Annotated in this window: 49 protein-coding genes, 1 tRNA gene, 1 other RNA gene, 1 pseudogene and 1 riboswitch (1 of these 53 only partly in view); of the genes and pseudogenes, 26 read left to right on the forward strand and 26 right to left on the reverse strand. The window is 74.3% G+C overall.

Annotation, left to right across the window (positions count from 1 at the left end):
- Positions 1-126 precede the first annotated feature (126 nt).
- From ACI8AR_RS02435 to ACI8AR_RS02460, 6 genes are all read right to left on the reverse strand, one after another.
- Complete coding sequence (locus tag ACI8AR_RS02435) at positions 127-1,539, reverse strand: acyl-CoA carboxylase subunit beta (protein ID WP_457049562.1); 1,413 nt, start codon at positions 1,537-1,539, stop codon at positions 127-129.
- Between the two features lie 58 nt (positions 1,540-1,597).
- On the reverse strand, positions 1,598-2,836 hold the full coding sequence (locus ACI8AR_RS02440) for a beta-ketoacyl-[acyl-carrier-protein] synthase family protein (protein ID WP_457049563.1): 1,239 nt from the start codon (positions 2,834-2,836) through the stop codon (positions 1,598-1,600).
- A 50-nt stretch (positions 2,837-2,886) separates the two neighbouring features.
- Complete coding sequence (locus ACI8AR_RS02445) at positions 2,887-3,126, reverse strand: acyl carrier protein (protein WP_387984847.1); 240 nt, start codon at positions 3,124-3,126, stop codon at positions 2,887-2,889.
- Between the two features lie 77 nt (positions 3,127-3,203).
- On the reverse strand, positions 3,204-4,169 hold the full coding sequence (locus ACI8AR_RS02450; RefSeq protein ID WP_457049564.1) for a beta-ketoacyl-ACP synthase III: 966 nt from the start codon (positions 4,167-4,169) through the stop codon (positions 3,204-3,206).
- Positions 4,166-5,368, reverse strand: coding sequence for an acyltransferase domain-containing protein (locus tag ACI8AR_RS02455; RefSeq protein ID WP_457049565.1), 1,203 nt, complete (start codon positions 5,366-5,368; stop codon positions 4,166-4,168). The genes ACI8AR_RS02450 and ACI8AR_RS02455 overlap by 4 nt, the downstream gene beginning before the upstream one ends.
- A gap of 196 nt (positions 5,369-5,564) precedes the next feature.
- On the reverse strand, positions 5,565-6,743 hold the full coding sequence (locus tag ACI8AR_RS02460; protein WP_457049566.1) for a PucR family transcriptional regulator: 1,179 nt from the start codon (positions 6,741-6,743) through the stop codon (positions 5,565-5,567).
- Between the two features lie 44 nt (positions 6,744-6,787).
- On the opposite strand from ACI8AR_RS02460, the gene ACI8AR_RS02465 reads away from it, so the two are divergent.
- Together ACI8AR_RS02465 and ACI8AR_RS02470 are read left to right on the forward strand one after the other, a co-directional pair.
- Positions 6,788-7,477, forward strand: coding sequence for a phosphatase PAP2 family protein (locus ACI8AR_RS02465; RefSeq protein WP_457049567.1), 690 nt, complete (start codon positions 6,788-6,790; stop codon positions 7,475-7,477).
- The gene (locus ACI8AR_RS02470) at positions 7,474-7,959 is read left to right on the forward strand and encodes a pirin family protein (RefSeq protein WP_457049568.1); all 486 of its coding nucleotides are present in this window, start codon (positions 7,474-7,476) and stop codon (positions 7,957-7,959) included. Before ACI8AR_RS02465 ends, ACI8AR_RS02470 begins: the two co-directional genes overlap by 4 nt.
- A gap of 48 nt (positions 7,960-8,007) precedes the next feature.
- On the opposite strand, the gene ACI8AR_RS02475 is transcribed toward ACI8AR_RS02470, so the two are convergent.
- On the reverse strand, positions 8,008-9,300 hold the full coding sequence (locus tag ACI8AR_RS02475) for a right-handed parallel beta-helix repeat-containing protein (protein WP_457049569.1): 1,293 nt from the start codon (positions 9,298-9,300) through the stop codon (positions 8,008-8,010).
- A 159-nt stretch (positions 9,301-9,459) separates the two neighbouring features.
- Positions 9,460-10,485, reverse strand: a complete 1,026-nt coding sequence (locus ACI8AR_RS02480) for a LacI family DNA-binding transcriptional regulator (protein ID WP_457049570.1) — start codon at positions 10,483-10,485, stop codon at positions 9,460-9,462.
- A gap of 184 nt (positions 10,486-10,669) precedes the next feature.
- Here ACI8AR_RS02480 and ACI8AR_RS02485 point away from each other — a divergent pair, with 184 nt between their 5' ends.
- The 6 genes from ACI8AR_RS02485 to ACI8AR_RS02510 all read left to right on the forward strand — a co-directional run bounded on the left by ACI8AR_RS02485 (position 10,670) and on the right by ACI8AR_RS02510 (position 17,646).
- Positions 10,670-11,965, forward strand: a complete 1,296-nt coding sequence (locus ACI8AR_RS02485) for an extracellular solute-binding protein (protein WP_457049571.1) — start codon at positions 10,670-10,672, stop codon at positions 11,963-11,965.
- A gap of 100 nt (positions 11,966-12,065) precedes the next feature.
- Complete coding sequence (locus tag ACI8AR_RS02490) at positions 12,066-13,052, forward strand: carbohydrate ABC transporter permease (RefSeq protein ID WP_457049572.1); 987 nt, start codon at positions 12,066-12,068, stop codon at positions 13,050-13,052.
- 8 nt (positions 13,053-13,060) lie between these two features.
- Complete coding sequence (locus tag ACI8AR_RS02495) at positions 13,061-13,960, forward strand: carbohydrate ABC transporter permease (RefSeq protein WP_457049573.1); 900 nt, start codon at positions 13,061-13,063, stop codon at positions 13,958-13,960.
- A 47-nt stretch (positions 13,961-14,007) separates the two neighbouring features.
- Positions 14,008-15,123 (forward strand): ABC transporter ATP-binding protein, encoded by a 1,116-nt coding sequence (locus tag ACI8AR_RS02500; RefSeq protein WP_457049574.1) that lies wholly within the window; start codon positions 14,008-14,010, stop codon positions 15,121-15,123.
- Between the two features lie 93 nt (positions 15,124-15,216).
- Positions 15,217-16,617 carry a GH1 family beta-glucosidase gene (locus tag ACI8AR_RS02505; protein ID WP_457049575.1) on the forward strand — a complete coding sequence of 467 codons (1,401 nt, stop codon included), beginning with the start codon at positions 15,217-15,219 and terminating at the stop codon, positions 16,615-16,617.
- Positions 16,618-16,668: 51 nt separating this feature from the next.
- The gene (locus ACI8AR_RS02510; protein ID WP_457049576.1) at positions 16,669-17,646 is read left to right on the forward strand and encodes a glycoside hydrolase family 88 protein; all 978 of its coding nucleotides are present in this window, start codon (positions 16,669-16,671) and stop codon (positions 17,644-17,646) included.
- Here the strand turns inward: ACI8AR_RS02510 and ACI8AR_RS02515 are convergent.
- On the reverse strand, positions 17,577-18,530 hold the full coding sequence (locus ACI8AR_RS02515) for an FAD-dependent oxidoreductase (protein WP_457049577.1): 954 nt from the start codon (positions 18,528-18,530) through the stop codon (positions 17,577-17,579). The genes ACI8AR_RS02510 and ACI8AR_RS02515 overlap by 70 nt on opposite strands.
- A 12-nt stretch (positions 18,531-18,542) precedes the next feature.
- Entirely contained in the window at positions 18,543-21,341 is a 2,799-nt protein-coding gene (gene aceE, locus ACI8AR_RS02520) for a pyruvate dehydrogenase (acetyl-transferring), homodimeric type (protein ID WP_457049578.1), read from the reverse strand.
- 316 nt (positions 21,342-21,657) lie between these two features.
- Between aceE and ACI8AR_RS02525 the strand changes: the two genes are divergently transcribed.
- The 3 genes from ACI8AR_RS02525 (at position 21,658) to ACI8AR_RS02535 (ending at position 22,817) form a co-directional block, all read left to right on the forward strand.
- Entirely contained in the window at positions 21,658-22,083 is a 426-nt protein-coding gene (locus ACI8AR_RS02525) for a DUF3052 domain-containing protein (protein ID WP_387984824.1), read from the forward strand.
- A gap of 101 nt (positions 22,084-22,184) precedes the next feature.
- Positions 22,185-22,646 carry a peroxiredoxin gene (locus ACI8AR_RS02530; protein WP_457049579.1) on the forward strand — a complete coding sequence of 154 codons (462 nt, stop codon included), beginning with the start codon at positions 22,185-22,187 and terminating at the stop codon, positions 22,644-22,646.
- A gap of 99 nt (positions 22,647-22,745) precedes the next feature.
- Positions 22,746-22,817, forward strand: a tRNA-Val gene (locus ACI8AR_RS02535).
- Between the two features lie 114 nt (positions 22,818-22,931).
- On the opposite strand, the gene ACI8AR_RS02540 is transcribed toward ACI8AR_RS02535, so the two are convergent.
- Complete coding sequence (locus ACI8AR_RS02540; protein WP_457049580.1) at positions 22,932-23,732, reverse strand: esterase/lipase family protein; 801 nt, start codon at positions 23,730-23,732, stop codon at positions 22,932-22,934.
- Positions 23,733-23,959: 227 nt separating this feature from the next.
- Between ACI8AR_RS02540 and ACI8AR_RS02545 the strand changes: the two genes are divergently transcribed.
- Positions 23,960-24,868, forward strand: a complete 909-nt coding sequence (locus ACI8AR_RS02545) for an alpha/beta fold hydrolase (RefSeq protein WP_457049581.1) — start codon at positions 23,960-23,962, stop codon at positions 24,866-24,868.
- Here the strand turns inward: ACI8AR_RS02545 and ACI8AR_RS02550 are convergent.
- The 7 genes from ACI8AR_RS02550 to ACI8AR_RS02580 form a co-directional block, all read right to left on the reverse strand.
- Entirely contained in the window at positions 24,843-26,378 is a 1,536-nt protein-coding gene (locus ACI8AR_RS02550) for a long-chain-fatty-acid--CoA ligase (RefSeq protein WP_457049582.1), read from the reverse strand. The genes ACI8AR_RS02545 and ACI8AR_RS02550 overlap by 26 nt on opposite strands.
- Before the next feature lie 59 nt (positions 26,379-26,437).
- Complete coding sequence (locus tag ACI8AR_RS02555; RefSeq protein WP_457049583.1) at positions 26,438-29,392, reverse strand: HAD-IB family hydrolase; 2,955 nt, start codon at positions 29,390-29,392, stop codon at positions 26,438-26,440.
- Positions 29,389-31,629 carry a glycerol-3-phosphate 1-O-acyltransferase gene (locus tag ACI8AR_RS02560; protein WP_457049584.1) on the reverse strand — a complete coding sequence of 747 codons (2,241 nt, stop codon included), beginning with the start codon at positions 31,627-31,629 and terminating at the stop codon, positions 29,389-29,391. Before ACI8AR_RS02560 ends, ACI8AR_RS02555 begins: the two co-directional genes overlap by 4 nt.
- A 130-nt stretch (positions 31,630-31,759) precedes the next feature.
- Complete coding sequence (locus ACI8AR_RS02565; protein ID WP_457049585.1) at positions 31,760-32,767, reverse strand: NAD-dependent epimerase/dehydratase family protein; 1,008 nt, start codon at positions 32,765-32,767, stop codon at positions 31,760-31,762.
- A 59-nt stretch (positions 32,768-32,826) separates the two neighbouring features.
- Complete coding sequence (locus ACI8AR_RS02570; protein WP_457049586.1) at positions 32,827-34,233, reverse strand: WS/DGAT/MGAT family O-acyltransferase; 1,407 nt, start codon at positions 34,231-34,233, stop codon at positions 32,827-32,829.
- Between the two features lie 105 nt (positions 34,234-34,338).
- On the reverse strand, positions 34,339-35,343 hold the full coding sequence (locus ACI8AR_RS02575) for an alpha/beta fold hydrolase (RefSeq protein WP_456936450.1): 1,005 nt from the start codon (positions 35,341-35,343) through the stop codon (positions 34,339-34,341).
- Between the two features lie 73 nt (positions 35,344-35,416).
- Positions 35,417-37,369, reverse strand: coding sequence for an FUSC family protein (locus ACI8AR_RS02580; protein WP_457049587.1), 1,953 nt, complete (start codon positions 37,367-37,369; stop codon positions 35,417-35,419).
- Positions 37,370-37,432: 63 nt separating this feature from the next.
- Between ACI8AR_RS02580 and ACI8AR_RS02585 the strand changes: the two genes are divergently transcribed.
- From ACI8AR_RS02585 to nadA, 7 genes are all read left to right on the forward strand, one after another.
- Positions 37,433-38,281, forward strand: coding sequence for a Nif3-like dinuclear metal center hexameric protein (locus ACI8AR_RS02585; RefSeq protein WP_457049588.1), 849 nt, complete (start codon positions 37,433-37,435; stop codon positions 38,279-38,281).
- A gap of 15 nt (positions 38,282-38,296) precedes the next feature.
- Positions 38,297-38,581, forward strand: coding sequence for a DUF3311 domain-containing protein (locus ACI8AR_RS02590; protein ID WP_456929568.1), 285 nt, complete (start codon positions 38,297-38,299; stop codon positions 38,579-38,581).
- Between the two features lie 3 nt (positions 38,582-38,584).
- Positions 38,585-40,240, forward strand: coding sequence for a monocarboxylate uptake permease MctP (gene mctP / locus ACI8AR_RS02595; protein WP_457049589.1), 1,656 nt, complete (start codon positions 38,585-38,587; stop codon positions 40,238-40,240).
- 9 nt (positions 40,241-40,249) lie between these two features.
- Positions 40,250-40,990, forward strand: coding sequence for a zinc ribbon domain-containing protein (locus tag ACI8AR_RS02600; RefSeq protein ID WP_457049590.1), 741 nt, complete (start codon positions 40,250-40,252; stop codon positions 40,988-40,990).
- Positions 40,987-42,078, forward strand: coding sequence for a bifunctional RNase H/acid phosphatase (locus ACI8AR_RS02605; RefSeq protein ID WP_457049591.1), 1,092 nt, complete (start codon positions 40,987-40,989; stop codon positions 42,076-42,078). The genes ACI8AR_RS02600 and ACI8AR_RS02605 overlap by 4 nt, the downstream gene beginning before the upstream one ends.
- 91 nt (positions 42,079-42,169) lie before the next feature.
- Positions 42,170-42,760: a dihydrofolate reductase family protein gene (locus tag ACI8AR_RS02610; protein ID WP_457049592.1), complete on the forward strand. Its 591-nt coding sequence runs from the start codon at positions 42,170-42,172 to the stop codon at positions 42,758-42,760.
- A gap of 111 nt (positions 42,761-42,871) precedes the next feature.
- Entirely contained in the window at positions 42,872-43,903 is a 1,032-nt protein-coding gene (gene nadA / locus ACI8AR_RS02615; protein ID WP_457049593.1) for a quinolinate synthase NadA, read from the forward strand.
- Between the two features lie 3 nt (positions 43,904-43,906).
- On the opposite strand, the gene ACI8AR_RS02620 is transcribed toward nadA, so the two are convergent.
- Positions 43,907-44,659: a sulfite exporter TauE/SafE family protein gene (locus tag ACI8AR_RS02620; protein ID WP_457049594.1), complete on the reverse strand. Its 753-nt coding sequence runs from the start codon at positions 44,657-44,659 to the stop codon at positions 43,907-43,909.
- 24 nt (positions 44,660-44,683) lie between these two features.
- Here ACI8AR_RS02620 and ACI8AR_RS02625 point away from each other — a divergent pair, with 24 nt between their 5' ends.
- Together ACI8AR_RS02625 and ACI8AR_RS02630 are read left to right on the forward strand one after the other, a co-directional pair.
- Positions 44,684-45,043, forward strand: a complete 360-nt coding sequence (locus ACI8AR_RS02625) for a DoxX family protein (protein WP_457049595.1) — start codon at positions 44,684-44,686, stop codon at positions 45,041-45,043.
- A 109-nt stretch (positions 45,044-45,152) separates the two neighbouring features.
- Complete coding sequence (locus ACI8AR_RS02630) at positions 45,153-45,872, forward strand: PIG-L deacetylase family protein (protein ID WP_457049596.1); 720 nt, start codon at positions 45,153-45,155, stop codon at positions 45,870-45,872.
- A gap of 45 nt (positions 45,873-45,917) precedes the next feature.
- On the opposite strand, the gene ACI8AR_RS02635 is transcribed toward ACI8AR_RS02630, so the two are convergent.
- Positions 45,918-46,484: a hypothetical protein gene (locus tag ACI8AR_RS02635; RefSeq protein WP_457049597.1), complete on the reverse strand. Its 567-nt coding sequence runs from the start codon at positions 46,482-46,484 to the stop codon at positions 45,918-45,920.
- Positions 46,485-46,745: 261 nt separating this feature from the next.
- A riboswitch (cyclic di-AMP (ydaO/yuaA leader) is annotated at positions 46,746-46,905 on the reverse strand.
- 121 nt (positions 46,906-47,026) lie between these two features.
- Between ACI8AR_RS02635 and rnpB the strand changes: the two genes are divergently transcribed.
- An RNA gene (gene rnpB / locus ACI8AR_RS02640) (RNase P RNA component class A) lies at positions 47,027-47,450 on the forward strand.
- Between the two features lie 25 nt (positions 47,451-47,475).
- Here the strand turns inward: rnpB and ACI8AR_RS02645 are convergent.
- Together ACI8AR_RS02645 and ACI8AR_RS02650 are read right to left on the reverse strand one after the other, a co-directional pair.
- Complete coding sequence (locus ACI8AR_RS02645) at positions 47,476-47,973, reverse strand: site-specific integrase (RefSeq protein ID WP_457049905.1); 498 nt, start codon at positions 47,971-47,973, stop codon at positions 47,476-47,478.
- A 176-nt stretch (positions 47,974-48,149) separates the two neighbouring features.
- Positions 48,150-48,584 (reverse strand): annotated as a pseudogene (locus ACI8AR_RS02650) (phage integrase central domain-containing protein); the annotation flags it as partial.
- 271 nt (positions 48,585-48,855) lie between these two features.
- Here ACI8AR_RS02650 and ACI8AR_RS02655 point away from each other — a divergent pair.
- Positions 48,856-49,623 carry a nuclease-related domain-containing protein gene (locus ACI8AR_RS02655; protein WP_457049598.1) on the forward strand — a complete coding sequence of 256 codons (768 nt, stop codon included), beginning with the start codon at positions 48,856-48,858 and terminating at the stop codon, positions 49,621-49,623.
- A gap of 605 nt (positions 49,624-50,228) precedes the next feature.
- Here ACI8AR_RS02655 and ACI8AR_RS02660 read toward each other — a convergent pair.
- Together ACI8AR_RS02660 and ACI8AR_RS02665 are read right to left on the reverse strand one after the other, a co-directional pair.
- Complete coding sequence (locus tag ACI8AR_RS02660; protein ID WP_457049599.1) at positions 50,229-51,881, reverse strand: AIPR family protein; 1,653 nt, start codon at positions 51,879-51,881, stop codon at positions 50,229-50,231.
- 81 nt (positions 51,882-51,962) lie between these two features.
- Positions 51,963-52,334 carry a hypothetical protein gene (locus tag ACI8AR_RS02665; protein ID WP_457049600.1) on the reverse strand — a complete coding sequence of 124 codons (372 nt, stop codon included), beginning with the start codon at positions 52,332-52,334 and terminating at the stop codon, positions 51,963-51,965.
- 499 nt (positions 52,335-52,833) lie between these two features.
- Here ACI8AR_RS02665 and ACI8AR_RS02670 point away from each other — a divergent pair, with 499 nt between their 5' ends.
- On the forward strand, positions 52,834-53,220 hold the full coding sequence (locus ACI8AR_RS02670) for a hypothetical protein (protein ID WP_457049601.1): 387 nt from the start codon (positions 52,834-52,836) through the stop codon (positions 53,218-53,220).
- Between the two features lie 708 nt (positions 53,221-53,928).
- Here ACI8AR_RS02670 and ACI8AR_RS02675 read toward each other — a convergent pair.
- Entirely contained in the window at positions 53,929-54,387 is a 459-nt protein-coding gene (locus ACI8AR_RS02675) for a hypothetical protein (protein WP_457049602.1), read from the reverse strand.
- A 505-nt stretch (positions 54,388-54,892) separates the two neighbouring features.
- Here ACI8AR_RS02675 and ACI8AR_RS02680 point away from each other — a divergent pair.
- The gene (locus ACI8AR_RS02680) at positions 54,893-55,258 is read left to right on the forward strand and encodes a YciI family protein (protein ID WP_457049603.1); all 366 of its coding nucleotides are present in this window, start codon (positions 54,893-54,895) and stop codon (positions 55,256-55,258) included.
- On the opposite strand, the gene ACI8AR_RS02685 is transcribed toward ACI8AR_RS02680, so the two are convergent.
- Positions 55,255-56,304: a DMT family transporter gene (locus ACI8AR_RS02685; RefSeq protein ID WP_457049604.1), complete on the reverse strand. Its 1,050-nt coding sequence runs from the start codon at positions 56,302-56,304 to the stop codon at positions 55,255-55,257. The two genes, ACI8AR_RS02680 and ACI8AR_RS02685, sit on opposite strands and share 4 nt — an antisense overlap.
- 72 nt (positions 56,305-56,376) lie before the next feature.
- Between ACI8AR_RS02685 and ACI8AR_RS02690 the strand changes: the two genes are divergently transcribed.
- Positions 56,377-57,252 carry the 5' portion of a LysR family transcriptional regulator gene (locus tag ACI8AR_RS02690; RefSeq protein WP_457049605.1) on the forward strand. The gene runs 75 nt beyond the window's last position, so the window shows 876 of its 951 coding nt (coding positions 1-876); it begins with the start codon at positions 56,377-56,379; its stop codon lies beyond the right edge, outside the window.

The raw sequence follows: 57,252 nt of genomic DNA on the forward strand, positions 1-57,252 counted from the left end.
CCCGCCACCGCTGCAGCGGTGGCGGGCCCCTCGGCGTCCGGAGAACTCCTCTTCCGGTGAGCAGTCGGCCCCGCTGCAGGGGCCCGCCGCGAGCTCGCGAGCGGTGGGGGGCAGCGGGTCCTTCGACTACAGCGGGATGTTGCCGTGCGCCCCGCGGCCGGCCGGGGCGGCGGCGAGGGCCTCCACCAGGCGGCGCCGGGTGCGGGAGGGCTCCACCACCTCGTCGACGACGCCGATCTCCAGCGCCCGGTTCACCCCGCCGGCGATCCGCTCGTGCTCGGCGGCCAGCTGCGCGTGCAGCGCCTCCCGCTCGGTCGGCGGCACGGCGGCCAGCTTCTTGCGGTGCAGGATGCCGACGGCGGCCTTGGCGCCCATGACCGCGACCTCGGCGCCGGGCCAGGCGAACACGGCGGTGGCGCCCAGCGAGCGGGAGTTCATCGCGATGTAGGCCCCGCCGTAGGACTTGCGGGTCACCAGCGTCACCCGCGGCACGACCGCCTCGGCGAAGGCGTGCAGCAGCTTCGCGCCGCGCCGCACCACGCCGTCCCACTCCTGACCCACACCGGGCAGGTAGCCGGGGACGTCGACCAGCACCACCAGCGGCACGCCGAAGGCGTCGCACATCCGCACGAAGCGGGCCGCCTTCTCCGCCGACGCCGAGTCCAGGCAGCCGCCCAGCCGCAGCGGGTTGTTGGCGATCACGCCGACCGTCCGCCCGTTGAGCCGGCCCAGCGTGGTGACGATGTTCGGCGCCCAGCGCGGGTGCAGCTCCAGCCCGGGCCCGTCGAGCACGGCGGCCACCAGCGGCTTGACGTCGTAGGCCCGCTGCGGCTGCTCGGGCAGCAGGGAGCGCAGGTCGACGTCGGGGGCGTCCGCCGCGGGGGCGAAGGAGCCCTGCGCGGCGAACAGGTCGACCGCCTGCCGGGCGGTCTCCAGCGCCGCCGCCTCGGACTCGGTGACCACGTGCACGACGCCGCTGCGCCGGCCGTGGGTGTCCGGGCCGCCGAGGCGCTCCATGTCGACGTCCTCGCCGGTGACCGAGCGGACGACGTCGGGACCCGTGACGAACACCCGCCCGGCCGGCCCCATGATCACCAGGTCGGTGAGCGCCGGCCCGTACGCGGCGCCGCCGGCCGCCGGGCCGAGCACGACCGAGACCTGCGGCACCCGGCCCGAGGCGCGCACCATCGCGGCGAACACCTCACCGACGGCGTGCAGCGCGGTCACGCCCTCGGCCAGGCGGGCGCCGCCGGAGTGCCAGATGCCGACCACCGGCACGCGCTCGCGCAGCGCGGTGTCGATGGCGTCGACGATGTGCCGGCAGCCGTCGATCCCCATCGCGCCGCCCATCACCGTGGCGTCGGTGCAGAAGGCGACGGCGGGGCTGCCGGCCACCGTCCCGCGCGCGGCCATGACGCCCGAGGTGTCGCGGGGGGCGAGCGGGGCCACCGACCCGGCGTCGAAGAAGCGGGCGAGGCGGTCCTCGGGGTCGCGCGGGTCGGGGCTGGGCAGCGTCGGGACGGCGTGGACGGTGGTCACCGGACCTCCAGGGGCGGGCCTTGAGTGCGGGGCCGGCCCGGGGGCCGGGCGGGGCGGGTCACGCGGTCGTGAAGACCAGCGCGATGTTGTGGCCGCCGAAGCCGAACGAGTCGTTGACCGCGGCGGTGAGGGACGCCTGGCGCGGCTCGCGGCGGACGATGTCGAGGGCCTGCACGGCGGCGTCGTCGTCGGGGTCGTCGAGGTTCGCCGTCGCGGGGACGACCTGCTCGCGCAGCGCGAGGACGGTGAACACCGACTCCAGGGCGCCGGCGGCGCCGAGCAGGTGGCCGGTCTGGCTCTTGGTCGCGGTGACCAGGGCGTGGTCGCCGACGGCGCTGCGGATCGCGGCGGCCTCGGCGGTGTCACCGACCGGCGTCGAGGTGGCGTGCGCGTTGACGTGGCCGACGTCGGCGGGGTCGATGCCGGCGTCGCGCAGCGCGGCGCCGATCGCGCGGGCGGCGCCCTCGCCCTCCGGGTGCGGGGCGACCAGGTCGTAGCCGTCGGCGGTGGCGCCGGCGCCGGCCAGCCGGGCGTGCACCCGGGCGCCGCGGGCCTTCGCCGAGCCCGCGCGCTCGAGGACCAGCGCGGCCGCGCCCTCGCCCAGCACGAACCCGTCGCGGCCCTTGTCGAACGGCCGGGAGGCGCGCTCGGGCTCGTCGTTGCGGGTGCTCATCGCCCGCATCGCGGCGAACCCGGCCATCGGCAGCGGGTGCACGACGGCCTCGGCGCCGCCGACCAGGACGACGTCGGCGCGGTCGAAGCGCAGCAGGTCCAGGCCCCAGCGGATCGCCTCCGCGCCGGAGGCGCAGGCGCTGACCGGGGCGTGCACGCCGCCGCGGGCGCCGATGGCCAGCCCCACGGCCGCGGCCGGGCCGTTGGGCATGAGCATCGGGATGGTGAAGGGGGAGACCCGCTTGGGGCCCTTCTCCTCCAGGACGTCGTCCTGGCCGAGCAGGGTCAGCGCCCCGCCGATGCCGGTGCCGAAGACGACGGCGATGCGCTCGGGCGCGACCCCGGCGTCGGCGGCGCCGGACTCGGCCCAGGCCTGCTCGGCGGCGATGACGGCGACCTGCTGGCTGCGGTCGAGCCGGCGCGCGCGGACCCGGTCGAGCTGCTGGACGGGGTCGGTGGCCAGGGTCGCGGCGAGCTGGGCGGGGAACTCCTTGACCCAGTCGTCGTCGAGGCGGCGGACCCCCGACCGTCCGGCCAGCAGCGCGTCCCAGGTGCTGGCGACGTCGCCACCGAGCGGCGTGGTGGCTCCGAGGCCGGTGACGACGACGTCGTCGTGCGTGCTCATGACGGGTCCTCTCCTGGGGGCGTGCGGGCGCGGGCGGCCGGGGACCCGGCTCAGCCCTGGTTCTTCTGGATGTAGCTGATGGCGTCGCCGACGGTCTTGATGTTGCCGAGCTCGTCGTCGGGGATGGCCACGCCGAACTTGTCCTCGACGGCGGTGGCGATCTCGACCATCGACAGGGAGTCGACGTCGAGGTCCTCGGTGAACGACTTCTCCGGGGTGGCGTCGGCGGGGGCGACCCCGGCGACCTCCTCCAGGATCTCGGCCAGACCTGCCTGGATGTCCTCGCTCACGCGGGGGTCCTCTCTCTCGGTGGGGGCGGGCACTGCCCGCCGTCGGGCCCGGACGTCCCGGGTGTCTGGGGTGCCGCTCAGGGCAGGACGAGCACCTGGCCGGCGAAGGTGAGGCCGGCGCCGTACCCGAGGACGAGCGCGAGGTCACCGCTCCTGGCCTCGCCGGACTCCATCAGCGCGGTGAGGGCCAGCGGGATCGACGCCGCGGAGGTGTTGCCGGCCTGGACGATGTCGCGGGCGACCACGGTCTCCTTGCCGAACCCGAGCCGCCGGGTCATCGACTCGACGATGCGCAGGTTGGCCTGGTGCGGGGCGAACACGTCGATGTCCTCGGGCCCGACGCCGGCGGACTCCATCGCCTGGATGAGGGTGTCGGTGAGCCGGGTGGTGGCCCAGCGGTAGACCGCCTGACCGGCCATGGAGATGCCCTTGGAGCCCGCGACGATCTCGATCGCGGAGAACTGGTCGCCGTCGCTGCCCCACGCCACCGGGCCGATGCCCGGCTCGTCGGAGGCGCCGACCACGGCCGCGCCGGCGCCGTCGGCGAAGATCACCGCGGTGGAGCGGTCGGTCTGGTCGACGACGTCGGTGAGCCGCTCGACGCCGACCACCAGCGCGTTGCGCGCCGAGCCCGCGCGGATGGCCGCGGAGGCCATCTCGACCGAGTAGCAGAAGCCGGCGCACCCGGCGTTGAGGTCGAACGCGCCGGGGCGGGGGATGCCGAGGCGGTGGGCGACCTGCGGGCCGATGCCGGGGATCGGCTCCTTGAGGCTGGCGCTGGCGAGGATCACCAGGTCCACCTCGTCGGGCGCCAGGCCGCTGGCGGCCAGCGCCTTGCCGCCGGCGGCGACGGCCATCTCCTGCAGGGTCTCGTCCTCCGAGGCCCAGCGGCGCTCGGCGATGCCGACGCGGGTCTGGATCCACTCGTCGTTGGTGTCCATCACCTGGGCGAGCTCGTCGTTGGTGACGCGCCGGCGGGGCCGGTAGCCGCCGAGGCCCAGGATGCGCGCCCCGGGGGCGCCCTTCGGCAGTCGGATGCTCACGCGGGGACCTCCGGGTAGAGACGGGCGAGCGGGTCGCCGGCGTCGACGAGGTCGCCGTCGTGGACGAGCCACTCGGCGAGGACGCCGTCGTACCCGGCCGAGACCTTGACCTCCTCGCGGCGGCTGCGCACGCAGCCGAGCGGGGTGCCGGCGGGCAGGTGGGTGCCCTCGGGGACGTCGGCGGGGCTGACCGTGCCGCGGACGGGGGAGACGACGACCCGCCAGTCGGGCTGGTGCTCGGCCTCGGGCCGGCCGCGGGCGGCGTCGATGAGGGCGCGGGCGCGGTCGAGGTCGCCGGGGCCGGCCAGCGCCAGCACCTCGACGTCGGCGCCCTTCCACTCGCGCTTGGCCAGGCCCGCCAGGGCGCCCGCCGGCGGCAGCTCGATGGCCGCGGTGACGCCGAGCTCGCGCAGGGTGGCCAGGCACGCGTCGAAGCGCACGGGGCTGGTGACCTGGCTGACCAGGCGGGACAGCGCCTCGGCGCCGGAGTCGACGGCGGCGCCGTCGGCGTTGGACAGCAGCAGCCGGCTCGGGTCGGCCGGGCGCAGGCCGCCGACCAGGCCCTCGAGCTCCTCGCGGGCCGGGCCCATGTACGAGGTGTGGAACGCGCCGGCCACCGACAGCGGCATCACCCGCGCCTTCGCCGGCGGCTCGGCCTTGAGCGCGGCCAGCCCGTCGAGCGGACCGGCGACGACGACCTGGCCGCCGCCGTTGAGGTTGGCCGCGACCAGCCCGTGCCGCTCGAGCGCCTTCTCCAGCTCGTCGGGGTCGGCGCCCAGGACGGCGGACATGCCGGTCGGGGTGAGCCCGCAGGCGCGGGCCATCGCGCGGCCGCGGACGGCGGTCAGCGCGATCGCCGCCTCGACCGACAGCACGCCGGCCAGCGCGGCCGCGGTGAGCTCGCCGACGCTGTGCCCGGCGATGACGACGTCGCGGCCGGTCTGCGGCGAGTGCGCGACCGGGCCGGGCAGGCCGCCGAGCTCGCGGGCGACGAACAGGCTCATCGCGACGACGAGCGGCTGGGTGACCGCGGTGTCGCGGATGGCCTCGGCGTCGCCGGTGGTACCGAGGGTCAGCAGGTCGGCGTCGGCGATCGCCCCGGCCCAGCGGAAGAAGGACTCGGCGCCGGGGAGCTCCAACCAGGGGGCGAGCATCCCGGGCTTCTGCGCACCCTGCCCGGGTGCGAGGACGGCCAACACCTCCTCACCGTCTCATTGGTCACGGTCTCCCGCGCGCTCGGCCGGCACGAAAGGTCACCGCTGCTGTTTGGAGGGTTCCCACAACGACGGAGCCCGGACGGGCCGTCGCGACGCCCATCCGTGGTGGGGACCACACGGAGGCCGGTGCACTTCCGCGGAGATGCCCGGTGCACTTCCGCAGAAGTGCCCGGTCCCGTCAGTGCCAGAGGGAGCGCTCGCCGCCCAGGTCGGCCAGCGCGAGCGCGACCTGCAGCGTCCAGGCGCCGCGCGGGTCGGTGGCCACCTGCCCGGTCACCTCGGCGGCCCGCTTGAGCCGGTACCGGACGGTGTTGGGGTGCACGAACAGCGCCCGCGCGGTGGCCTCCAGGTTGCCGCCGCCGGCCAGCACCGCGCGCACCGTCTCCAGCAGGTCGCCGCCGGCGGTGCGCAGCGGCAGCACCACCCGCTCCGTGAGCGCCGCGCGGGCCAGCGGGTCGCCGTCGAGGGCCCGCTCGGGCAGCAGCGCGTCGGCGGTCACCGGCCGCGGCGCCCCGGGCCAGGCCCGCGCGGCCCGGAGCCCGGCCAGCGCCGCCGCGGCCGACCCGCCGGCCGCGCTGAGCCGGTCGACGACCGGGCCGAGGACCACCGGGCCCGGCCCGAACTCCTCGGCGACCCGCTCGGCCGCCGACCGCAGGTCCTCGGCGCCGCCCAGCACCACCACCAGCTGCTCGGCGTGCACGCCGACGAGCACCTCGCAGCGGTGCGAGCGGGCGGCGCGGCGGACGTCGGCGTGCGTGTCGCCCTCGGCGGGGGCGACCCCGACCAGCACGGCCACCGGGCCGGTGCCGTCCCAGCCGAGCGCGGAGGCCCGGCCGGGCAGCTCCTCGGAGCGCTCGCCGCGGACCAGCGCGTCGACGACCAGCGCCTCCAGCCGGGCGTCCCAGGCGCCGCGGTTCTCGGCGAAGCTCGCGTAGACGTGCGCGGTGGCGAAGGCGACCTCGCGGCTGAACAGCAGCACGGCCATGCGCAGCGCGTCGGCGTCGCCGGGCTCGGCCACCGACTCGACGTGGTCGTCCATCACCTGGACGGTGAGCTCCACCAGGTCGACGGTCTGCTTGAGCGGCACGGCGCGGACCAGGTCGCGCGGCGCGGCGCCGAACACCTCGCCGGTGAGCCGGGGCGGCCGGTCGGGGGAGCGGCACCACTCGACCAGCGAGGCAATGCCGGCCTGCGCGACGAGCATGACCCACGAGCGCTGGTCGGCCGGCATGGTGCGGAACCAGGGGAGGTCCTCGTCCATGCGGGCGACGGCGCGGGTGGCGATGGCCCCGGAGGCGCGCTCCAGCCGCCGCAGCGTCGCCGCCGTCGGCGGGCGGTCGATCACCCGGTGGGCCACGCGGCCAGCGTGTCACGGTCCGTCGCGTCGGGGAGAGTGGGGGAGTGACCGCCCCGACCACCGCCCCCGCGCGGGCCCGCCGCCGGGTGCTCCGGACGATCGGAGGCGGTCTCGCCGTCCTCGCCGTGCTCGGGGCCGGGGTGGCGGCCCGCTTCGGCCCGCAGGTGCGCCTCGACGACGCGGTGAGCCGCGGGCTGTACGCCGGCGACGACCGCTCGGCGCCGGTGAGCGCGCTGCTGGAGACCCTCACCACCCCGGGCGTCACCTGGTTCCGCGTGCTGGTGTTCCTGCCGGTGCTGGTCTGGCTGGTCCGCCGCCGCGCGTGGCGCACCGTGCTGTGGGTCGTCGTCGCGGTCACCGCGGTCGGGCCGCTCACCACCGGCCTCAAGGACCTGGTCGGGCGCGCCCGCCCGGCGTTCGAGAACGGCGGCCTGGTGTACGAGGGGCTGAGCTACCCGAGCGGGCACTCCTCGGGCGTCGCCACGCTGGTCACCGTCGCGCTGGTGCTGGCCTGGCCGCGGCTGACCGCGCCCGGCCGCCGCGCCGCCGTCGCCGCGGGGGTCGCGCTCGCGGTCCTGGTCGGGCTGACCCGCGTGTGGCTGGGCGTGCACTACCCGTCCGACGTCGTCGGCGGGCTGTGCCTGGGCACGGCGTGGTCGCTGCTGGCCGCCCTGGTCGCCGGCGGGCTGCCCGGCGGTCCGGCGGCGCTGCCCGGGCGGGACGCGGCGCCGTGACCGGCGTCGAGGGCGCCGTGCTGCTCGAGCCGGGCGACGGCTCGCTCGGCCCGCTGCTGCGGGTCACCGACGACCGGCTGCCGCCCGGTGCCGGATACGGCGTGCACGCCCACCGCGCCGTCGACGTCGTCGCGGTGGTGCTGGCCGGCTCGCTGACCCACCGGTGGGGCGGGGACGCCCCGCTGGCCGCCGGCGACGTCGGCGTGCTGCGGGCGGGCACCGGGCTGGACCACGACGAGGTCGCCGGACCCGACGGCGCCCGGGTGCTGCAGGCCCACCTGCGCGCGGCCGACCCGGGCGCGGCCCCGGCGCACGAGGTCGTGCGCGCCCCCGCGGGCTGGGTCGACCTCGGCCGGACCGACGCCCGGCTGTGGCTGGGGCCCGACGGCCCCGACGTCCCCGACGGTGTCGTGCTGCGCCCCGGCGGCGGGGTCGCCGTCGTGTGGCGGGTCGACCCCGCCCGCCCCGCCTGGGCGACCTGACCCGGGGACCCTCCCCGCGCGGAGGAGGGCCCCCGGCCGCCGGTCCGGTCAGCAGACGTCCGGCGGGACGCTGGACCCGCAGGTGTTGCCCGCGAAGTCCACCGCCCCGACGTCTAGCAGGAACGGGCTGACCTCCGGGGAGCTCAGCAGCACGTCGACCGGGGCGTTCCCGGTGATCCCGTTCTCCTCGACGACGATGCCCTCCGCGGGGCCCGGGTCGGTGCCCGCCGCGTTGTTGAACGGCGGCAGCGTCACCAGCACGAGCCCGCCGGCGGGGAACTGCAGCGAGGCGGCGTCGACCGAGGGCGCGTTGCCGTGCACCTCGTTGTTCCGCACGCCCACCGAGTCGGCGTTCACGATCCCGATCCCGGTGCCGGACACCCGCAGCGACGCCTGCACCTCGCCCACGCCGGCGAGGCAGAACCGGTCGTTTCCGGACACCTCGTTCCACCGCAGCTGCCAGTCCCCGCCCTCGACCCGGCGGCCGGCCTCGGGGATCTCGGTGGCCGCGTCGTCGAAGACCAGCACGCCGACGCAGTTGCCGGACACGTAGTTGTGCCGGATGGCCCCGCCGCGCGACTCCCGGGCGAAGACCCCGATGTTGTAGCCCTGCACGTCGTTGGCGACGACGTCGGCGTAGGACTCGTCGGAGTCGGTGACCCCGATCCCGGCGGTGCCGCTGTTGGGTGCCGCGGGCGTCCCGCGGTCGACGCCCTCCAGGATGTTCCGGGTGATCCGGGTGTGGGTCGAGTCCGCGGCGAGGATGCCGTAGCGCTCGTGCCCGTGCGCCCGGGTCTTGGCGACCCGGAAGCCGTCGGCGCCCCAGGCGGCGATGCCGTTGGCCGGGTGGTCGTGGGTGGACAGGTGGCCGACCCGGACCGGGCCGTCGGGGTCGAGGAAGAACAGCCCCGAGACGTCGTCCCGCAGCGTGGCGGGGTCGCTCTCGGGGTCGGCCGCGTTCTGCGCCTCCCAGCACGGGGTGGACGCGACCTCGGGCAGCTGGTCCGGGGTGGTCCACTCCGGCCAGACGATCCGCGTGCCGTCGTCGCCGCGGCCGGCCCCGACGATCGTCAGGCCCTTGCCGTCGACGCAGACGGCCTCCTCCCAGGTGCCCGCCTCGATGCGGATCGTGTCTCCCGACGCGGCCCGGTCGACGGCGGCCTGGATGGACTCGCCCGGGTGCACCACCCAGGTGTCGGCCCCTCCCGACGAGCCGCCGCCGTCGGCCGCCGCCGCGCCGGCCGGGAGGGCGGCGAGGACGAGGACGGCCGACGCAGTGACCGTGAGCCCGCGGGCCGGGCCCGACGGTCGGGGACGCCCCGCTGGTCTGGAGTGCTGCATGTGTCCTCCTGGTCGCGACTCGCGCTCGGGGACCCGGCGCGTGCCACGACCATGGGGACGATGTGACGGAAGAGTCCGGCGACACGACCGAGGCGGCCGTGACCTCATACCCGGGTCGTGCTCCCGGCTCCGACCTCCGTCGCGGACCGGGGAGCGACCTCAGGCGGAGTCGCGCACCACGAGCCGGGTGGCGCAGACCCGCGCCTCCACCTCGGCGTGTCCCTCGACCTGGCGCAGCAGCAGGTCGGTCATGTGCCGGGTCATCTCGCCCAGCGGCTGGGCGACCGTGGTCAGCGGCGGGTCGGTGGTGGCGGCCACCGGGGCGTCGTCGAAGCCGACGACGGCGACGTCGCCGGGCACCGAGCGCCCGGCCTCCCGCAGCGCCCGCAGCGCCCCCGCCGCCATCGGGTCGGAGGCGACGAACACGCCGTCGAGGTCGGGGGCTCGCTCGAGCAGCGCGGCCATCGCGCGGTGGCCGCCGGGCTCGGTGAAGTCGCCCGCGACGACCAGCACGGGGTCGAACCCGACACCCGCGGCGTCCAGCGCGGCGCGGTAGCCGGCGTAGCGGTCGAGGCCCGCGATCATGTCCTGCGGGCCGGCCACGGTGGCCACCCGCCGCCGGCCCGAGGCGAGCAGGTGCTCGGTGGCGGCGCGCGCCCCGCCGGCGTTGTCGGCGTCGACGTAGCAGACCTCGCGGCCGTCCGGCGGGCGGCCGGAGAGCACCAGCGGCACGCCGGCGTCGGCGAGCACGCCGGGCAGCGTGTCGTCGCGGTGCGGGGACACGAGGATGACGCCGTCGACGTGCCCCTGGCGCACGTACCGGCCGACCTTCTCCTGCTCGCGCCCGCCCCGGGCGGCCAGCAGGACGAGGTTCATCTCGGTGTCGGCCAGCGCCCCGGACAGCTCCCGCACGATCCGGGCGAAGAACGGGTCGCTGAAGACCTGGACGTTGGACTCCGAGAGCACCAGCGCGATCGTGTCGGTGCGCCGGGTGACCAGGCTGCGGGCCGCCGGGTTGGGCACGTACCGCAGCTGCGCGACGGCCTCCTCGACCGCGCGCCGGGCCTCCGGGCGCACCTTCGGCGAGCCGTTGACCACGCGCGACACCGTCGCGCGGGACACCCCCGCGAGCTGCGCGACCTCGTCGAGGGTGGGCGAGGCCCCGCGACCAGCGACCGTCGTCACGTGACCTCCTCCGTCGTCGTGGGGCTCCATGGTGCACGCCCGGAGATCCCGACGGTTCGTGAGAGCGCTCTCTTGACACGTGAGTGTGACACCCACCACTCTGCTCCCACCGCTCGTGAGAGCGCTTTCACGGACGTCACCGCAGCCCGGACGCAGCCGTTCGGGAACCGATCCAGGAGGACCGATGACCGTTCCCCCGAGACGCAGGGCGGCGCTGGGTGCCGCGCTGGTCGCGTCGCTGCTCGCCGCCGGCTGTGGGGGCTCCGGCTCCGACGACGACGGCACGATCACCCTCGACCTGGGCCTGTTCGGGACCTTCGGGTTCCAGGAGGCCGGGCTCTACGACGAGTACATGGAGCTGCACCCGGAGATCCGGATCGAGGAGGAGTCGGTCGAGCGGTCGGCCGACTACTACCGGGCGCTGCAGACCCGGCTCGCGGCGGGCTCCGGCCTCGCCGACGTCCAGGGCATCGAGATCGGCTTCGTCGCCGACGTCGTCGAGAACCACGCCGACGCGTTCGTCGACTTCGCCGCGGAGGGCGACGCCGACGAGGTCCTCGGCCACTTCTACGACTGGAAGGTCGAGGAGGCCACCACCTCCGACGGCCGGGTGATCGGCCTGGGCACCGACGCCGGCCCCGAGGCCATGTGCTTCCGCCGCGACCTGTTCGAGCAGGCCGGCCTGCCCACCGACCGCGCCGAGCTCGCCTCGCTGTGGTCGACCTGGGAGGGCTACCTCGAGCTCGGCCGGCAGTACGAGGCCTCGCCGACCAAGCCGGAGGGCAGCTCGTTCGTCGACAGCCCGGCGAGCGTCTTCTCCGCGGCCGTCTACCAGGGCGAGACCGCGTACAACGACGCGGACGGCAACCCGATCCCCGACTCCAGCGACGGCGTCACCACGGCGTGGCAGAACGCCAGCGTGGCGGCCGCGGAGCGGATGACCGCCAACCTCATCCAGTTCGGCGACGAGTGGAACTCCGCCTTCGCCAACGGCGCGTTCGCCACCATCTCCTGCCCGGCCTGGATGCTCGGCTACATCAGCGGGCAGGCCGGCGAGGAGGCCGCGGGCACCTGGGACGTCGCGCCGCTGCCCGGCGGTGCCGGCAACTGGGGCGGCTCCTGGCTCGGCGTCACCGAGTCCAGCGAGCACAAGGAAGAAGCGATCGCCCTCGTCGAGTGGCTGACCGCGCCCGAGCAGCAGGTCAAGATGTTCACCCGCGAGGCGCACTTCCCGTCCAGCCAGGAGGCGGCGGAGGACCCGCAGGTGTCCGACGCGACCAACGACTACTTCAGCGGCGCGCCGGTCGGGCAGATCTTCGGGGAGTCGGCGGCGGCGCTGCGGTTCACGCCGATCGGTCCCTACGACACCCAGATCCAGGAGGCGTTCACCAACGCCCTGAGCACGGTCGCCGAGGGGACCTCCCCCGACGACGCCTTCCAGGCGGCCCTCGACGAGATCGAACAGGTCGTCGGCGGCTGACAGACCCCGGCCGGCGCCGGGGCGAGTCCACCCGCCCCGGCGCCGGCCGGTTCCACCCCCTCGTGGGGACCCTGCTCGTGAACTCCCCGGAAGGCCCGGCATGACCATCGCCAGCGACGACCCCCGGGTCGCGGCGGCCGCCGCACCGGCCCCACCCAGCCCGCCCGTCCGCGCCGCGGCCGGCCGGCGCCGGTCCCGGCTCACCCGCAACCGCTGGGGCTACGCCTACGTCGCCCCGTTCTTCGTCCTCTTCGCCGCCTTCAGCCTCTACCCGTTCCTCTACACCGCCTGGATCTCGCTGCACGAGGTGCGGCTGTCCGACATCGACGGCGCCGAGTTCGTCGGCCTGGGGAACTACACCGAGCTGCTGCAGAACGAGTTCTTCTGGAACGCCGCGCGGAACACCCTCACCATCGGCATCCTCTCGACGGTGCCCCAGCTCGCCATGGCCCTGGGCCTGGCGCACCTGCTGAACTACAGGCTGCGCGGGCGGACCTTCTTCCGGGTCGCGATGCTCATGCCCTACGCCACCAGCATCGCCGCGGCCACGCTGGTGTTCGCCCAGCTGTTCGGCCACGACTACGGGCTGATCAACGCCGGCCTCGAGGCGGTCGGGTTCGACCGGGTCGACTGGGAGAGCGGGACCTGGACCAGCCAGATCGCCATCTCGGTGATCGTCACCTGGCGCTGGACCGGCTACAACGCGCTGATCTACCTGGCCGCCATGCAGGCCATCCCGAACGACCTGTACGAGGCCGCCACCATCGACGGCGCCAGCCGCTGGAAGCAGTTCCTCCACGTGACCGTCCCGTCGCTGCGGCCGACGATCCTGTTCACGATCGTGGTCTCCACGATCGGCGCGGTGCAGCTGTTCGGCGAGCCGCTGCTGTTCAGCGGCAACGGCATGACCAGCGGCGGGGTCTCCAACCAGTACCAGACCCTCGGCCTGCTGATGTACGACCAGGGCTGGACCAACTTCCGCCTCGGTCAGGCCGCGGCCACCGCCTGGACCATGTTCCTGATCATCCTCGTCGTCGTCGGCCTCTACGGGCTCCTCGCCCGCCGGCGCGCCCGGGCCGAGCGGTAGGAGCCCTCATGACCACCCTCGAGTCCGCACCGGAGCAGGCCGTGTCCGCCCCGGCTCCCGCCCCCGCCGGGCACCGCCGCCGGGCCCGGAAGGTGACCTCCGCCGGGCCGGTGACCCACGTGCTGCTCGGCCTCACCGCGCTGCTGTCGGTCTTCCCGCTGTACTGGACGGCGGTCGCCGCGTCGAAGACCAACGCCGAGCTCGCCGGCACCCCGCCGCCGTTCCTCCCCGACGCCGACCTGTTCACCAACATCGGCCGGGCCATGGACGAGGCGCCGATCGGCCTGGCGATCGTCAACTCCGTGATCGTCGCCGGCTGCATCACCGTGGGCACCGTCCTGTGCAGCACGCTGGCCGGCTTCGCCTTCGCCAAGCTGCGCTTCCGCGGCAACAAGACGCTGCTGGCGCTGGTCGTCGGCACGATGATGGTGCCGACCCAGCTGGCGATCATCCCGCTGTTCATCCTCGTCGCCCAGCTGCAGTGGGTCGACCACCTGCAGGCGGTCGTGCTGCCCACGCTGGTCAGCGCGTTCGGCGTCTTCTTCATGCGGCAGTTCCTGTCCCAGGCGCTGCCCGACGAGCTGCTCGAGGCCGCCCGCGTCGACGGCGCCTCGACGCTGCGGACCTTCTGGTCCGTCGTCGTCCCGGTCGCCCGCCCCGCCATGGCGGTGCTGGCGATGCTGACCTTCCTCACCGCCTGGAACGACTTCTTCTGGCCGATCATCGCCCTCACCACGGAGAACCCGACGGTGCAGGTCGCGCTGGCCGGTCTCGGCGGCGGCTACGTCCCCGACACCGCGGTGATCATGGCCGGCACCCTCGTCGGGACCCTGCCGGTGCTCGTCGTCTTCGTCGTCCTCGGCAAGCAGATCGTCGGCGGCATCATGCAGGGCGCGGTGAAGGGATGAGGCGCCCGTCCACCCCCGTTCCCTCCTCCCCGAGAGGCGCCTGAGCCATGGCCACCGTCACCTTCGACTCCGCCACCCGCATCTACCCGAAGGCCGACCGGCCCGCCGTGGACGGCCTGGACCTGGAGATCGGCGACGGCGAGTTCCTCGTCCTCGTCGGCCCCTCGGGCTGCGGCAAGTCCACCTCGCTGCGCATGCTCGCCGGCCTGGAGGAGATCGACGCCGGCAGCATCCGCATCGGCGAGCGCGACGTCACCGACGCCCCGCCCAAGGACCGCGACATCGCGATGGTCTTCCAGAACTACGCGCTCTACCCGCACATGACCGTCGAGCAGAACATGGGCTTCGCGCTCAAGATCGCCGGCGTCCCGAAGGACGAGATCGGCCGGCGGGTGGCCGAGGCGGCGAGGATCCTCGACCTGGAGGACTACCTGCGCCGGCGGCCGAAGGCGCTGTCCGGCGGCCAGCGGCAGCGGGTGGCCATGGGCCGGGCGATCGTGCGCAACCCCCAGGTGTTCCTCATGGACGAGCCGCTGTCCAACCTCGACGCGAAGCTGCGGGTGCAGACGCGCACCCAGATCGCCGCCCTGCAGCGGCGGCTGGCCGTCACCACCGTCTACGTCACCCACGACCAGGTCGAGGCGATGACGATGGGCGACCGCGTGGCGGTGCTGCGCGACGGCGTCCTGCAGCAGTGCGACACCCCCGGCGCCCTCTACGACCGCCCGGCCAACACCTTCGTCGCCGGCTTCATCGGCTCGCCGGCGATGAACGTCGTCACCGGGCCCGCGGTCGACGGCGGCGTCCGGCTCGCCGGCGCGGTGCTGCCGGTGCCGCGGGACCTGCTCGACCGGGCCGCCGCCGGCACCGGGAAGGTCACCGTCGGCTTCCGCCCCGAGGCGCTGGAGACCGCTGCGCCCGGGAACGGAGGGCCCGGCGGGGGCGTGCCCGTGGTGGTCAACGTCGTCGAGCAGCTGGGCTCGGACGCCTACCTCTACGCCACCCTCGGCGCCTCCGGCGACGGCGACGTCCTGCACACCGCAGACGTCGTCGTCCGCACCGAGCCGCGCTCGGCCCCGGCGGTGGGGGAGACGGTGCACCTGCGGGTCCGCGAGGGCGGCCTGCACGTCTTCGACCCCGTGACGCAGCAGCGCGTCGGCTGAGCCCTACCGTCCTCCCCGTCGGCGGCCCCCGCAGCCGCCGGGCTGCCCCCTGACCTCCGCCTGCTCACCCCTGCCCTGAGGAGCACCCCTGCCGTGACCACCACCGACACCCGCGAGGACGCCCTCGCCGGCCTGACCTTCCCGCCCGGCTTCGTCCTCGGCGCCGCGACCGCCTCGTACCAGATCGAGGGCGCCGTGACCGAGGACGGGCGGGGACCGTCGATCTGGGACACCTACAGCCACACGCCCGGCCGCACGTTCCAGGGCCACACCGGCGACGTCGCCGTCGACCACTACCACCGGTACCGCGACGACGTCGCGCTGATGGCGGGCCTGGGGCTGTCGGCGTACCGGTTCTCGGTGGCCTGGCCGCGGGTGCTGCCCGAGGGCGGCGGCCGGGTCGAGCAGCGCGGGCTGGACTTCTACCGGCGGCTGGTCGACGAGCTGCTCGCCGTCGGGGTGCAGCCCTGGCTGACCCTCTACCACTGGGACCTGCCGCAGGCGCTGCAGGACCGCGGCGGCTGGGCCGACCGGGACACCGCCGAGCGGTTCGCCGACTACGCCGCGGTCGTCGTCGACGCGCTCGGCGACCGGGTGCGGCACTGGTCGACGCTCAACGAGCCGATGTGCAGCGCGCTGCTCGGCCACGTTTCCGGCGCGCACGCCCCCGGCCTGCAGGACCCGGTCGCCGGCGCCCGCGCCACCCACCACCTGCTGCTCGGGCACGGCCTGGCCGCGGCCCGGCTGCGCGCGGCCGGCGTGAGCTCCCTCGGCGTCACGCTGAACTTCACGCCGATGCACCCGGCGAGCCAGGACCCCGCCGACGTCGACGCCGCCCGCCGGCTCGACGGCCAGCAGAACCGGATGTTCCTCGAGCCGGTCGTGCACGGCGCCTACCCGGCCGACGTCGTCGCCGACCTCGAGGCCGCCGGTGCCCCGCTGCCGGTGCGCGACGGCGACCTGGAGACGATCGCGGCGCCGCTGGACTGGCTGGGCGTCAACTACTACTTCGAGCAGACGGTGCGGGCCGGCACCCGTCCCGCGGACGAGCCGCCGACGTCGTTCATCGGCGGCGGGGACGTCGTCGAGCTCGACCCCGAGGGCCCGACGACGACGATGGGGTGGGGGATCAGCCCGCAGGCGTTCACCGACCTGCTGCTGTGGCTCACCGAGCGCGCGCCGGGCCTGCCGCTGGTGGTCACCGAGAACGGCTCGGCCTGGGACGACGAGGTGGACGCCGAGGGCGCGGTGCACGACCCCGAGCGGGTCGACTTCCTCGCCCGCCACCTCACCGCGATGGCGGCGGCGATGGAGCGCGGCGCCGACGTCCGCGGCTACTTCGCCTGGTCGCTGCTGGACAACTTCGAGTGGGCGCGCGGCTACGCGCAGCGGTTCGGGCTGGTGCACGTCGACTACGCCACCCAGCGGCGCACGGTGAAGGACAGCGGCCGGGTCTACGCCGAGCTGCTGCGCCGGCACCGCGACGGGGCCTGAGGACGGGGGGCCCGTGCGAGGGGGATGCGCACGGGCCCTCCGCGGCACCCCGTGCTGAGCGACGACGACCGCCGGCGGGTGCTGGCCGCCCTGCTGGTCGGCCAGCGGCACTCCTGGGACCAGGGCCTGACGGCGGCGGTGCTCGACGGCGCCGGCGAGGCGGCGGCGCTGCGTGCCCTGGTCGACGACGCCGTGGCCCGGCAGCTCCCCGACGGCCGGCTGGCCGAGCTCGACCCGGCGTGCAGCGTCAACGGCGGCGTCGTCGGCGAGTACGCGGACCTGCTGGCGCAGCGCCTGGGCGACCGGGCGCTGGCCGCCGCGGCCGCCCGTCAGCGCGACTGGCTGCTGCGCCGGGCGCCGCGCGCCGCCGACGGGACGCTGTTCCACCTGGTCGGCACCCGCGAGGTCTGGGCGGACACGGTGTTCATGGTGGTGCCGCCGCTGGCCGCGGCCGGGTTCGCCGACGTCGCCCTGGCCCAGCTCGACGGGCACCGCGCCCGGCTGCGCCGGCCCGACGGGCTGTGGCGGGCGCGGTGGGACGAGGACGCCGGGCGGCCCTCCGACGACCGCGCCTGGGGCACCGGCAACGGCTGGGTGGCCGCCGCCCTCGCCCGCACCGTGGGCCGGCTGCCGGGGGCGGGACTCGCCGGCGAGGCCCGCGCGCACCTCGACGCCTGCCTGGCGCACCGCCGGCCCGACGGGACGCTCGGCTCCGTCCTCGACGACGACGGCTCGCCCGCGGACACCGCGGTGGCCGCGATGCTGTCCTGGGCCGCGTCGACCGGCGCCGCCGCGGGCTGGCTGCCCCGGTCGTACGCCGCGACCGGGCGGTCGCTGCTCGCCACGGCCGCCGCGCGCGTGGACGGGCTGGGGCGGGTCACCGGCGCCGCGGCCGCGCCCCGGTTCGACCGCCCCGGGCACTCACCCGAGGCGCAGGCCTGGCTGCTGCTGGCCGACGCTCAGACCAGGGCGGCGACGTCGGCGGCGCAGCCCCAGGAGAGGGTGACCCCGGCGCCGCCGTGCCCGTAGCAGGCGACGACCGGCCGCCCGCCGACCTCCAGCCGCTCCAGCCGGACGCTCGGCCGGCCCGGCCGCAGCCCGACCGCCCGCGACAGCACCGGCTGCCCCCGCAGCGCGGGCACCAGCGCGCACGCCCGCTGCAGGATCGCGGCCTCCACCCGCGGGTCCGGCTCGCGGCCCGTGGCACCCTCCACCGCCGTCCCGCCGACGACGACGTCCCGCCCGCGGGGGACGACGTAGGTCAGCCCGGCCGGGCCGTCCTCGTCCAGCACCCACTCGGACAGGCCCGGGTCGGCGAGGCGGACCACCTGACCCTGCACGGGCACGCAGGTGTCGTCGTCGAGGAGGGGCCCCGACCCCAGGCCGGCGGCCACCACGACGACGTCCCCGGCCACCTCGTCGAGGGACCCGACCCGCCCCGGCACGGTCGCCACCCCGGCCGCGGCGCACGCGGCGGCCAGCCAGGGCAGGTACCGGCCGGTGTCCACCACCGGCAGCGTGCACCGGGTGCCGGCGGGGGCGCCGGGCGGGAGCTCCTCCGGAGCCGCCGGGCGGACCCCGGGCACGCCCGGCGCCCACCACGGGTCGGGCTCGGGCGTGCGGTGCACGTACGTGCCCGGGCGGAGCGCCACCCCGGTCGCCGGGTCGGCGGCGAGCCGGGTGAGGACCCCGAGCGAGGTGGCGCCCCACCGCAGGACGGCGCCGGCGGGCGCCACCCGGTAGGGGGACCAGATGGCGGCGGCCACCGCGGAGGTGGTCGCCTCCCACGGGTCGGCGGTGAGCAGCCGGACCCGGTGCCCGGCGCGCGCCAGCTCGAGCGCACAGGTCAGCCCGACCACCCCACCGCCGACGACGGCCACGTCGCGCGGGCCGCCGTCGGCAGCAGGGGGCACGGGCGCTCTACCTCAGGTCGCCGGGCTCGGGTCGGTCCGCTCCTCGGCGGGGGCGGCCTGCACGTCGCGGATCCGGTACCTCTCCACCGCCTCGCGGACCGTCGACCGGTCCACCTGGCCCTGGTCGGCCAGCGACGCCAGCGTCCGCACGACGATCGACTCGGCGTCGACGTGGAAGTGCCGGCGCAGCGCCGGGCGGGTGTCGGACAGGCCGAACCCGTCGGTGCCCAGCGTCGCCATCCCGCCCGGGACGAAGGGCGCGATCAGGTCGGGGACCGCCCGCATCCAGTCCGACACCGCCACGACCGGGCCGGTGGTGTCCTGCAGCCGCTGGGTCACGTAGGGCACGTGCGGCTCGTCCTCGGGGTGCAGCAGGTTGTGCTCGCTGCACGCGTCGGCCTGCCGGCGCAGCTCGGTCCACGAGGTCACCGACCACACGTCGGCCGCCACGCCCCAGTCCTCGCGCAGCAGCTCCTGCGCCCGCAGCGCCCACGGCACCGCGACGCCCGACGCCAGCACCTGGGCCCGCGGGCCCTCGCCGGAGCCCGGCGCGTACAGGTACATGCCCGCGAGCAGGCCCTGCACGTCGAGGCCCTCGGGCTCGGCCGGCTGGTTGTAGGGCTCGTTGTAGACGGTCAGGTAGTACATGACGTCGGGGCTGCGGTGCCCGCCCAGCGGCGCGCCCGGGTCCTCGCCGTACATGCGCAGCAGCGCGTCCCGGGTGATGTGCCCGACCTCGTAGGAGAACGCCGGGTCGTAGGACACGACCGCCGGGTTGGTGTGCGCCAGCAGCAGCGAGTGGCCGTCCTCGTGCTGCAGGCCCTCGCCGTTGAGCGTCGTCCGGCCGGCGGTGGCGCCGAGGACGAAGCCGCGGGTCATCTGGTCGGCGGCGGCCCAGAACGAGTCGCCGGTCCGCTGGAACCCGAACATCGAGTAGAAGATGTAGATCGGGATCATCGGCTCGCCGTGCGTGGCGTACGAGGTGCCGACGGCGGTGAACGACGCCGTGGAGCCGGCCTCGTTGATGCCCTCGTGCAGGATCTGGCCCTGCTCGGACTCCTTGTAGGCCAGCATCAGCTCGCGGTCGACCGAGGTGTAGCGCTGGCCGCCCGGGTTGTAGATCTTCTGCGACGGGAAGAGGCTGTCCATCCCGAAGGTGCGGGCCTCGTCCGGGATGATCGGCACGAACCGCGGGCCGAGCTCCTTGTCCTTGAGCAGCTCCTTGAGCAGGCGGACGAACGCCATCGTCGTCGCCACCTCCTGCTTGCCCGAGCCGCGGCGCAGGACGTCGAGCGCCTTGTCGTCCGGCGCCTTGAGCGGCTTGAACTCCGAGCGCCGCCGCGGGACCGCCCCGCCCAGGGCCCGGCGCCGCTCGAGCATGTACTGCATCTCGTCGGAGTCCGGGGCCGGCTTGTAGTAGGGCGGCAGCGTCTTGTCGAGCGCCTCGTCGGGGATGGGCAGGTAGAGCCGGTCGCGGAAGGCGGCGAGGTCCTCGGCGGTCAGCTTCTTCATCTGGTGCGTGGAGTTGCGGCCCTCGAAGTGGCTGCCCAGCGTCCAGCCCTTGATGGTCTTGGCGAGGATGACCGTCGGCTGGCCCCTGTGCTCCACCGCCGCCTTGAACGCCGCGTAGACCTTGCGGTAGTCGTGCCCGCCGCGGGAGAGGTCCCAGACCTCCTTGTCGCTCATGTCCTCGACGAGCTTGCGGGTGCGCGGGTCCCGCCCGAAGAAGTGCTCGCGGACGAAGGCGCCGTCCTCGGCCTTGTAGGTCTGGTAGTCGCCGTCGGGCGTCTGGTTCATCAGGTTGACCAGCGCGCCGTCGCGGTCGGCGGCCAGCAGCGGGTCCCACTCCCGGCCCCAGATCACCTTGATCACGTTCCAGCCGGCGCCGCGGAAGAAGGACTCCAGCTCCTGGATGACCTTGCCGTTGCCGCGCACCGGGCCGTCGAGCCGCTGCAGGTTGCAGTTGACGACGAAGGTGAGGTTGTCCAGCTCCTCGCGCGCGGCCAGGCCGATCAGGCCCAGCGACTCCGGCTCGTCCATCTCGCCGTCGCCGAGGAACGCCCACACGTGCTGGTCGGAGGTGTCCTTGACGCCGCGGGCGTGCAGGTACCGGTTGAACCGGGCCTGGTAGATCGCGTTCATCGGGCCCAGGCCCATGGAGACGCTGGGGAACTCCCAGAAGTCCGGCATCAGCCGCGGGTGCGGGTAGCTGGACAGGCCGCCGCCGGGGTGGCTGACCTCCTGCCGGAACCCGTCGAGCTGCTGCTCGGAGAGCCGGCCCTCGAGGAAGGCGCGGGCGTAGATGCCGGGGGAGGCGTGGCCCTGGAACCAGATCTGGTCGCCGCCGCCGGGGTGGTCCTTGCCGCGGAAGAAGTGGTTGAAGCCCACCTCGTACAGCGACGCCGACGACGCGTAGGAGGAGATGTGCCCGCCGACGCCGATGCCCGGCCGCTGCGCGCGGTGCACCATGATCGCCGCGTTCCACCGGATGTAGGCGCGGATGCGCCGCTCGACGTGCTCGTCGCCGGGGAAGTAGGGCTCCCGCTCGGGCGGGATCGTGTTGATGTAGTCGGTGCTGCGGAGGGACGGGACGCCCACCTGCTGCTCACGGCTGCGCTGCAACAACTTGAGCATGAGGTAGCGGGCGCGCCCGCGGCCTGCGTGCTCGACGACGCTGTCGAGCGACTCCACCCACTCCTGGGTCTCGTCGGGGTCGGTGTCGACCAGCTGGCTCGGGAGCCCGTCGGTGATGACCGCGCGGGGCTGTCCGGCGTCGCGGGTGGGGTCTCCACCCTGCTGCGGTGCGCTCATGCCTCCATCGTCGCGCGCCGGGATGGTCCGCGTCACCCAGGACCTCCCGGCCAGCGGTGCGCGCGGCGTCCCGGGCGCGTCGTCGTCGACCGCTTGCGTGTGACCAGGCATGCCCTACGCTCCTGCCCACGCGGACCGACGCCGTCGGCAGCCGCGCGTCCGGGCACGAGAGGGGTGACATGACCAGGCAGCGGGTGCCCTCCCCGCCGGTCGTGTCCGCCGTCGGCCCCCGTCCACCCCACGCGCCCGTCAGCCGGCGCCTCGTGCCCGCCGGTGCCACACCGGCGGTTCGTGATCTCTCGGAGGAACAGCAGGGATGAGCGTCGACTCGGGCAGCGCCGGCATGGCGGCCCGGCTGGGCATCAAGCCGGGCATGGTCGTGCAGGAGCTCGGCTGGGACGAGGACGCCGACGAGGACCTGCGCGACTCCATCGTCGAGGTCTCCGGCAGCGAGATGGTCGACGAGGACACCGACGAGGTCGCCGACGTCGTGGTCCTGTGGTGGCGGGAGGACGACGGCGACCTGTTCGACGCCCTCACCGACGCGCTCACCTCGCTCGCCGACGAGGGCGTCGTGTGGCTGCTGGTGCCCAAGTCCGGGCGGCCGGGCCACGTCGAGCCGGGCGACGTCACCGAGGTGGCGCCCACCGCCGGGCTCGCGCAGACCAGCAGCATCTCGGCCGCCAAGGACTGGTCGGGGATCCGGCTGGTCACCCCGAAGGCCGCGCGCAGCAGGCGCTAGACGAAGGACCCCCTCGCCCCCCACGCCTCGCTCCGCCCGGCGCGGGCCCCTGCGAGGGGGCCGTTCCAGTGGGTCACCGGGGTTGCGGCACGATCGGGGGCATGAGCCTCTCCGTCGGTGACGTCGCGCCCGAGTTCAGCCTCCCCGACCAGGACCGCCAGGTCGTCTCGCTCGCCGAGCTGCGCGGGACGCCGGTCCTCGTCGTCTTCTACCCGTTCGCCTTCTCCGGGATCTGCACCGGCGAGCTGTGCCAGCTCCGCGACGAGCTGACCACCTACACCGACGCCGGCGTGCAGGTCGTGGCGATCAGCACCGACCCGGTGTTCAGCCTCAAGGCGTTCAAGGCGCGGGAGGGCCTGGACTTCCCGCTGCTGTCGGACTTCTGGCCGCACGGCGCCACCGCGCAGGCCTACGGGGTGTTCAACGAGAAGGCCGGCATGGCCCTGCGCGGCACCTTCCTCGTCGACGCCGAGGGCACCATCGCCTTCGCCGAGGTCAACCAGCCCGGCGACGCGCGCGAGCAGTCCGGCTGGAAGGACGCCGTCGAGAAGATCGCGGCCTGACGAAGGACCCCGCTGCCCCCGCCACTCGCACGCTCGCGGCGGGACCCTGCAGCGGGGCCACCCGACCGGCCGCCCGGGGGCACCTACTCTGGGCGGGCGGGGCGCGTAGCTCAGCGGGAGAGCTCTCGCCTTACAAGCGAGCGGTCGCCGGTTCGATCCCGGCCGCGCCCACCTCCGCACCACCCACGCCCGGCGCTGGGCGACGCCCGTCGTCGACCTGCGGCTGTCTCGGGCGTGCGGAGACAGCCGCAGGTCGACGAGCGGCGGTGTCGGGGTGCGGCGGCGTCAGGCCGCGGCGGCCGGACGGTAGGGCACCTCGGGGACGTCGGGCCGCGGGAAGGCCGGGCGCAGAGTGAGCGGCGGGCGGAACGGCCGCCACGTGCCCTCCCGCTGCGCGAGCCGGTCGGCGACGGCGTAGAGGACCGCCGGGTTGTGGCCCATGCCCAGGTGGCTGGCGTACACGGCGACGTTCTCGGCGTGCGGCGAGAGCCGGTCCAGGCACGCCTTCCACGCGACGATGCCGTCCTGGTGCGAGTAGATCGACGTCGACGGCACCGGCAGCGGCGTCGACTCGCTCGCCAGCGGCAGCGTCCGCTTCTCCACGTGCAGGTGCGAGTAGCGCTCGAACACCTTGTGCGCGCGGGTCTGGCTGTCGCGCTGCAGGCCGAACGGGCTGCCCAGGGTGATCACCTGGCGTACCGCGTCCGGCGTCTTGCGGGCGAGGTCGCGGGCGAAGATGCCGCCCAGGCTCTGGCCGATGAGGCTGACCGGGCGGCCGTAGCGGTCGCTGAGGTCCTCGATGCGGCGGCTCATGCCCTCGACGCACTCCTGCGTCGGGCCGATGTTGCGCCCGAGCCGCCAGCCGTGGACGCGGTAGCCCAGCCGCCGCAGGGTGCGGCGCAGCGTCGCCGTCGACATGTCGTCGGCCATGAGGCCGGGCAGCACGAGGACGGGGTGACCGTCTCCGGTGGGTAGTCGCGGTATCAGCGGACGGGCCGCCAGGTAGAGACCGTAGTCGGCCATCGCACGGCTGACCTCGGTCAGGTACAGCGGCAGGCCGGGCCCGTCGTTGGGCTGTCGCGACACGTCGTCCTCCTCGCCGGCGGCCCTCACCGCCTCGCCCGGGCCGGTACCCACCCTGGAGCACCGGTCACACCTGACTGCGACGACTCGCGGTGTCCAGTGTGGCCCTGATCACACGCGTCGCAGGGGTCCCAGGCGCTCGACCAGGGCACTTTCCCGTGCCGGAATGACTGCCGGACGACGACCCTCGGGGGCGTCGCCGGCACGCGCACCAGAGGGGGACCGTCGGGGTGGACGAGGCACCGGGGACCAGCAGGACCGTCGACCTGGGCGGCCCGGTGCACGTCGTGGACTACGGCGGGGCCGACGACGGACCGGCGGTGGTGCTGGTGCACGGGCTGGGCGGGTCGCACGGCAACTGGGACCTGCTGGCGCCGCTGCTGACGCCGTCGGCGCGGGTGTGGGCACTGGACCTGCCCGGCTTCGGTCGCAGCGAGCCGGGGGAGCGCCGCGCGACCGTGCCGGCCAACGTCGCGGTCCTGCAGCGCTTCCTGCGCGAGGTCGTGGGCGAGCCGGCGGTGCTGGTCGGCAACTCCATGGGCGGGATGGTCTCGCTGTTCACCGCCGCGGCCGCCCCGGACCTGGTGCGGGGCCTGGTGCTGCTCGACCCCGCGCTGCCCGGCGGCCGGCGTCGGCTGGACCCGCTCGTGGCCGCCACCTTCGCCCTCTACGCCCTGCCCCGCGTCGGGGAGCGGTTCCTCGCGCTGCGGCGGACCCGCTCGACGCCGCTGACCCGGGTGCGGTCGATGCTGCAGCTGGTCGGCGTCGACCCCGACGAGCTGCCCACCCCGGTCGTGGACCGCGCGGTCAGGCAGCTCGAGCAGCGCGAGGACGTCGCCGGGATGGACCGCGCCTTCCTCACCGCGGCCCGCTCCCTGTTGTGGATCCTGGCCGACCCGCGCCGCTACCGGTCGGTCATGGCGCGGGTGGCCACGCCGGTGCTGCTGGTGCACGGCGACCGCGACCGGCTGGTGCCCGTCGACGCCGCCCGCGAGGTGGCGCGGGCGCACCCCGGATGGCGGTACGAGGAGCTGGCCGGGGTCGGGCACGTGCCGCAGCTGCAGGTGCCCGACCGCCTGGCCGGCCTGGTGCTCTCCTGGGTCGACGAGACCGTCAGCGGGCCCGCAGTTCGGTCTTGAGGACCTTGCCGCTCGGGCCCTTGGGCAGCTCGTCGATGACGACGACCTCGCGCGGGTACTTGTAGGCGGCCAGCCGCTCCTTGCAGAACGCGATCACCTCGTCCGGCTCGGCCGAGGCGCCCGAGCGCAGGCTGACGTAGGCCACGACCTCCTCGCCGAGCCGCTCGTCGGGCCGCCCGATGACGGCGGCCTCCATGACGGCCGGGTGGGAGTGCAGGACCTCCTCGATCTCGCGCGGGTACACGTTGAAGCCGCCGCGGATGACGAGGTCCTTCTTGCGGTCGACGATGAAGACGAACCCGTCCTCGTCCACGTAGCCGAGGTCGCCGGTGTGGAACCAGCCGCCGCGCATCGCCTCGGCGGTGGCCTCGGGGCGCCCGAGGTAGCCCTTCATGACGTTGTGCCCGCGCAGCACGATCTCGCCGACGTTGTCCGCGCCGGGAGGCAGCGGCCGGTCCTCGTTGTCGACGATCCGCACCTCGCAGCCCCACATGCGCTTGCCGATCGACAGGACCCGCCGCTCCTCGGCGCTGCGGTTGAACGTCGCGAGCGCGCAGGTCTCCGACAGCCCGTAGCCCTCGAGGATCGTCGCCCCGCCGTAGGCCGCCTCGAAGCCCTTGATCACCTCGCCGGGGATGGCCGCGCCGCCGGAGACGCAGATCCGCAGCGCGGAGACGTCGCGGCCGGTGAGGTCGGCGTGCATGAGCGCCACGTACATCGTCGGGACGCCGCAGAACACCGTGACCCGGTGCTGCTCCATGGCGTCGAGCACGGCGCCGACGTCGAACCGCGGCACCAGCGACAGCGTCGCGCCGGAGCGGATCGCGCAGTTCATGACGCTGGACAGGCCGAAGACGTGGAACAGCGGGAGCACGGCCATGGCGACGTCGTCGTCGCGGTAGGCGAAGGTCTCGGCGGCGACGCTGGCCGCCATGTAGGTCCCGAAGTGGGTGAGCTCGGCGCCCTTGGGCTTGCCGGTGGTGCCGCTGGTGTAGATGACCACCGCGGTGTCGTCGGGGGACATCTGCTCGACGTCGGAGAGGTCCGCGCCCTCGCCGGCGGCGACCAGCGCGTCGAACGGGGTGGTGTCCGGCGGGGCGTCCGGCCCGCCGGGCGCGGGCACGACGTACACCCGGACGTCGTCGCCGGCACCGGCGGCGCCCTTGACGGCCTCCTCGGCGAAGGTGCCGAAGGTGATCAGCACCTTCGCGCCGCTGTCGGACAGGTGGTAGCTGACCTCGGGGGCCTTGAGCAGCGGGTTGAGCGGCACCACCGTCATCCCGGCCTTGAGCGCGCCGAAGTAGGCGAGCACGAACTGCGGCACGTTGGGCAGTTGCAGGGCCACGCTGTCGCCCCGCCGCAGCCCGGCCTCGCGCAGCCCGGCCGCGACCTGGGCCGAGAGCTGGTCGACCTGGCCGTAGGTCAGGGTGAGCGGGCCGAGCCGCAGCAACGGCTTGTCCGGCTGCGCGTCGGCGGACTCACGCAGGATGGTGGCGAGGTTGAAGGTCATGGCCTCTCCTGGGCTGGGACACCGGCTTCCGCCCGGTGCTGTACCGCAGGAGACCTGGCTCACACCTGACCGAGCGCCACCACCTCGTCCAGCCCCGCCTGCAGGTCGGCCACCAGGCCCGCCGGGTCGGTCACCGCGGCGGAGTCGAGGTTGACGCCGATGCAGCACTGGTCCTCGTGCGAGAGCAGCGTGACCATCGCCGCGCAGCCCGGCAGCGGCCCGAACGGGTACATCCGCAGGATCCGCGAGCCGGCGATGTACACCGGGTGCGCGACCCCGGGCATGTTGCTCACCTGCACGTCGTTCGCGCTGGTCAGCCGCCCGGAGACCGCGCCGACGACCGGTGCGGGGAGCCAGTGCAGCGCCGGGCCGAGCAGGTCGTCGGTGACGCCGCTGGCGCTGGTCTCCCGCGCCGAGAGGACGAACTGGCGGATGGTGGCGATCCGCGCGGCCGGGTCGGCCTCGGCCAGCGACGCGGTGAACCGGGCGCCGGTGAACCGGTTGCCGCCCTGGGCGTCGTCGCGGGCGCGCAGGCTGATCGGGATCCCGACGGTCATCGAGGCCAGCGGGGCGCCGGTGCGCTCGTGGTAGCGGCGGAAGCCGCCGACCACCGCGGCGAGGAAGCCGTCGTTGAGGCTCCCGCCGGCCGCCTTCGCGCCCCGCTTGAGGTCGGCGAGCGGCACCTCGAGCACCTCGAACCGCCAGTCGCCGCCCCGGGCGGCGAGCGCGGGGGAGCTGCCCCGCGGCGGCGCGAGGGTCTTCGTCGCGGCGCGGGCGGCGTCGAGGGCCTGGGTCGCCACCTCCCGCGGGTGGCGCAGGGTGCCCAGCGCCTCCACGCCGCGGCGCAGCGCGGCCAGCGGCACCGACCGCGCCGTCCCGACCAGCTGCTCGGTCAGCGCGCCCACGCGGGAGACCTCGCCGGGCACCGGGGCCGGCGGCTCCGGGCGGGCCGGGTCGCGGTCGGGGCTGCGGCGGTGCAGCAGGCCCATGAGCTGGACGGCGCCCAGCCCGTCGGTGGTGCTGTGGTGGGTCTTCACGACGTAGCCCGCGCGGCCCTCGGCCAGGCCCTCGACCAGCAGCACCTCCCACAGCGGCCGGTCGCGGTCCAGCGGCGCGGAGGCGAACTCCCCGACGACGTCGAGCAGCTGCCGCGTCGAGCCCGGCTCCTCCAGCCGCACCCGGCGCACGTGCCGGCCCAGGTCGAGGTCGTCCACGGTCGCCCAGCGGGGCGCGCCGACGCCGAGGGCCGGCTCGACCACCTTCTGGCGCATCCGCGGCACCATGCGCGAGGCCCACTCGTGCGCGCCGAGGAAGCGGTCCCAGTCCGGCGCGGTCTCGAGCACCTCGAGCAGCGTGACGTTGGCGCGCAGCCGCGGGTCGGCCGCCTCGGCGCGCCACATCGCCGTCTCGATGGGGTTCATCTCCGGCGAGGTGCCCCAGTCCAGCGGCGCGGCCGGGACCGCGGGGGCGGGCGCGGTCTCCTCGGCGGTGGGCGACTCGGCGACCACCGGCCGCCGCGTGCGCCCGGACCAGTTGGCCAGCGTGGCGAGGAAGGAGTCACGCACCTCGGTCACGTGCCGGTCGAGGTCCTCGACCGACCAGTCGCCCGTGTCCACCGGCGGCAGCACCCGCACCTGCACGGTGCCGGGGGAGACCGTCGTCGCGCCGCGCCACATCAGCTCGCCGGCGTTGCGGATGACCACCGGGACGATCGGCACCCCGGCCTGCATCGCGACGTGGAAGGCGCCCTTCTTGAACGGGCCGAGGGTGGGCGTGGCCGAGCGGGTGCCCTCGGGGGCCACGACCAGCGAGATGCCCTCCTTGAGCCGCTGCACGGCCGGCTCCAGCGCCCTGCGGGCCTGGGCGGGGTCGCCGCGGTCGACGAACGCGACGTCGGCCAGCCGGAACGCCAGCCCGAAGCCCGGCGTCCGCGCCAGCTCCTTCTTGGCCACGCCGGTGAACCCGCCGCGCAGCAGCTTGGCGAGGACGAGGACGTCGAGCTGGCTCTGGTGGTTGAACAGGAAGACCGCGGGCCGGGTGGCCAGGTGCTCGGCGCCCTGGACGTCGATCCGGACGCCGGCCAGCGCGCTGCCGAGTTCACCCGCGAGGGTGAGGCCGAGGTCGACCGCCTCCCGCCGCGAACCGCCGAGCGCGCCGACCGCCAGGCCCGTGGCGAAGCCGCCGAACATGCCGCCCACGCCGGCCAGGGTGCGGGCGACGTCGGCCGGGGAGGTGCTCCCGCGGCGCTTGAAGCGGGCGACCGGCCACGAGTAGTGGCGGGCCGCGGCGGTCAGCCCCTTGCCCGGGTTGAGCGCGCGGGCGCGGCCGACGGTGCGCAGGAAGGGGACGTCCTCGTCGCCGTTGGAGTAGGCGTAGCTCTGCAGCAGGTCGATGCCGTGCTCCTCGGCGAACGAGCGCACGGCCGCGGCCTTGCCCGCCCGCCACAGCAGCGGGCCGCCGGGGCGGCCGGTGCAGACGCCGTCGACGATCTCGACGGGGGAGACCAGCACGTGCTCCACGCCCAGCGCGCGGGCGGCCGGCTCCACCTGGAACCGGGTCGCCGACGAGGCCAGGACCACGGTGTGCCCGGCCTGCAGGTGGGCGGTGACCAGGCGCCAGGCCTCGGGGTACAGCGAGCCGGCGATGCCCTGGACGAACAGCCGCTCGCCGAGCTCGGCCAGCTCGTCCTCCCTGCGGCCGGCCCAGGCGCGCATGCCGGCGACGGTGAACCGCTCGAAGTCCTCCTCGGTGGTGACCCCGCGCAGGCCGGTGAGCAGCAGCTGGCCGAGGTCGGTCGGGGTGACGTGCAGCGAGCGCAGGTGGTGGCGGGCGAAGGCGGCCAGCGAGTAGCCGTCGATCACCGTCCCGTCGAAGTCGAAGAACGCCCCGACCCGCGGGCCGGGCGGCGCCGCCTCGACGTCGGCCACCAGCTGTTCCTCGGTCCAGACGTTGGTCCGGGCCATGGCGGCCGCCTGCTCGCGCAGCCCGCCCCCCGTCGACGCCTCGGCCGTCACGGTTCCACCCCCACGTTCTCCCGCCGCGCCGCGGCGTCCAACTCGTCGATCACCACTACTCGGCCGACGACGTCCCGGACTTGAGCGGCCCACTCCTGCCGCCGGCGGGCCAGCTCGTCCCGGCCGGGGTCGACCAGGTCGAGGTTGGCGGCCAGCCGCAGCGCCCCGGCGAACAGCTCGCGGGACAGCGACTCGGGCCCGTGCAGCCGGCCCTGCAGCAGCATCTGCTGGCCGACGCCGGAGCACTCGGCGAGGAACTCCGGCTCGGTGACCGGCGTCCGCGGGTCGCGGGCGGCCAGCCGCTCGGCGACGACGAGCTGCGCGTCGACGAAGGACCGCAGCACCCGGTGGGCCACCAGCAGGTCGGCGCGGCACAGGACGTCGCGGCCGTCGGCGGTCTCCCACTGCGGGTCCAGCCGCTCGAGCTCGGTGGCCAGCCGGTCGCGGTAGGCGTCGCGCTCCTCGAAGAAGAACTCGAACTTCAGCTGGTCGCGCAGCCGGTAGGCCTCGTCCCAGCGGTCGGCCGGGTCGTGCAGCATGACCAGCTCGGCGATCGCCCGGTCCACGAAGTGGTGGATCGCGTTGTTGCGGTAGAAGGCGGCCACCAGGTGCTGGCCGCGCCCGATCGCGTAGACCGGCTCCTCACCGCCCTCGTAGGCGGTCACCACGCCCTGCCCGGCCAGCGCGCCGAGCACCCGTCGCACCCCCAGCGGGGTCTGCAGCGCGGCGCCGGAGTGCGGCAGGCCCCGCTCGGTGAGGTAGCGCAGCAGCGGCTCGAGCACCCGCTGCACCTGCGCCAGCGTCAGCGCCCGGTCCCGCACGCCGAGCAGGGCGAGGGTCACCAGCGCCGTCGCCGTCGCCGGGGTGACCGAGTTGATGCCGACGGCGACCTGGAAGGCCACCTTCTGCAGGCTCAGCCGGCGCGAGCCGGGGTCGGCCGGGTCGGCGCCGCGCAGGGCCGCGGCCAGCGACAGCGGCTCGGCGAAGCCCACGTGCACCGTGCCCAGCGGCGTGCGCACCTGCTCGCGGATGTAGGACGCCATCCACGACAGGCCCTCGCCGCGCTTGGCGGCGCCGCCCTGCTCGGCGGCCATCCCCGACACCTCGCGGAGCTGGTCGTAGGTGATCGACACTGGGACGAGGTAGACGTCCTCCACCCGCTTGCGCTCCACGGCGTCGGCGACGAAGCCGAGCAGCCCGTGCCGCGGCGGGCGCAGCTTGCCGGTGCGGGACCGGCCGCCCTCCATGTACCACTCGAGGTTGAACCGCTTGGCCAGCAGGAACGCCAGGTACTCGCGGACGGCGGTCTTGTAGACCTGGTCGTCGCCGAAGCTGCGCCGGATGAAGATCAGCCCGGCCCGCTTGGCGATCGACCCGACCGGCCAGAACCGCAGGTTCTCCCCGCCCAGCACGTGGTTGCGCGGGAAGTCGTGCTGCGCCAGCACGTCGGCGAGGACCAGCGGGTCGACGTAGGAGCGGTGGCTGGGCAGGAACACCAGCGGGTGGGTGCGGTTCAGCTCGCGCAGGTCGGTGAGCCGCGCGGTGTCGGCCTGCACGTCCCAGGCGCGGGCGTGCACCGGCCGCAGCAGCCCGGTGAACACCTCGACGGCGGCCGGGTCCATCGCCGCGACGAGCTCGTCGAGGTCGGCGGCGGCCTCGGCGGCCACCTCCTCCTCGGGCTGCTCCAGCCGCCCGGCCAGCGCGGCGACCTCCGCGCGCCACTCGGGGCTGTGCCGGATCGCCTCGGCGACGTGCCGGGGCACCTTCGCCCGGTCGCCGACCACCTGCCGCTCGGCGCGGTCCAGCGCCAGCGCCGCCTGGTGGGCGACGAACGCGGCGAGGCTGCCGGTGCCGTCCCACCGGCCGGTCAGCTCGCCCACGGTGGCGGGCTCGGCGACGACGACCCGCGCCCGGTCCGGGTCGCGGCGCACCGCGGTCGCCTGCAGCGGAGCGGGCGGGCGGCGCAGCAGCGAGGGCCGGGCCGCCGACCACCGCCCGCGCCGGCCGGGCCCGCGGCGGGTCACCTCGGCACCGCCGCGCGGCGCCCACGCCACCCGGGTCGCGGTGACCACGGTGCCGGGGTCGGCGTCGGTCAGCGGGCCGGCCAGCGCCGAGCCGCTCAGCGGCAGGACCGTCCCGCCCGGGGGCAGCGCCTCGGTCACCATCCGCCGCTCGACCTCGCTCGCGGCGTCGACCAGCACGATGCGGGGGACGTCGTCGTCCGCTCCGGGGCTCATGCGCACTCCTTCCTCGGGGCTCGTCGCGGCTCGCCGGCGCGCCGGGTACAACGGGCGGGACGCCCCGCCGGTCACGGGGCCGGCGCCGGCGGGCCGATCCTGCTCCCGTCCGCCGCGGCGCGGGCCGGTCTCAGCCCTGGTCGAGGGTGGCGCGCAGCGCCTCCAGGCCCGTGTACCGCGGCTGCCAGCCCAGCTCCTGCTTCGCCTTGGTGGTGTCCATGATCGCCGGGTGGCTGGCCGCCTCCACCCACTCGGCGGCCGGCGGCAGGAACGGCAGCCGGGACACCGCGCGGGCCGCGAACTGCGCCGGCGCCGCGGGCAGCGGCACCGGGAGCGCGCCGTACTCGCGGGCGACGTCGGCGGCGGTCAGGACGCCGTCGCCGGCGATGTTGTAGGCCCCGGGCGGGCCGGCGGCGACGACGCACTGGAGCAGCGCGGAGCCGACGTCGTCCTCGTGGACGAACTGCAGCGGCAGGGCGGGCACCGCCACCGGGACCGGGACCGGCAGCCGCCGGGTGCTCTGCTCGGCCAGCCACCGCCCCAGCGGCGCCAGCGGGCCGGGCAGCAGGTCCTTCGCGCCGACGGTGTGCGGGCCGAGGACCACCGGCGGGCGCAGCAGGTACAGGCCGAGCTCGGGGTGGCCCTGCGCCTCCTGCTGCAGCAGCTGCTCGAGCTCGGCCTTCTCCTGCGCGTAGAACAGCCGGGACGCCGGGCGCACCGGCCAGTCCTCGGTCATGCCCACCGGGTTGTCCCGGTGGAAGCCGTACGCGGCGAGCGAGGAAGCGTAGACGAACCGGCGCGCGCCGGCGGCGGCCGCGGCCCGGAACGCGTTGAGCGTGCCGTCGACGTTGATCGCCCGGGTGGTCTGCCGCGAGGCGTTGCCGGTGATGAGGAACGCCAGGTGCACGACGACGTCGGCGCCGGCGAAGGCCTCCCGCAGCGCGTCGGGGTCGCGCACGTCGCCCCGCCGGTACTCCATCTTCGTCCAGCCGCGGGCGGCCGGGTCGAAGGGCCGGCGGGCGATGCCGACCACCCGGCGGACCCGGTCGTCGGCCTGCAGCAGCGGGACCAGGCCCTCCCCGAAGGTGCCGGTGGGGCCCGTGACGGCGACGGTCAGATCGGTCTCGGAAACGGTCACGACGGCGCGCTACCCGGCGTCGCCGGGCGTGAACCGGGTCACGCCCGGCGACCGCCGGGTCACGGCGCGGCCGCGGCCGGCTGCTGCTCCGCGGCGAGCCCGACCAGCTCGGCGATGCCGCGGCAGATGCCCTCGGAGAGCACGTCGACGTCGGGGAAGGCGTCGAAGTCGGCGTTGATGCCGAAGGTCATGGAGTTGAGGTAGCTGAAGATCCCGATGGAGATCCGGGTGCCGCCGGCGATCGGCACGTAGGGGTGCGCGGACACCATGCGCTTGCCGAGCACGTACAGCGGCACCCGCGGGCCGGGCACGTTCGTCGTCACCGCCTGGCACCACATCTGGCCGGTCTGCATGGCCGACCGGACCCCGAGGGCCAGCAGCGTCGGCGCGACGTAGTCGCCCATGCCGATGATCGAGCGGGCGTCGACCGCCTGCATCGTCCGCTTGTACTCGTCCATCTGCTGCTTGATCGCGGCCAGCCGCGCCCGCGGGTCGGCCTCGCCGACCGGCAGGTCGACGAAGACGGCGGTCACCCGGTTGTCCAGCGAGCCGCGCTCGCCCTCCTTGCGCACCGAGATCGGCACCATCGTGCGGACGACGGTGTCACCGCCGAGCGCCCCGCGGCCCTTGAGCAGGTCGCGGAAGCCGCGGGTGATGGCGGTGAGGACGACGTCGTTGACCGTGCCGCCCAGCGCGGTGCGGGCGGTGCGGAGGTCCTCGAACTCGGCGTCGGCCCAGGCCCAGCGCCGGTGCGGGCCGATCGGGCCGGTGAGCGTGCGGGCCATCGGGGTCAGCGCCTGGCGGGCCAGCTGCGGGACCGAGGACACCGCCGCCTTCGCGCTGTTGAACAGGCCCCGCGCGCCGGTGCTGACGGCCTCCGGGCCGTGCACGAGCGAGCGCAGGGGAGCGGTGACGGTCTCGGTGAGCGCGCCGGCGACCATCTCGACGCCCGAGGGGCTGCGCTGCGGCGACCAGTCGCGCGGCGCCTTGTGCTCGGCGTTCGGGTCGAGGTCGAACATGACCTGCATCAGGTCGGTGCCGGCGATGCCGTCGACCATGCAGTGGTGGACCTTGGAGATGATCGCCCAGCGGTCGTCCTCCAGGCCCTCGACCAGCCACACCTCCCACAGCGGCTTGGCCATGTCCAGGCGCTGGCCGAGGACCCGGCCGGCGAGGTTGCGCAGCTGCTCCTCACCGCCGGGCTTGGGCACCGCGGTGTGCCGCACGTGGTAGAGGATCTGGAAGTGCGGGTCGTCGACCCACAGCGGGCGGCCCAGGTTGAAGGGCACCTCGCGCACCCGCTGCCGGTAGCGCGGCACCTGCGGCAGCTTGCTCAGCAGCAGTCGCACCAGGTCGCCGTAGGACGGCGCCGGTCCCTCGAAGACCGCCACCGAGCCCACGTGCAGCGGTGCGTTCTCGGTCTCCGCGTAGTAGAAGCCGGCATCGGTCGCGCTCAGGCGGTCCACGGTCGCTCCCCAACTCGTCGAGACGGTGTCAGCCGGTCCCGTATCCAGCGACCCGGCCGTCGGAACACGGTCGTGTGGTGCCGGACACGGTAGGCAGGTCCTCGATCAGCCTGCCTGCCGGACCGTCCCGGGACCAGCCGCTGCCACCCTGTCGAGCAGGTCGGTGAGCGCCCGGTCGACGACGGCGGTGCGGGTGAGGTTGACGCTGTGCCCGGCGCCCGGGACGACGACCAGCTCGGCCTGCTCGCCGATCCCCGCGGCCAGTTCGCGGCCGTGGCCGGCGGGGGTCAGCCGGTCGTACTCGGCCGCGACGACGGTGCACGGGACCCGCCCGAGCACCGGCAGCGACGCCGTCTCGTCGTGGTCGAGGAAGGTGCCGTAGAAGGCCATGGTCACCGTCAGCGGCGTCTCCTCGAGCATCGCCTGCACGACGCGGACGGCCTCGCGCGTGGCGTCGTCGCGGCCGAACAGGTAGCGGCGGGTGAACCGGTGGCCCAGCCGCGTGCCGCGGCGCCGCAGCCGCTCGAGCCCGGGGGCCAGCAGCCGCAGCCACCACAGGTACAGGCCCAGCAGGTGCAGCTTCCGCATGGCCTTGACCGCCAGGCCGACGACCCCGCGGGCGACCAGGCCGCCGGCCGAGGTGGCCAGCAGGAACGCGCCGACGACGCGGGTGCCGAACAGCTCGGGCCGCTGCCGGGCCAGCGCCATGACCGTCATGCCGCCCATCGAGTGCCCGGCGAGCACCACGGGCCGGCCCGCGGGGACGACGGCGTCGAGCACGTGGCCGAGGTCACGGGCGGTGCGGTCGATGGTCGCCGTCCGCGGGTCGACCCAGCGGGACCGGCCGTGGCCGCGCTGGTCCCACAGCACGACGCGGGCGCGGTCGCGGATCGCCTCGACCTGCAGCTGGAACTCGCCGAGGCGGGCGGTGAAGCCGTGGCAGAAGACCACGGTGACCGGCGCGTCCTCGGGTCCGTCGAACTCCACGTGCAGGTCCACGCCGTCGTCGGTGCGGACGGTGCGCGAGCCCGGCGGCGGGGGTCCGTCGATCCCCGGGACGACGGGGACGCGCGGCGGGACGGGGGCGGGGCGGGAGCGGCGGAACGGCACCCGTCCATGACAGCGCAGCCGCCGCGGACCGGCGACTCAGCCGCCCTTCGCGCGCGGAAGGGGGACCGGCGACTCAGCTCCCGGGCGCCGCGGTCTCCGGGCGGCGGCCGGGGGCGGCGTCGCGGACCAGCCGGCGGGCGGCGTCGACCTCGCGGGCGACCGGGGCGAGCACGCCGTCGGCGTGGATCTCGGCGTCGTCGGGCACCCGGTGCGCGCGGACGTCGTCCTCGAGCTCGCGCAGCGCCCGCCGCAGCACCGCCACCTGCGCCGGGTCGGGGTCCGGCTCCCCGCCGCTGACGGCGATGACCGCCTCGGTGACGGCGTCGGCGGTCCGCTCCAGCTGCACGATGACCGGCCACCAGGCCGCGGCGCGGGTGCTGATCGGCGGCGGCTCGGCCAGCCGGCGCTGCAGCTGCGTGTGCAGCTCGGTGAGCGCCCGGTAGGTCGCGCGGCGGGCGCGGCGGCGCGCGACCGGGTCCGCGCCGAACGCGGCGCCGACGAAGGCGTCCAGCGCCAGCGTGGCCGCGCGCAGGGCGTCCTCCAGCGGCGCCCGCCAGGTCTGCGGCCACAGCAGGTAGCCCGCGACCAGCACGATCGCGCAGCCGATGAGGGTGTCCACCAGCCGGGCGCCGACCAGCTCCGGCCCGCCGGGGACGGCGAGGTCGAGCAGCAGGATGATCACCGGGGTCTGGAACACCGAGAACAGGCCGAAGTTGGCGCCGCGCGCCCACGGCAGCAGTCCCGCGGCGACGGCCATGGCGACCACCACCCAGCCGTCGCGGGGCAGCACCGACAGCAGCAGCGAGCCGATCAGGACGCCGAGCAGCGTGCCCGCGCCGCGCTGCACCGCCCGGGTGAACACCGACCCATAGTCGGGCTTGAGCACGATCGCCACGGTCAGCAGCACCCAGTAGGGCCGCTCGATGGGCAGCAGCTGGCGGGCGACCTCCGCGATGGTCATGCACAGCGTGAGCCGGACGGCGAACTCGCGGGTGTCGGTGCTGCCGAGGGTGCGGTCGGCCAGGTCGCGCAGCCGCTCCCGCCAGGACGGCCGGGGCGGGGTGACGGCGGCGCCCGCGCGCTCCTCGGGGTCGCCGACGACGGCCCAGGCCAGCCGCACCCCGTGGCGCACCGCGCGGCGGACGGCGGGCCCGTCGTCGAGGGCGGGCGGGCGCTCGGCGGGCAGCTCGCGGCTGCCGGAGACGGCGGCGGCGAGGGCGTGCACCGCGGTCACGTCGTGCGGGTCGGCGTGCACCCCGGTGCGGGCGGCGGCCACCGCGGCCTCCACCAGCGGGGCGGCGGCGTTGAGGACCCCGGCCAGCTCCGACAGCTGCCGGTTGCGCCCGGCGGCGAGGCTGCGGGTGCGGATCACCCGGTCGTAGGCGGCGTTGAGCGCGGTGGTCAGCTCCCGGCGGGCGTCGTCGGTGCCCTCGGTGCCCACGGCGGTGAGCAGGCCGGCGATCCGGGTGAACACCGCGGCGACGGCGCTGCGGTCGGGGTCGCTCGGCTCGGTGGCGGCCTGCACCAGCGTGGCCAGCGTCGCCCAGGCCGCGCCGGCGGCGAAGAACGCCACCTCGGCCGCCGCGGGCAGCGGCGTCACCAGCCCCGACGCCAGCGCGGTGTAGACCAGCAGCTGCAGCGCGCCCAGCGACATCGCCGAGTTGACGGCACTGATCACCGCCGCGGCCACCGACAGCACCGCCACGACCACCACCGGCAGCACGCCGCCGCCGCCGGCGAACTGCCCGGCGACCAGGCCGACCGCGCCGAGGCCCACCGCGGCGGCGGTGCGGCGCAGCCGGTCGCGCAGCGGGCCGCCCTGCGGGGCGAGGGTGGCCGCGAGCGCCCCGGTGGTGGCGAAGACGCCGGCGCCGAGCGCCGTCCCCCCGCCGACGGCGAGGGCCACCGCCAGCGGCGCGGGCACGACGACGGCGAACCGGACGACGTCGCGCCACGGCACCGGTGGGGGAGTGGTGCGGAGCAGCTCCTCGAGCCACGCGGGTGCGCGCAGCGACCTGTCCGCCACGCTCTGGAGCCTGCCACCCGCGGTCGCCGCGGGCGGGACGGCGCTCGGCTAGCGTCGGCGCCCGTGACCGCCACCCTGGGCGAGGTCGTCGCCGCGCTGGAGGCCCGCTACGACCCGGCGCTCGCGGAGGACTGGGATGCCGTCGGCCTGGTCTGCGGGGACCCCGCCGAGCCGGTGGAGCGCGTGCTGGTCGCCGTCGACCCGGTGGCCGCCGTCGTCGACGAGGCGCTCGAGCTCCGGGCCGGGCTGCTGGTCACCCACCACCCGCTGTTCCTCACCCCCGTGCACGGCGTCCCCGCCGACGACCCGAAGGGGCGGCTGGTGCACCGGCTGGTCCGCGCCGGCTGCGGGCTGTTCGTCGCGCACACCAACGCCGACCGCGCCCCCGACGCCGGCGTGAACGACGCGCTGGCCACCGCCCTCGGGCTGACCGGCACCCGCCCGCTGCAGCCGGCGGCGCCCGGCTCCCGCGCCGGGCTCGGCCGGGTGGGGGAGCTGCCACGGCCGACGACGCTGGCCGGCTTCGCCGCGCACGCCGCGGCGGTCCTGCCGGAGACCGCGGGCGGGGTCCGCGCGGCCGGGGACCCGGACCGGCCGGTGCGCACCGTCGCCGTCTGCGGGGGCAGCGGCGGCTCGCTGCTGCCCGAGGCGACGGCGGCCGGCGCCGACGTCCTGCTCACCAGCGACCTCCGGCACCACCCGGTGTCCGAGTCCGGGGAGCGGCCGGGCCCCGCTCTGTGTGACGTGGCACACTTCGCGTCCGAGTGGCCCTGGGTCCCCGTGGTCGCCGACGTGCTGGCCACGGACCTGTCCGGCAGGGTCGAGGCGGTCGCCTCCCGGCGCCGCACCGACCCGTGGACGGTGCACCGGGGCCGGTCGGCTGGAGGGGACCCGGCCCGCGCGGCCGGCTGAGACCGGGAGGGCGCCGTGGCCACCGCCGAACGACCGCCGACGGGGGGTGCGGCCCCCCGGAGGAGCGACCGCAGCCCCTGGAACTGGCTGCTGCTGGTGCCGATCGTGGTGCCGCTGATCGTGCCGTTCTACAACCGCGTCGAGCCGACCCTGTTCGGCTGGCCGTTCTTCTACTGGGTGCAGCTGCTGTTCGTCGGGCTGGGCGTGCTGACCACCGTGGTCGTCTACCGGGCGACCCGGCGCAGCCCCGCGGAGCAGGCCGCCGCCCGCGCCGCCATCGAGCGGGATCGGGAGCGCTGAGCCGTGGACGGGGTCAACGTCGTCGAGCTGACCATCGTGATCGTCCTGTTCCTGGTCGTCACGGTCATGGGGTTCGTCGCGTCGCGCTGGCGGCGGGCGGAGAGCCTCATGCACCTGGACGAGTGGGGGCTGGGCGGGCGCAGCTTCGGCACCTGGATCACCTGGTTCCTGCTCGGCGGTGACCTCTACACCGCCTACACGTTCGTCGCCGTCCCCGCGCTGATGTTCGGCGCGGGCGCGGCCGGGTTCTTCGCCGTCCCGTACACGGTCGTGATCTACCCGCTGGTGTTCCTGGTCGTCATCCGGCTGTGGTCGGTCAGCCACGTGCGCGGGTTCGTGACGCCGGCGGACTTCGTGCGCGCCCGGTTCGACTCCCCGACGATGGCGCTGCTGGTGGCCCTCACCGGGATCGTCGCGACGATGCCCTACATCGCCCTCCAGCTGGTCGGCATCGAGGCGATCCTCAAGGCGATGGGCGTGGAGGGCGAGCTCCCGCTGATCGTCGCGTTCGTGATCCTCGCGCTCTACACCTACAACTCGGGGCTGCGGGCGCCGGCGCTCATCGCGTTCGTCAAGGACACCCTCATCTACCTGACGATCATCGTCGCGGTGATCGTCATCCCGACGAAGCTCGGCGGCTGGGACGTGATCTTCGGCGCCGCGGAGGAGAAGTTCTCCGCCGGCACCGGCGCCGGAGTGCTGCTGCCGGCCTCCGGGCAGCTCGGCTACGCCACTCTGGCCCTGGGTTCGGCGCTGGCACTGTTCCTCTACCCGCACTCGATCACCGGCGTCCTCGCGGCCAGCAACCGCGACGTGCTCAAGCGCAACATGAGCGCGCTGCCGGTCTACAGCCTGGCGCTCGGCCTCATCGCGCTGCTCGGCTTCATGGCGATCGCGGCCGGCGTGACGCCGATCGGCGAGGACGGCAACACGATCGTCCCGGTGCTGTTCCAGGAGATGTTCCCGAGCTGGTTCGCCGGGATCGCCTTCGCCGCGATCGGCATCGGCGCGCTGGTGCCGGCGGCGATCATGTCCATCGCCGCGGCGAACCTGTTCACGCGCAACATCTACAAGGAGTTCCTCCGGAAGGACGCCACGCCGCGGCAGGAGGCGCAGGTCGCCAAGGTGACCTCGCTGGTGGTCAAGGTCGGCGCGGTCGCGGCGATCCTGTTCATCGACCCGCAGTTCTCCATCGACCTGCAGCTCATCGGCGGGGTGATCATCCTGCAGACGCTGCCGGCGGTCGCGCTCGGTCTCTACACCCGGTGGCTGCACCGCGGGGCGCTCGTCGCGGGCTGGGTCGCCGGCATGGCCGCGGGCCTGCTCATGCTCTACAACGTCCCGCGGCTCGCGCCGGACGGGACGGTCCTGCGCGAGCACTTCGGCGGGTCGTCGTTCGCGCTGTCCAAGCTCGGCCTGGACACGCAGTCCAGCGTCTACGCGGGCTTCCTCGCGCTGCTGGTCAACCTCGTCGTCACGGTGCTGGTGACGATGGCGCTGCGCGCCGCCAAGGTGGACGACGGCGTCGACGGGACGGCGGAGAGCGACTACACCGCCGAGCGGGAGGACCCCACCTTCCGCGACCTGCCCGACCCGCTGGAGTCCGCGCCGCCCGGCACGGCCCGCGGCGCGACGGGGGAGGCGACGGGCCGCAGGTAGGTTGAGCGGGTGAAGGCCGACCACTTCGAGCAGCAGAAGCTGCTGGCCCTGGCCGACGAGGACGTCGCGCTCACCCAGCTCGCCCACCGGAAGCGCACGCTGCCGGAGGTCGCGGCGGTCGAGGCCGCCGCGGAGTCCGAGCGCACCTTCGCCGAGGCGGAGGTCCGCGCGGAGACCGAGGTGCGCGACCTCGACCGGGAGCAGAAGCGGCTCGAGGCCGACGTCGACACCGTCCGGCAGCGGGCCGACCGCGACCGGTCGCGGATCGACTCCGGGGCGGCGACGCCGAAGGAGATCACCTCGCTGCAGTCGGAGCTGCAGTCGCTCGCGCGGCGGCAGTCCGACCTCGAGGACCAGGTGCTCGAGCTCATGGAGCGCCGGGAGACCGCCGACGCCGCCCTCGCCGACGCGCAGTCCGGCCGCGCCTCCGCCGTCGCCGACCGGGAGCGGGCCGAGCAGCTGCGCGACGACGCCCTCGCCGACATCGCCGACTCCACCGCCCGGCACGAGGCGAAGCGCGCGGAGATCGCCGCCGGCATCTCCGCCCCGCTGCTGACGCTCTACGACCGGATCCGCACCCAGACCGGCACCACCGGCGCGGCGATGCTCAAGGCCCGGCAGTGCCAGGGCTGCCGGATCGAGCTGTTCGGCAAGGAGCTCGCGGCCGTCCGCAACGCCGACCCCCACGAGGTGGTCCGCTGCGAGAACTGCGGCCGGATCCTCGTGCGCACCGCCGAGTCGGGCCTGTGACCCGGTTCATCGTCGAGGCCGACGGCGGCTCGCGGGGCAACCCCGGCCCCGCCGGCTACGGCGCGCTGGTCCGCGACGCCGCCACCGGGCGGGTGCTCGCCGAGCGCGCGGCGTCGGTCGGCCGGGCGACGAACAACGTCGCCGAGTACGGAGGGCTGGTCGCCGGGCTGCAGGCCGCCCTCGACCTCGACGCGAGCGCCGACGTCGAGGTGCGGATGGACTCCAAGCTCGTCGTCGAGCAGATGTCCGGGCGCTGGAAGATCAAGCACCCGGACATGCAGAAGCTCGCCGTCCAGGCCCGCGACATCGCCCGGCAGCTGGGCAGCGTCCGCTACACCTGGGTGCCGCGCGCGCAGAACGGCGCCGCCGACGCGCTCGCCAACAGCGCGATGGACGGCCGGCCGGTGCACCGCGACGCCGCCGCCGAGCCGACCGTGGTGGAGGACGACGTCCAGCCGGCCGCCGAGCCCGCGCCCGTCGTCACCACGGTCACGCACCTGCTGCGCCACGGCCGCACCGAGCACACCCCCGAGCGCCGGTACAGCGGCCGCAACGACCTCCCGCTGTCGGCCACGGGGCGGGCGGAGGCCGAGGCGGCCGCCGTCCGGGCGAAGGAGCTGGGCATCGAGGTCGTCGTCGCCTCGCCGCTGCGCCGCACCCGGGAGACCGCGGAGGCCGTCGCCGGCGTGCTGGGCCTGCCGGTGGAGCTCGACGAGGACCTGGTCGAGCTCGACTTCGGCGACCTCGAGGGGCTCACCGCCACCGAGGCGCAGCAGCGGCACCCGCTGGCCGCCCGCCGGTTCACGGCCGACGTGACGGTGGCCGCGCCGGGTGGTGAGTCGGTGGCCGACGTGAGCCGCCGCGTGGCCCGCGCCCGGAAGCGGCTGCTGGAGCGGTACGCCGGGAGGACGGTGCTCGTGGTCAGCCACGTGACGCCGATCAAGCTGCTGCTGGCCGCGGGCCTCGGCGCCGGCGACGAGGTGGTGCACCGGGTGTTCCTCGAGGCGGCGTCGCTGTCGACGGTCGCGTGGAGCTCCGACGGCCGCACCTCGGTCCGCCTGGTGAACGACACCGCCCACCTGCGGTAGGACCGCGGTACTCAACCGATGAGTTGACGAGCGCCCGCCGGTCCCCTCCTGCAGGCGGCTCCACCCCGGAGCCGGAGCGAGGAGGTGCCCCATGGGGCGGGTGGTGCTGTTCGCGGCGGTGTCGCTGGACGGGTACGTCGGGCGGGACGACGACATGCCCGGGCCGCTGTTCGACTGGTACGGCAACGGCGACGTCGAGATGACCTTCAGCGACCCGGACCGGCCCTTCCGCGTGACGGCGGAGACGGCGGAGTTCCTCACCGGCATGGCCACCCGGGTGGGCGTCATGGTGTGCGGGCGCCGGCTGTTCGACATCACCGCCGGCTGGGGCGGCGTGCCCCCGAACGGCGAGCACGTCGTCGTGGTCACCCACCGGCCGGCCGACGACTGGCCGCACCGGGACACCGCGCCGTTCACCTTCGCGCCGGACGTGCCGACCGCCGTCGGGCGGGCGAGGGGGCTCGCCGGCGACCGGGACGTCACGGTGAGCGCCGGGGACGTCGGCGGGCAGGCGCTGCGCGCGGGCCTGGTCGACCGGGTGGTGCTGGCGCTGGTCCCGGTGGTCCTGGGCTCGGGCCGGCCGTACTTCGGCGCCGGCGGCCCGCCGGAGATCCAGTTCGAGGACCCCGTGGTCGTGCAGGGCAGGCGGGTGACCCACCTGGTCTACGACGTGCGCCGCTGACGTCGCCGGGACGGGAAGCGGGCAGGGCGGCCCGGTGTTGTACCGGACACCCCGCCGTCGCCCGCCGCGGCGCTCCGGGGACGATGAGCCCCCCGCACTCCGAGGAGCCCCGTGACCGCGACCATCGCGCCCGCCACCCCCACCGTCGCCGGCGACGAGCGCACCCTGTCGCCCGCCGAGTACGAGAGCTGGGCGGCGGAGGTCCGCCGGCTCGCCGACGAGCGCGGTGCGGTGGTGCTCGCGCACAACTACCAGGTGCCCGAGATCCAGGACGTCGCCCACTTCACCGGCGACTCCCTCTACCTGTCACGGGTCGCGGCGCAGACCGACGCCCGCGAGATCGTCTTCTGCGGCGTCCACTTCATGGCCGAGACGGCGAAGATCCTCTCGCCGGACAAGACGGTGCTGCTGCCCGACCACGCCGCCGGCTGCTCGCTGGCCGACTCGATCACCGCCGAGCAGCTGCGCGAGTGGAAGGCCCAGCACCCCGGCGCCGTCGTCGTCAGCTACGTGAACACCACCGCGGCGGTGAAGGCGGAGACCGACATCTGCTGCACGTCGTCGAACGCCGCCGACGTCATCCGGTCCATCCCCGAGGACCGGGAGATCCTGTTCTGCCCCGACCAGTTCCTCGGCGCGCACGTCAAGCGCGTGACCGGGCGCCAGGGCATCCACGTGTGGGCGGGGGAGTGCCACGTGCACGCCGGCATCAGCCCGGCCGACGTCCGGGCGCAGGTGGCCGCGCACCCGGACGCCGAGATCCTCGTGCACCCCGAGTGCGGCTGCACCACCTCGGTGCTCGACCTGGTCAGCCACGGCGACCTGCCCGCCGACCGCACCCGCGTGCTGTCCACCGGCGGCATGGTCGAGGCCGCGGCGCGGACCTCGTCGGGCCAGGTGCTCGTCGCCACCGAGGTCGGCATCCTGCACCAGCTGCGGGCGCTCAACAGCGGGACGGCGTTCATCCCGATGAACAGCCGCGCGGCCTGCCGCTACATGAAGATGATCACCCCGGCGAAGCTGCTGCACACGCTGCGCACCGGCGAGGGCGCCGTCGACGTCGACCCGGAGACCGCCGCCCGCGCCCGCCGCGCCGTCGAGGCGATGATCGCCATCGGCGAGCCCGGCCGCGGCGGGGAGTGAGCGTCAGATCCTGGTGAACAGGTAGACCGACACCGCGACGCCGAAGACGACGATCAGCACCCGCAGCGGCGTCGCGGGGATGCGGCTGGCCACCCGCGCGCCGAGGAACCCGCCGACCAGGCTGGCCGGCGCCGCGACGGCGACCACCTGCCAGTCCACCGGCCCGAAGACGCCGAACACGACCAGCGTGACCGTCGCCGTCACCGCGGAGAGCGCCGACTTCAGCGCGTTGGCCAGCGGCAGCCGGTGCAGCGCCGTCCCCAGCACCCCGACGAGGATGACGCCGAGCGCGCCGCCGAAGTAGCCGCCGTAGACGGTGGCGAGGAACAGCGCGAGGTAGAGCCACCAGGGGTCGCGGACGGCGCCGTCGTCGCGGTCGCGCAGCCGGCGGGTGAGCAGCGGCTGCACCGCGAGCAGCAGGCTGGCCAGCAGCACGAGCACCGGCACGACGACGTCGAAGGCCTCGCTCGGCGTGGTCAGCAGCAGCACGCTGCCCGTGACCCCGCCGAGCGCCGAGACCGCGCCGAGGCGCACCAGCCGGCCGCGCTGGCCGGCGTACTCGCGGCGGAACCCGACCATCCCGCCGAGGTAGCCGGGCCACTGCGCCACCGAGTTGGTGACGTTGGCCGCCACGGTGCCCAGGCCCAGCCCGACCAGGGTGGGGAAGAGGATCAGCGACCCGCCGCCGGCGATCGAGTTGACCGCCCCCGCGCCGAGCGCCACCGCGGCCGCGATCAGGAGGTCAGCGGCCGTCACGGGGTGCCAGCCTACGGTCGGTGCATGCGACCCCCCGCCCCGGCGACCTGGCTGGCCGCCGCCCTCGGCGGCTCCGGCGTGCTGCACCTGGTGCGGCCGCGGACCTACGAGTGGCTGGTGCCGCCCGAACTCGGCGACGCCCGCGGCTGGGTGCTCGGCAGCGGGGTCGCCGAGGTCGGCACCGCGGCGCTGCTGGCCGCGCCGGCGAGCCGCCGGGCCGGCGGGTGGGCCGCGGCCGCGCTGCTGGCGTCGTTCGTGCCGGCCCACCTGCACCACCTCCGGGTGGCGCGCGGGCGGCCGGCGCTGCTGGCCGCGGCGGTGGTCCGGCTGCCGCTGCAGGCGCCGATGATCGCCGCGGCGCTGCGGGTGGCCCGGGGGCGCTGAGGCGGCAGCGGCCCCGGGTGGGGACGCCGTCGGGCCGGGGCGGCCGGGCGCCGTCCACCCGGCCGTCACGGGACCGCCGCGGCGCGCTGACCCCGGGCAGACTGCCGGCATGGCGGAGGGGTTCCCCGAGGACTGGCAGCGCGCCCTGGTCGTCGTCGCGCACCCCGACGACGTGGAGTACGGCTGCGCGGCCGCCGTCGCGGCGTGGACGGCGGCCGGGCGCGACGTCCGGTACGTGATGGCCACCAGCGGCGAGGCCGGCATCGCCGGGCTGCCGCCGGAGGCCGCCGGGCCGCTGCGCGAGCGCGAGCAGCGGGCCGCGGCGGCGGTGGTCGGCGTGTCGGTGGTCGAGTTCCTCGGCCACCCCGACGGGCGGCTGACCGAGGGGCTGGACCTGCGGCGGGCGATCGCGGCGGCGATCCGGCGCCACCGCCCCGACCTCGTGGTGACGCTGCACTTCGGCGACACGTGGACGCCGCCGGGCGCCGCGCTCGGCTCCTGGAACAGCGCCGACCACCGGGTGCTGGGCCGGGCGGTGGTGGACGCCGTCGGCGACGCGGCCAACGAGTGGGTCTTCGCCGAGCTCGCCGACCCCGAGCCTTGGCGCGGGGTGCACTGGACCGCCGTCTCGACGCCGGTGGGGGTCACGCACACCGTCGACGTGACCGACGTCGTCGACCGGGCGGTGGCCTCGCTGGCCGAGCACCGCCGCTACCTGGAGGCGCTGTCGGCCGAGCCGGTCGAGGAACAGGCACGGCGACAGGTCGACGTGATGACCCCCGACGTCGACGGCCGGCGGGTGAGCGGCTTCGTCCTGTACGCCGGCTGACGGGGACGCGGCCCCGGGGGATCCCCGGGGCCGCGTCCGGGCCGGTCAGGGGTTGAAGCTCACGTGGACGTGGTCCATGTGGTTGGCGGTGGGCGACCCGCGGTCGGCCATGCCCCGCCAGCCCGAGCTGCCGATCACGAAGATCCGCTGCTTCCAGATGACGTAGTCGACGTGGAGGCGCGCGGCGTTGTCGATGACGTACTGGGCGACGGCGTTCCCCTTGCCGGAGTCGGCGTAGACCATGAAGTCCGCGGCGAGCTGCTGGGTGGGGGAGTGCCCGGGCCGGGTGAGCACCGTGGACACCCCGAACCGCTGCGCGACCTCGGCGACGACCGGGCGGACGTGCGCCGCCCAGGCGCTGTAGGAGGTCGAGGTGGCGGTCGGCTTGCCGCTGAGGTTCGTGGACACCGCCGCCGCGGCGGCGGGGGCGGCGGCCGGTGCGGCCGCGGGGGCCGCGGCCGGGGCCCGGTCCTGGGACCAGCCGCCCGACCAGTCCCCGCGGGGACCGTCCCAGTCGGCCTGGGCCGCCGACTGCCCGGAGAGCCCGAAGGCGACGGCGAGGGCGCCGGCGGTGAGGGTGCGGCGGATCGTGCGCTTGCTGTTCGAGGGCATGGCGAGGAGAGCTCCTGACGTCGGTTCCGCGTGGCGCCGTCCGTGGCTGGACGGTCACCCGTCGCGTGAGGGGACCTGCGGGACGGGCCGGCGCACGGCCGGGCGGCGGGCGGCTGCTGGAGCGCAGGCCGTCGCGGAGGTGGCCGGGGCCGGGTCCGTCGTGCACGGCGACCGGCGGGTCTGGACGGGTCGCGGCGCGCGTCGCAGGGTGTGCGGGGGCAGGCCGGGGCAGGCGCCGTCGGCGCACCCCGCGGTGGTTCTCCGTTCTCCCGTGGCCGCCTACCGGGTCAGCTGACGGGTTCGGGCGGGGATGTGCGCCCTACCCCCTCCCGGGTCTCGGGAGGCGGGACTCACCCCGGTGGTGCGGTGGGTCCCCGGCTCGCGGCCACTCGTGGTGACCGCGACTCGGCGGCGTCCGGTGTGGCCCCCCGGACTGGAGGGTGGACGGCCGGACGGAGTCACCGTAGGAGCGTCCGCCCGAGCCCGCAGCGCGGACTCCGGAGTTCCGCTGAGGGCATCCGTAGACTGGTCGGCACGACGGACGAGTCGGCCGGGCGGTCGCGTCGGCGGGGGAGACCCCGCCGCCGAGGAACGTCCGGGCTCCACAGGGCAGGGTGGTCGCTAACGGCGACCCGGGGTGACCCGCGGGACAGTGCCACAGAGAACAGACCGCCAGCAGTGCCTCTCCGGAGACAGGGCTGGTGAGGGTGAAACGGTGGTGTAAGAGACCACCAGCGCACCGGGTGACCGGTGCGGCTCGGTAAACCCCACCCGGAGCAAGGTCGAGAAGGGACGGCGGACGGGCGACCGGAAGCCGTCCTGCGCAGGCGTTCGAGGGCTGCCCGCCCGAGCCTGCGGGTGGACCGCTCGAGCCCGCCGGCAACGGCGGGCCTAGATGGATGACCGCCCATCGGGAGGCCGCGAGGCGCCCGAGGACAGAACCCGGCGTACAGGCCGACTCGTCCCGTCGTCCCCCGCCTGACCTGCTGCTTCAGGTCAGGCGGGGGTCCCCGTTCCTCAGATGTTCCTCAGCCGCAGGAGCCAGCACGGCGTCCACCGCGGCCCGTGTCCGGTCGTCGGAGTCCGGCCACAGGTGGCTGTAGGTGTCGAGGGTCTCGGCGGCGCTCGCGTGGCCGAGCCGGGCCTGGACGGTCTTGATCGACTCGCCGTGCCGGATGAGCAGGCTGGCGTAGAAGTGCCGCAGGCCGTGGAAGGTCACGGTGTCGTCCAGGCCGGCCGCCCGGACGGCCGGGCGCCACACCGTGGCGGAGAAGGCGGTCCGGCGGATCGGGTTGCCGAGGTCGGTCGTGAAGACGAAGCCGTCGCTCGGCCACCGCGCCAGGTGGGCGGCGAGGGCGTCGACGACGACCTGGGGGAGGGGCACCACGCGGACCGAGGCCTGGGTCTTGGGCTGTGCCAGGTAGGGCGGGCGGTCGGGTATGGTGACCAGCTGCCGGTCGACCGTAAGTTGCCGGCGGAGGAAGTCGATCCGTCGACGGTCAGCCTGAGGGCCTCGCCCTGTCGCAGCCCCGTGCCGGCGGCCAGGGTGACCAGCGCCCGGTAGCGCTCAGGGACGGCGTCGGTGAGCGCCTGGACGGCCTCGATGGACAGCGGCTCGATGCGCTGCTTGTGGACCTTGGGCAGGCGAGTCCCGGTGCAGGGTGACGCGATGATGCGGCGGTCCCGGACGGCGGCCTTGAAGACGGCGGACAGGATGCGGTGGACGACGCCGACCGTGCCCGGCGCGAGCGTCTTCGACAGGCGCTTGACGAGGGCCTGCACGTCGCTCGGGAGGACGGCGGACAGCTGCTTGTCGCCGAGGCTCGGGTAGACGTGCCGGCGGAGCATCGTCTCGACGTGGGCGGCCGTGGTTGGCCGGTGCACCTGGGCGGCTCGCCACTGCTCGGCGTACTCGCGGACGGTCTGGCGGCCGGCGCGAGGATCGACGTACTGGCCGGTGACGATGCTGGCGCGGACCTCGTCGAGCCAGCGCTGGGCGTCGACCTTCCGCGTGAAGACGCGGGACCGCTGTGGGCCGCCGGGGGTGGCGCGGTAGCGGGCCTGCCAGGTGCCGTTGGGCCGCCTCGAGATGCTCGCCATGCCGTCCCCTTGCCGAGATTGAGCGGGCGGGATCTCCGGCCGCTGCCCCCGGGCTAGCGCGTGGCCGCACGCATGGGGTCCATGCCAAGGGATCTGTGGACCGGACTGCACCTGTGGACAGGCAGCGGTGCGATCACCGCAGCTGGACCGGAGGCTGGAGCCGTCCGCCCACCCTGCCGACGGCGCTGCCGAAGATCTCCAGTTCCCCTGCAGTGGTGAGGTGCGGTGTCGGTCGGCCCTCGTTGGGCGTCGCTTGGCCGATGGTGACGTCGTGAGCTCCGGGAAGCGCTCGTCGCGAGCCGGTCAGTACGCCGAGCAGCGCTACCGGGAACTGCGCCGTCAGTGGCGTCGGCGCGTACTCGGCCGGCTGCTCCTGATCGTGTCGCCGTTCCTGGGCACGGGTGTGGCGCTGACCGTGTGGACGGAAGGTCAGCTCTACTGGTTCGGCGGCGTGGTGCTTGGCATGGGCCTCGCGCTGTTGGTCATCGCCCTGAAGTCGCCGCCGCAACACATCGAGCGGTGGGGGAGAGGCGCAGAAGGGGAGCGGCGCACCGGTCGGGCGCTCACGCCTCTCCTGCGGTCTGGCTGGCACATGGTGCACGACCTCGACTGGCCTGGAGTTGGCAATGTCGACCATCTGGTGGTCGGGCCCGGCGGGGTCTTCGTGCTCGACAGCAAGGCGTGGAGTGGCGTGGTGAGCGTCGACGACGCCGGAGCCACGGTTACGCCAAGGGACAACCCGGACGCCGCTTGGACCGAGCGTGGCCAGCGGGGGAGGCAAGCGCGTGCCGGCACGGCAGTAGCCCGCGCCCTAGCAGCACGCAGCAGCCTTACAGTCCCTCAGCCCGAGCCTGTGGTCGTGGTCTGGGGAACCTTCCCGCAGCGCGTTGGGTGCGCCGGCGGGGTGACCTACGTCGAGGGGGAGCACCTGGCCGACTGGCTGCGCAGCCGGCCACAGAGGCTGCACCGCGACCAGGTCGCTCAGCTGGCGGCAGCAGCGGACGACGACCTGTTGCAGCTCTTCACTCGTAGCTCATGAGCCAGCTGTAGGGATGCCTCGAACGCTCGCATGTTGAGGCCGCAGTGCCGGCTGCTCCTCCTGGCCGGAGCCGCCGATCCAGCTCGACTAGAGCATGCGAGATCGTGAGGCGACACACCTCATGCACTGTCGGGTCAGCAACTCGTTGGGACGAGTACGCCGAGGGATCGGCGACATGCGGGCGGAGTGTGCTGGCGCCGCGTTATAAGCGAACCTTGCTCGGAGCCGCGTCGGTGAAGCTGAGGTGCAAGGGGTGTGTCGCCCCGAAGTTTTCCAGTCTTGAAGCCGGTTCCGGAGGAAGCACATCTGCAAGCACGTGACGCTAGACGGAGGAGTAGTCGGCGAGTTACGCGGCCGTCCGCGTAGCTGCCGCTATCCGCGCAGTTTAGCGGCTGAGCTGTCCCGAAATTGGCCCGTCATCGCGCGTAGCCGCGGGCAGATCATCCGGGACGGCCAGCCGATGGCTCACGACTTGACCCGCAACACCACCGTTTGGGGTCCTCCGCGGGACGGATCTCTCTGTCAACCGAGCGCAAAGGTACAGAGGCCAAGGTCGTCCTCGCGGTCCTAGGCCCACCCAATTGCTTCCTATCGCGAGTCGCCCGCTACAAGCCTGCGTCACTCAGGAGCTTGGCAACACGGGAGCCGTTCTTGAACACATTGCCTGGATACGCATTTGCCGGAAAGACATCCACCAGAGAGTCCACTAGACCCGCCACGTTGTCCGCGAGATCGTCCATCAAATCGGCCAGGTCGGTGTCTGGGTTAGACAGCTTCTCCCGCCCAAAATTTTTCATGACCAAGTGAGAGATTACGCGCCGTCCGTGCACAGCGATACCAGCCTTCACCCCGTCGGACGCGCTCTCCATGTCGTCAAGCAGCGCGTCGACGGCTGCGGTGATCTGGACTCCGCGGGAGAGGCGCAACGGATCCGTCTGCGGATTGAAGAGCGCCTTGTAGGAGTCCGTAAACAGTCGCGAAACCTCCCTCTTTGCGATGACGCTGTGGTTGACACTAGGAGACGCACAGGCGAGCGCCACCGCAGCCTGCCGTACCTCGATGACTTTGGTCGGATCCTTGGAGCGGGGCACCTCGGCCGAGCGGAGGACGTACTCGTAGCCGAGCACCTGCAGTTCGCGCACGAGCCTGTGTTGCTCAGGGTCGAGGAAGGCAAAGTCCTGACTCGACACCTCGTTCTGCGTGTTGGCATACCGGGTGATCTGGCGACCCAGATCCTCGTCCTCTCGGGGCACTTCGATGCATCGAACGATGACAAAGGCGTTGCCCAAGTTTGGCTCGTGTGTCGTGCCGACCGCGGAGCCCAAGGTCGAAACGGTCTGAGCTCCATTCACGATGCTTGCACCAGTCAGCTTGAAATAGCCGACATCACGGTTGAGCAGGCCGCCAGGGCCGGTTTGAATCGCCTCTGCGAGAATCGTTATACCATTGTTATAGTAGACGAAGCGATCCGGAGAATCGGCGATCGTTTGAAGGATCCCTTCATTGATATCAGAGCGCGGAATGACGACGCGAATGTTCTCGGCAAATAAATCGGAGCCATGGGTTGTGAACCATGCAGCAATCTCGGCTGCACTTACTCGACCATAGAAAACTCGCTGCGGATCTGACGCCTTACCCCAGTCGAGGATCTGAAGGTCAATGTCAACGGATGGCCGCATTTTCTCGGCTATGGAGTTGAAGAGGGCTGCCTGACCGTAGTGGACATGTGTCGCCAAGGGCTCAACATCCTGCAAATCGTTAAGCTGCTCGAGTAGCCCTTCGATCGGTTCCTCAACCTCGGCGGCGAGAGGGTCACTAGCAGTCGTGACAGTCACGAGTCGAATCCGTGCACCGGGAGTCTTGAGGAGGTTTCGGACGGCTGTCTTCGTGGCCTCCGTTGCATGAGCCGGCTCGCCGCTCGCCTTCATGCCAAGAAGAGATCGGACGCCGGTCAGAAACTTCAGGACTCCGGCTAGGTCCATAGATCCGGTGCCGTCCTTGCGCCACTTTGATTGCACAAGGACAACCAGCTTGGCCGCGGGATCAACGCCGATAGCGTCAATGCCTTTGTCCTCACCACCATCAGTGATTTCAACGATTTGAGAGCCGTCTGCGAGTTCGCCCAACACCAAGTGAACTGCGTGCAACGCTAGGATTCGGGACAGATTAGACGCTTCATCGAGGGCGGGTTTCCATTTAGATCTCTCGTAAAGGCTCCGAACGTGAGTCTCGATCTGGCTGACATGGAACTTGCTCATTTGACTCCTTGATCTTTAAGGCAGAGGGGCTAGTTGCCTGGGTTCCGACCTCGCGTCAGGGCTCTCAAGTGCCCAGTAGAGTCAGCGCGGCGGTGGTCCAAGGTCATCGGTCGACGCCGTCGGCGTTGGCTGCCTGCGCGCGAGCAGCTCGAGGAACTTGGACTTTGCCTTGAAGTAGTCGTCAACCATGTTAGTGAAGATGGCGTCGACTTCGAATCCGGATTCGACCGACGTCGTCTTCTCGAACAATCCGAAGAAGTAGCGCTCTCCGGTGCCCACCTTCTCTATGTGCGGCTCGTCGACGTCCGGTAGGCGTTCGGTCGTCACCCTTCCAGACCCAGTGACGTCACCATTCGAGCTGTCGACGGAGAACTCACCCTCGACTTCAGCGCCGTGTCTGTTGTTGACGTATGCCATCGCCAGGTCATGGGCGATCTGGTCGTCGTCGATCATCGGGATGTCCTCCGTGCGAAGGGCAAGCGGCGCATCGGGTCACTTGACAGCGTGCCATGTCCGCGCCCGCGTCCAGCGCACCGAAATGCTGCGTCGCGTCATCTCCCAACGGCCCGGGGAAGGTTGTCAGCTCGTGAGCGTGTGCACTGTCGAGGGGACCCCCTGCGGGTTCGCCGCCCGCGTCCCGTGCGGCAATCCCCGTGTGCATGTCTCGCGCGGCGGTTGACTGGTGCGCATGCAACCCAGCGATCCCCTAGGGGTGCACCGCGCGAGGATCCCCGCTGGGGCAGGGCTGGGTGCCACCCGCTCGTGCAACGTCCAAGTTGACGGCATGCACACCTGCAAGACCTACTGAGGCGTGACGACCTCGCGACCGACCGCAACCCCCATGGACCCGGGTCAGGGGTGGAGTCGCTGTTGGCACTGCGGCCGGGGCACTCAAGGCGGCAAGCACCGCGGCCACTCCGATGATCCAGAGATTCGTGGCTACGTCACCTGGGTGAAGTGCCGCAGTAGCGATCTCAAGAAGTACCAGCTCGCCCTCCCTGACCCCGCGACGCTGACGGACCCAACCGTTGAACACCCACAGATGATCCGGCTTGCCTTTGAGCGAGGCCCCGACTGGCTGGACGACGAAGCCCCCCGTCGATGGGGCGCATCTCTGGTTTGGTGGCAGCCAACGAAGGAGTTCGTCGTTCAGGTCTACGTCGACGGCACCATCGCGATCAGCGAGAGCTTCGGAGTGCGTGCCGAGGCGGACGCCTGGTTCACGGGTCAGGTAGTGCGCTTGCGCCGTGAGGACTCCCGGTTCCGGCCGTCGACGGCGGAGCTAGCAGCGATGCCCTGGAACACCGACGATGACGAGGACCCGCAGCTGCCTGAGTAGTTCGGCTAGGGGAAGCACTGCGACCGCCTCGGCCCGCCGGCGGCTGCCGACGAGCCGGAGGGCTGGACGACGCGCAGCTGCGACTCGTATGCCGCCTGCCATGACCCGTCGGGCGCCTGCTGGCTTCCTTGCTGGTGACGGTCGGCGGTGGGCGCGGCCTCGGCCTGACAGAGCGGGGCTCCGTTTCGTTCGTACGCCTCGCAAGCAGTTGCACAGCCGCTGATCAGCGACCGCCGACGCAGGTGGATTCACTTGGAGCGTTCCTCAATCGTTCCTCAGCAGAAGCAATCACGGGCCATCCTGGCCAGCAGCTGCCAACAACGAGTCCGCAGGTCAATAGGCATATCCGGCATTGACCAACGGTGATCAACATCCCTGGATCCGTCCCCGGCGTACAGGCCGACTCGTCCGTCGCCCCTCGCTGAGCTGCACTCCCCGCGGTCAGCGGGGGCGGCAGTCCGCACCTCGGCCGGGCACGGGGTCGACGGCGACAGGCTCCGCGCAGACATCTCCTGCGCGTCGGTGGTGTGCCCGCTCGCCGCGACAGGGCCCCGGTCCCGGAGCGTCCGGGGCCGCCGAGCGGGTTCGATCAGGCAGACCGCTCCTGGGTCGTCGTCCTCCTCCGGGTACCAGGCCCGTCTGCGGCGCGGTGCTGCGCGACGTCGACCGGGCCCGGCCGGACGGGCCTGACGCCTGACCTGTCAGGCGTCAGTCGCAGTCGAGGGTGGTGTCGTTCACCCGCCACGCGCCCCCCGTCAGATGCCAGCGGACGGTCAGGTCGCAGGTCTGACCAAGGGTGGTGACCTCCGCGCGGCGGAAGTAGTGGGTGACCTGCGTCGTCGAGCTGTTGCGGGCCACGGTCACGCTCTGCAGCCGGTCGTCCTCGGAGGCCCAGATCACCTGGCCGTCCCGGGTCAGGCTCTCGTTCAGGAGCTCGTTCTCCACGTGGACGAGGTTCCCCGACGGGGTGGTGGTGGTGGTGAACACTGCCCTGACCTCGTAGCAGTAGAGGCCGGGCACGTCCTCGTGGTCCTCCATGCAGAAGGACTGCTCGACGACCTGCGCGCCCCCGTCCGGGGCGGGCGGCGCGGCGAGGGCAGGGTGGGCGACGGCGAGCGGCAGGGCGGGGACCGCCAGGCCGGCGAGGATGCGGGGCAGCGTCTTCACAGCAACTCCTCACGATGTCTGAGCCTCTCCACGGCGCGGCGCATCATGTGTCCTCCGGAACGCCGGCGGTCCCGAACGGCGAAGGAGGCTGCTGACCCGCACACCGGACTGCGGTGTTTCGTCACCTGAGGTGCTGGGTCGCCTCTCTCCAGGAGGGTCCGGTCGAGGCGTCGTCCCGTGTCCCCCGGGCGGACCACGACGGGCCCCGCGCCACGAGCGGATCCTGACGAGGCCGTTTCCTAGTTCCCGGCGTCACGCCTGCCCGACGAGCCGACCCTGCGCACCGTCTGGATCGCCGTGCCTTCCGAGCCGGCGGGCTGCGGAGTCCGGACGAGTCCGGCACAGGGGCACGTGCACGTGCTGTCGCGGCGCCGTCACCGTCGCACTGTGGGCCCCGGCCCGGAGACCTCTCCGGCGGAACCCGACCGATGAGTCGCCGCAGCGGCCGGGGTCCCCCTCCCGTGGAGGCGGCCGGACGGGCCGCGGCGACGACCCGGGAGGACCCGTGACGCAGTACCTGCTGTCCATGCCGCACGACTCGGCCGAGGAGCCGACGATGGCGTCGATGGACCCCGCCGAGCTGGAGGCCGCCCTGGCGGCGGCCGGCGCCTTCCTGGAGGAGCTGGCGGCGTCCGGCGCGCTGGTCTTCGCCGGTGGGCTGCACCCGCCGTCGACCGCGGTCACCGTCGACCACACCGGGGACGACCTCGCCCTCACCGACGGGCCGTTCACGCAGGCGCCGGAGTACCTCGGCGGCTTCTGGGTCGTCGAGGCGCCGGACCGGGAGGCGGCCGTCTCCTGGGCCGCGAAGGCGTCCAAGGCGCTCGGCGCACGGATCGAGGTGCGCGCCTTCCAGGAGGTGCCTGCCTAGCGAGCGCCGCCGTATCCCCGGGATCCGGCAGGACCGAGGAGACGGTCCGCGTCCGCCGGCTGGACCTGGTCGACCAGTACCGGCGCTACGTCGACCCGGTCGTCGTCGGCCGGGACCGGGGCGGTCCGGGGTGCCGCCGGTGCCCGCCGCCCCGACCGGGGCCGGAGCTGGACGACGGCCACGGAGACCAGCACCAGGAGGCCACCGGCGAGCTGGACCGGGGTGAGGAACTCGCCCAGGGCGAGCGCGGCCAGCGCGGTGGTCACCACGGGCTCGAACGTCGAGAGGATCGACGCGGTGGACGGTCCGGTCCTCCGCAGGCCGGCGAAGAAGGCGAGCATCGCCACGACGGTGGAGACCACGGCGATGCACCCGACCCACAGCCACCCGGCCGGCCCGAGCCCGAGGTCGACGCCGCCGGTCACCGCGGCGCGGACGGCGAGCGTGCCGGCGGCCCCGGTCATCACCAGCGCCGAGAGCACCACCGGGGGCAGGCGGTGCACCACGGTGTCCGCGACGAGGATGTAGACGGTGTAGGTCACCGCGGCGCCGAAGGCGGCGGCCGCGCCCAGCGGGTCGAACCGCAGCGCGCCGGCGCCGAGGAGGACCAGCAGCGTCCCGGCCGACGCGACGAGCACCGCGCCCGCCCGTGCCGGTGTCAGCCGTTCCCGCCCGAGTGCAGCGGCGGCGAGGGTGACCAGGGCCGGGTAGGTGTAGAGCACCAGCGCCACCAGGGACGCGTCGATCCGCTCGAGCGCGGAGAAGTACAGGCCCGCCTGGGTGGCGTACCCGACCGCGCCCAGCCCGAGACCGGTCAGCACCACCCGGCGGGTGGGTCCGCCGGCCGCCGGTCGCGGCACCGCGGTGGGACGGCCGGACCGCAGCTCGGGCCGCAGCGCGAGGACCACGCCCAGCAGCGCCGCGGCGGACGTGAACCGGAGCAGCAGCAGCGCGTCGGGGGAGACGCCCGCCTCGTAGGCGAGCTTCCCGAACACGCCCATCGCCCCGAAGCACGCCGCGGACACCAGGCACAGAGCGAGACCCACCACCGCAGCGTCGATGGCGGATCCGGTCAGGTCCAGTGATGATTCCTGGAGCGGACCGGTTAGCGTCCCTGCATGGTCGATCTCGACCTCCACCGCCTGCGGATGCTGCGCGAGCTGGAGGAGCGCGGCACCCTCGCCGCGGTCGCGACGGCGCTGGGCTACACCCCGTCCGCGGTGTCCCAGCAGCTCGCGGTGCTGGAGAGGGAGGCCGGGGTCCGCCTGCTGGAGAGGGTCGGGCGCGGGGTGCGCCTGACCGACGCCGGGCGCCTGCTCGCCCGGCACGCCGGCGTCCTGCTCTCGGCGGCCGAGGCCGCTCGGGCGGACCTGGCGTCGCTGACCGGCGAGGTCCGGGGCACGGTGCGGGCCGGCGGGCTGCAGTCGGCGACCCGCCGCCTGCTCGTCCCGGCGATGACGCGGATGCTGGCCGAGCGCCCGCAGGTGCGGGTCGAGCTCTCCGAGCTGGAGCTGGAGCAGGCGCTGCCCGAGCTGCGGCTGGGCACCCTCGACATGGTCGTCAGCGACGAGTACGACGGCCATCCCCGGCCCCGGCCGGCCGGGCTCCGGTACGAGCTGCTGCACCGGGAGCCGCTGCGGCTGGTGCTGCCGGCCGGGCACCCGGCCGCCGCGCACGGCGGGCCCGTCGCGGTGGCCGCGCTGCGGGACGACGTCTGGGTGGCCGCCGCCGCCGGCACGGGCCACCACGCCCTGGTCGTCGGCACGTGCCGCTCCCTCGGCGGCTACGACCCCGACCTGCGCCACCGGTCCAACGACGCCGACGTCCTGCTCGAGCTCGTGCGCAGCGCGGGGGCCGTGGCGCTCATGCCGGCCCTCACGCTCCCGCCGGCGGACCCGGCCCTGGCCGTGCGCGACGTCGCCGAGACCGTCGTCGGCCGCCGGCTGACGGTGCTCACCCGGGACCAGCCCCCGGCCCCGGCGCTCGGTGCCTTC

This window comes from Geodermatophilus sp. SYSU D01036, from assembly GCF_054050435.1.

Coding starts and splice junctions, on each gene's coding strand:
- ACI8AR_RS02440 (WP_457049563.1), bottom strand. CDS start 2,836: ATGAGCACGCACGACGACGTCGTCGTCACCGGCCTCGGAGCCACCACG.
- ACI8AR_RS02475 (WP_457049569.1), bottom strand. CDS start 9,300: ATGCAGCACTCCAGACCAGCGGGGCGTCCCCGACCGTCGGGCCCGGCC.
- ACI8AR_RS02485 (WP_457049571.1), top strand. CDS start 10,670: ATGACCGTTCCCCCGAGACGCAGGGCGGCGCTGGGTGCCGCGCTGGTC.
- ACI8AR_RS02490 (WP_457049572.1), top strand. CDS start 12,066: ATGACCATCGCCAGCGACGACCCCCGGGTCGCGGCGGCCGCCGCACCG.
- ACI8AR_RS02495 (WP_457049573.1), top strand. CDS start 13,061: ATGACCACCCTCGAGTCCGCACCGGAGCAGGCCGTGTCCGCCCCGGCT.
- ACI8AR_RS02500 (WP_457049574.1), top strand. CDS start 14,008: ATGGCCACCGTCACCTTCGACTCCGCCACCCGCATCTACCCGAAGGCC.
- aceE (WP_457049578.1), bottom strand. CDS start 21,341: ATGAGCGCACCGCAGCAGGGTGGAGACCCCACCCGCGACGCCGGACAG.
- ACI8AR_RS02525 (WP_387984824.1), top strand. CDS start 21,658: ATGAGCGTCGACTCGGGCAGCGCCGGCATGGCGGCCCGGCTGGGCATC.
- ACI8AR_RS02530 (WP_457049579.1), top strand. CDS start 22,185: ATGAGCCTCTCCGTCGGTGACGTCGCGCCCGAGTTCAGCCTCCCCGAC.
- ACI8AR_RS02550 (WP_457049582.1), bottom strand. CDS start 26,378: ATGACCTTCAACCTCGCCACCATCCTGCGTGAGTCCGCCGACGCGCAG.
- ACI8AR_RS02560 (WP_457049584.1), bottom strand. CDS start 31,629: ATGAGCCCCGGAGCGGACGACGACGTCCCCCGCATCGTGCTGGTCGAC.
- ACI8AR_RS02610 (WP_457049592.1), top strand. CDS start 42,170: ATGGGGCGGGTGGTGCTGTTCGCGGCGGTGTCGCTGGACGGGTACGTC.
- ACI8AR_RS02625 (WP_457049595.1), top strand. CDS start 44,684: ATGCGACCCCCCGCCCCGGCGACCTGGCTGGCCGCCGCCCTCGGCGGC.
- ACI8AR_RS02630 (WP_457049596.1), top strand. CDS start 45,153: ATGGCGGAGGGGTTCCCCGAGGACTGGCAGCGCGCCCTGGTCGTCGTC.
- ACI8AR_RS02635 (WP_457049597.1), bottom strand. CDS start 46,484: ATGCCCTCGAACAGCAAGCGCACGATCCGCCGCACCCTCACCGCCGGC.
- ACI8AR_RS02660 (WP_457049599.1), bottom strand. CDS start 51,881: ATGAGCAAGTTCCATGTCAGCCAGATCGAGACTCACGTTCGGAGCCTT.
- ACI8AR_RS02665 (WP_457049600.1), bottom strand. CDS start 52,334: ATGATCGACGACGACCAGATCGCCCATGACCTGGCGATGGCATACGTC.